Here is a 57,671-nt window from a genome sequence, read left to right on the forward strand (position 1 = left end):
CAGCCGCATCCGCACCCGCGCCCGCCGCAGCAGGCACGCCCGCGGGCTCAGCCGAGCGCGATGGGTTCCGCGTGGCGGGCGGCGTCGGCCGATTCCTGCAGAGCCGACTTCTGGCGCAGCGGCGGCGTCCGGAAGAACAGCGTCAGCACGAACGCGATCAGCGCCACACCCATCGCGACCCAGTACACGCTGATGCTCGACTGGTTGAAGGAGACCAGCAGCGGCTTCGTCAGACGCGGGTCGGCGCCGTTCAGGAACGACGTGTCGTCCATCGTGCTGTTGTCGAACGAGGCATCCGACGAGTTCGACATGCCGTCGATGATCTGCGGAACGGCCTGGTCGACGAACGCGCGGCGGGCCGTGGCATCCGAGAAGTCGAGGGTGACCGTCCCATCGGAGGCGACCTTCGCCACGGGCAGCTGCTGCTGGATCGCGGCGGCCGCCTGCTGGATCGCCTGCTCCTGCGCGGCCGCGGTCACCTGGGCTTGAGCTGCCGCGGGGATCGTGCCGGCCGCGACCTGCTGCGCCACGGCGTCGGCCGCGGCGGTCTTGGCCTGCTCGACGCCCTGCTGCGCGCCGCTGAGTGCACCGTCGGTGAGCTTCGCGACGAACGGGTCGTAGACCTTCGACATGATGCCGGCGTTGGCCGGTGCGGTTGCGACGGTCGGGTCGAGGGCGGCGTCCAGCGCGTCGGACAGCGTGGCCTGATCCTTGAAGTTCGTCTGCAGGTTCAGCGGCACGAGCGTGAACAGCAGCGACAGCAGCACGGCGGTTCCGAGCGTTCCACCGATCTGGCGGAAGAACGTCGATCCCGAGGTGGCCACGCCGATGTCGCGCGGGCCGACGGAGTTCTGCGACGCGATCGTGAGCGTCTGCATCAGCTGACCGAGACCGAGGCCGATCAGGAGCATCGCTCCCGCGATCTGCCAGTACGACGTGTCGTAGCGCACGAAGGTCAGCGTGAAGAAGCCGAGGGCCATGAACGCCGTGCCGATGGTCGGGAAGATGCGGTAGTGACCGGTGCGCGCGATGATCTGGCCGCTGACGATCGACGAGATCATCAGGCCCAGGATCATCGGCAGCAGCTGGAAGCCGCTCTCGGTCGGCGAGGAGCCGAGCACGAGCTGCAGGTACAGCGGCAGCGTGAGCATGGCGCCGAACATCGCGAAGCCGACGAACACGCCGATGATCGTCGCCATCGAGAAGGTCGAGGAGCGGAAGAGCTTCAGCGGGATCAGCGCGTCGTCCCCCATGCTGCGCTCGATCAGGATGAAGGCGAGGATGCCGAGGCCGCCGATGATGTAGCACGCGATGGCGATGGGCGAGGTCCAGCCCCATTCGCGGCCCTGCTCGGCGACGAGCAGCAGGGGCACGAGGGCGATGATGACGGCCATCGCGCCGAACCAGTCGATGCGCACGGCGCCGTGGGGGTGGCGCGGGATGTGCAGGAACCGCAGCACGATCGCGAGCGCGACGAGGCCGATCGGCACGTTGATGAGGAACACCCAGCGCCAGCCGGCCAGGAAGAGGATCTCGGGTGCGCCGGCGAACAGACCACCCACGAGCGGGCCGATCACCGAGGAGATACCGAAGACGGCGAGGAAGTAGCCCTGATACTTGGCGCGCTCGCGCGGGGCGAGGATGTCGCCCATGATGGCGAGCGGCATCGACATGAGGCCACCGGCGCCGAGGCCCTGGATCGCGCGGAACGCGGAGAGCTCGATCATCGACGTCGAGAAGCTCGCGGCGATCGATCCGACGATGAAGATCACGATCGCGATGATGAAGAGCGGACGGCGACCGAAGATGTCGGAGAGCTTGCCGTAGATGGGCGTCGCGATGGTGGACACGATCAGATAGGCGGTGGTCACCCACGCCTGCTGGCTGAGGCCGTTGAGGTCGTCGCCGATCGTGCGGATCGCGGTGCCGACGACGGTCTGGTCGAGCGCGGACAGGAACATACCCGCCATGAGCCCGAAGATGACGAACAGGATCTGGCGGTGAGTCATCACCGGGGTGCTTCGGGTGGTCGGGGTCGACACGGCAGCAGTGGTCACGTTTCCTCGATACAGAGAGGGGCCGAACAGAAAGTGCCGCGTGAAGGGTCATACGCGGCGGGGAAGGCGGGGCGAACGGGCGTCGCCGGCACCGGAAAGAAGTTGTGTTTTGTCAACTATAAGGGTGCCGAACGGCTACGCATTCCCGTTTGCCGCAGGTTCAGATATCCGATTCCCGTGCGTCGCTCTCGGCCTGGGGCGACGCCGCGCCCTCGGCGGGGTCGGGGGTCGCCGGCCGTGCCTCGAGTTCGCCCGCTTCCCGCTCCTCGCGGCGGCCCTCGGCGAGGAACGCGAGCCGGTTGAGGCACTCGTGGTTGCGGAGGACCAGCAGTGGTCGCCACAGGATGCCGGGGAGCACCGCCGGCAGCCCCGTGACGGGCTCCTCGGCGATCGTCACGGCGATGCCGTCCCCGTGCGGGCGTACGTCGAACCGGATGACGCCGCGACCGAGCAGCCCGGCTTTCGGGCGCAGGCGAACGCGCCTCGGCGGGTCCCACTCGATCATCTCGGTGGTGTCGTGGATCATCAGCGGCCAGACGCCGAGCGAGTGGTGGATGCGCGCACCCTCCTGCGGCCATTCGGGGTCGACGTCGCGCATGCGCGCCGCGCCGACCACCCACACCGGGTACAGCCAGCCGTCCGCGAGCACCGCGAACAGGTCGTCGGGCGTGCAGCGCATCAGGCGGGTGTTACGGGCGGCCATGGCATCCCTCCGTGATCGTCGTGCCCCGACCCTACGTCGCGACCCGTCTCGGCGCACGGCCACCGCTCCGCAACATCGATAAACGGCATCCGCGGCGAGAAACGACGGGACGTCCCGTTTCTCGCCGCCGATGCCGTTTATCGCGAGGGAGGTCGCGCGAGCGACCGAGCGCGCCCGCGCGCCGCCCCGCGCGGCCACGCCGCGGCACAGTGGGGGAGCCGCACGCCGCGCGCCCGGCGCCGCTGACTCAGCCGATCAGGCTCGGCTGGAGATCGCGGAGCGTCCGGTGGTGCGTCATCCGCGTCACGCCGATCGCCGCGAGCAGCACGCCGCCGACCATCCACGCACCGAGAACCAGCAGGTCCGTCCCCACGCGGCTGATGTCGCCTCCGTACATCACCTGGCGCATGGCATCCACGACGTACCCCATGGGCAGCACGTGGTGGAGCGCCGCGAGCGGCCCGGGGAGGGTCTGCCACGGGAACGTGCCGCCGGCCGTCACCAACTGCAGAACCATCAGCACGAGCCCCAGGAACTGCCCGACCGACCCGAGCCACACGTTCAACGCGAGCACGATCGCCGCATACGTCGCCGAGGCGAACAGCAGGATGCCGAGGGCGGCCCACGGGTTCGCGAACGAGAACTGCAGAGCGACGGCGAGCACCGTGAACAGGCCCACCATCTGCACCGCGCCGAGACCGGCGGGGGTCAGCCAGCCCGCGAGCGTCACGCGGAACGGCGAACGCAGTGCCGTCACCGCGCGCTTGGAGACCGGCTTCACGATGAGGAACAGCGCGTAGATGCCGATCCAGCCGGCGAGGGCCGCGAAGAACGGGGCGAGGCCGGCGCCGTAGTTCTGCGCTTTGGTGACCGACGTCGAGCCGACGCTCACCGGATCGGAGATCGTGTCGGCCTGCGCCTGCCGCGTCTGGTCGTCGGAGTCGGGGATCTGCTGCACGCCCGACGCGAGGCCGTCGCGCAGCTGCGTCGCACCGTCCGACAGCTGCCCGAGCCCGCTGTCGAGCTGCGCCGCGCCGTCGCGCAGCTGGGCGGCGCCCGTGGCGGCGGATGCGGCGCCGTCGGCGAGGGCGGACGCACCGTCGGCCGCGGTGGACGCTCCGGATGCCACCTGGGCACTGCCGGCGGCGACCTGACGCGCCCCGTCGTCGAGGGTGTTGATCTGCTGGACGGTCTCCTGGACACGGGTGTTCGCTGCCTGGAGGCGATCGCCGACCGGGTCGAGGCGGGAGAGGATCTCGTCGATCCGTTGCTGATCGAGTCCGGCGTCGGCGAGGGCCTTCGCGATGTCGGCGCGGGCCTGCGGCAACTGGGCGGCGGCATCGCCCGCGATCGTGCCCACCTGGCGCGCGGCGGAGTCGATGCGGTCGACCCCACCCGCCACCTGCTGCGCACCGTCGGCGACCTGCGCCGAGCCGTCACGCAGCTGCGCGGTGCCGTCGCGCAACTGCGCGGCACCGTCGGAGAGCTTCGCCGTCCCGTCGGCGAGCTGCGCCGAGCCGGAAGCCAGCTGCGTCGATCCCGACTTCGCGGTGCCGAGGCCGTCGACGAGCTGTGTCGCCCCGGTCGTGGCATCCACCAGGTTCACCCGGATGGTGTGCAGCGCGTCGAGGAGCGTGAGACCGGCCTCGTCGGTGACCTTCTTCGCCACCGAGGCCTGGATGCGCGCGACGGCCTGCGAGCCGATCGTGGACGCGAGGTAGTTGTTCGCGTCGTTCGTGCGCAGCTCGATCGACGCCTGCCGCGGGGAGTCGCTCGAGAGTGAGGCGACGGCGTCGCTGAAGTCGGCGGGGAGCGTCACGATGAAGTCGAAGTCGCCGCGTTCGAGGCCGGTCGAGGCCTGGTCGGCGTCGACCCGGTGCCACTCGAACGTGTCGCTGTCGAGGAGCTGATCGGCGGCCTCGTCACCGAGGTTGCGCTGCTCGCCGTTGATCTCGGCGCCCGTGTCGTCGACCACGAGGGCCACGGGGACGTGCGAGAGATTGCCGTAGGGGTCCTGGTTGGCCCAGAGGTACAGGCCGCCGTAGAGGATCGGCACGGCCAGGAGCGCCACGAGCGCGATGACCGACATGCGCGTGGAGGTGAGGCGGCGCAGCTCCGCCGTGATCATCTGGGGGATCTTCACCGGACCTCCTCCTTCTGGGTGTCGAGGGCGTCGAGTGCCGTGCGCGAGGCGTGGCCCGCGATGACGAGCACGGCGTACCCGCGCTCGGCGAACTCCTCCGCGATGCGCCACCAGGCGGCCGGCTCGCCGCCGTGCCGGTCGGGTGCGACGAGCACGAGCCCTTCGACGTCTTTCCGCAGCGCCGCCAGTTCCAGCAGCAGCCGGATCCGCGCGGCGGCGTCGACGTTGCCGATCGGCAGGGATGCCAGTGACTCGAGCCCCAGCCCTTCGAGCCAGCGCTGCGCGGCGAACGGCGTGGGCGCGTGACCGGCGAACATGAGCTCTTCGGCGACGACACCGGTGACGGTGACGTTCGGCTCCGGCTCCGAGACGACGGGGGCGTCGACGAGGGCGACGCGGCGGCGGATGGCACCGGCGTCGGCGCGTCCGTCGATCGTGACCGATCCGCTGTCGATCTTCATCCGAGCGGAGGCGACCAGCCCGAGAACCGTGGGTCGCTGCTCGGTCTCGGCGACGGCGAGGGTCGCCCGGCCGGTCTCGTACGAGGTGGAGGTCTCGGGGAGGGCGCGCTGCGCCCGTCCTTTCGCGACCGCGTCGAGCACGATCTTCATGGCGTCTCCAGGTCGGGGTGCTGGGTCATGAGCTGCCGGGCCTCGGTCCAGGAGAGGCCGGCGATGGCGAGGACCGCCGTGACGACGATCGCGCGGGCTGCGGTCGACTCCGCGTCGACGCGCGTGACGACCATGCGCCCGGTCTCTTCGAGCAGCCGCGCGAGCGTGGGGGCGGGGAGATCGATGCGCAGCTCGCCGGCCTCCTGCCCCCGGCGGACGATGGCGTCGATCCGGCGGCGGAGCGGCGCGAGGGAGTCCGCCGTCTCCGACACGTGCGCGTCGTCGAGAGCGAGAGAGGCCGCTGCTTGGACGTGCTCGGCTTCGCGCCACAGCTCGGACGCGAGCCGGGCGAGGGCGACGCGGGAGTCCGGGTCGTCGACGCGGTCCGCGATGGCGTTGAAGCGCGCCGCTCCCGCGGCGATCACCTCGCGGACGATCGCGTTGCGGTCGTCGAAGTGTCCGTACAGGGCGCGGCGTGACAGCCCGGCGCGGGCGGCGATCGCGGCGATGGATGCGTGCGGGTCGTGGCCGATGGCCGCCGTGGCGGCATCGACGATGCCGGCGCGGTTCTCGATCGCGTCGCGGCGGCGGGCGGGTGTACTCACGTTCCCCGAGTGTACGCCTATCTTGCACTCACGTGTGCATTTTCTGGCATCCGGGGTGTGCCACTTCACGTGATCTGGCCGAGATCACCCGTTCTGGCGCGAGATGTCGCGTGCACTCGGCCACTTCACGTGATCTGGGGCCCCGTGCGGCGCTCCCGCCCTCAGCCGCGGCTCCGCGCGCAGCACGACGCCGCCCGACCGAAACGGCGGGGCGGCGTCGAGGGAGCGCGGGAGCGCGGGTCAGTCGGTGCCGGCGTCGAACGCGGCGGACTCGCCGGCCGCGTCCGTCGCGTCGGCGAGGCGCTCGCCCTCGGCCGACAGGGGAGCGGCGGGCTCGATGATCTCGCGGGCACCGCCGGCGGCGACGTCGCCGACGAGCTCACCGGTCGGCCCGCCGATCAGGCCGAGGCTCGCGTACTGCTCGAGGCGCGCGCGCGAGTCGGCGATGTCGAGGTTGCGCATCGTGAGCTGGCCGATGCGGTCGACCGGACCGAACGCGGCGTCGCCGACGCGCTCCATCGACAGCTTCTCGGGCGAGTACGACATTCCGGATGCCACGGTGTCGAGGATCGTGTAGTCCTCGCCCCGGCGCAGACGCACGGTGACCGAGCCGGTGATGGTGGACCCGACCCACTTCTGGATCGACTCGCGCAGCATGAGGGATTGCGGCTCGAGCCAGCGGCCCTCGTACATGAGGCGGCCGAGGCGGCGCCCCTGCTCGTGGTAGGTCGCGAGGGTGTCCTCGTTGAGGATGCTGTTGACGAGGCGCTCGTAGGTGAGGAACAGCAGCGCCATGCCCGGGGCCTCGTAGATGCCGCGCGACTTCGCCTCGATGATGCGGTTCTCGATCTGATCGCTCATGCCGAGGCCGTGGCGGCCGCCGATCGTGTTCGCCTCGCGGACCAGCGCGACCGGATCGTCGAAGCGCGTGCCGTTGATGGCGACGGGGCGACCGGCCTCGAACTCGACCGTGACGTCCTCCGTCTCGATCTCGACCGCGGGGTCCCAGAAGCGGACGCCCATGATCGGCTCGACGATCTCGAGCGACACGTCGAGGTGCTCGAGGGTCTTGGCCTCGTGCGTGGCGCCCCAGATGTTGGCATCCGTCGAGTACGCCTTCTCGGCGGAGTCGCGGTAGGGGAAGTCGTGGGCGACGAGCCATTCGCTCATCTCTTTGCGGCCGCCGAGCTCGGTGACGAAGTCGGCGTCGAGCCACGGCTTGTAGATGCGCAGCGCGGGGTTGGCGAGCAGGCCGTAGCGGTAGAACCGCTCGATGTCGTTGCCCTTGTAGGTGGAGCCGTCGCCCCAGATGTCGACGCCGTCCTCCTTCATCGCGCGGACGAGGAGCGTGCCGGTGACGGCGCGACCGAGTGGCGTGGTGTTGAAGTACGTGCGTCCGCCCGAGCGGATGTGGAACGCACCGCACGCGAGGGCGACGAAGCCCTCTTCGACGAGCGCCGTCTTGCAGTCGACCAGGCGCGAGATCTCGGCGCCGTACTGCGTGGCGCGGCCCGGGATCGACGCGATGTCGTCTTCGTCGTACTGGCCGAGGTCGCCGGTGTACGTGCAGGGCACGGCACCCTTGTCGCGCATCCACGCGACGGCCACCGAGGTGTCGAGACCACCCGAGAAGGCGATGCCGACGCGCTCGCCGACGGGAAGGGACTGCAGGACCTTGGACATGCGCTCGATTCTATTCGTGACGGGCGCCGGGCCTCGAAACGCGGGGCTCGGTCGGGGCGTCCGAGCCCCGCGCGCGTCCGAGCGCGACGGCACCGATGGCGACGACGATGATCGTCACGGCGATGCCGATGATGTAGCCGATGACGCTGCCCCAGCTGCTCTCGTACGGGTTGAGGAAGGGGTAGGGGTACCAGTACGGCTGCCCGGTCGTCGGGTTGGTGATGAAGTTCGCGCGCAGCAGCGTGTAGACGATCCACGCGATCGGGAAGATCGCCGCCCCGAGCGCTGCTCTCCACGGCAGGCGTCGGCGGCACGGTCCGAGGAAGAGGTCGAGCAGGAGGAACAGCGGACCCCAGACGTGCATGACCTCGTTCGACCACGCCACCGTCTCGGGCTGCAGCGGAAGCCCGCGTAGGAGCAGGTTGTACACGACGCCGGTGATCACCATGTACGTCGAGACCCACGCCAGCGCCGCGGCCAGCGGGAGCGGGTCGGGCTCGGTGCGGCGTCCGCGCCCGAGGAACCGGATGCCGGCCCACGCCAGCACTCCCACGCTCGCGGTGTTGGAGAGGATCGTGAAGAAGCTGAAGAAGTTCGTCACGGTGGTGAGCACGTCGCGACCGGTGTCGACGGCGCCGGTGACGGTCGAGACGAACTGGGCGATGATCGCCGCGGCGATGAGCGCGGCCATCGCGAGGCGGAGGGCGGTCCAACCGGTCGCCCAGGAACGGGAGCGGAGCATGCGCTCAGAGTAGTGACGCCGCAACGCCGCCGGGTGGGCTTGTGGACAACCCCGCCGGGGTGCTGTCGGACCGCTCGATAGGATGGGGTGTACCGCCGGATAACACGCGAGGAGCGCACATGCCCGGAATCGTGATCGTCGGCGTCCAGTGGGGCGACGAAGGCAAGGGCAAGGCCACCGACTTGCTCGGTGAGCGCACCGACTGGGTGGTGAAGTTCAACGGCGGCAACAACGCCGGCCACACCGTCGTCATCGGCGACGAGAAGTACGCCCTGCACCTGCTGCCCAGCGGCATCCTCTCGCCGGGCGTCACCCCCGTCATCGGCAACGGCGTCGTGGTCGACCTCGAGGTGCTGTTCAACGAGCTCGAGGCGCTCAACGCGCGCGGGCTCGACACCAGTCGCCTCAAGATCAGCGCGAACGCGCACATCATCACGCAGTACCACCGCACGCTCGACAAGGTCACCGAGCGCTTCCTCGGCAAGCGCATGATCGGCACGACCGGCCGGGGCATCGGTCCCGCGTACGCCGACAAGATCAACCGCGTCGGCATCCGCGTGCAGGACCTCTTCGATGAGAACATCCTTCGGCAGAAGGTCGAGGGCGCCCTCGACCAGAAGAACCACCTGCTGGTGAAGATCTTCAACCGCCGGGCGATCACCGCCGACGAGGTCGTCGAAGACCTCCTCTCCTACGCGGACCGCGTGGCGCCCATGGTCAGCGACACCTCGCTGCTCCTGAACGACGCGCTGGATGCCGGTGACGTCGTCGTCTTCGAGGGCGGCCAGGCCACGATGCTCGACGTCGATCACGGCACCTACCCGTTCGTCACGTCGTCGTCGGCGACGGCCGGGGGCGCGGCCACCGGTTCGGGCGTCGGACCCAACCGCCTCGACCGCATCGTCGGCATCGTGAAGGCGTACACGACCCGTGTCGGTTCCGGCCCCTTCCCGACCGAACTGTTCGACGAGAGCGGCGAATGGCTGCGCTCGCGCGGCTTCGAGTTCGGCACCACCACGGGCCGTCCCCGCCGCGTGGGCTGGTACGACGCTCCGATCACGCGCTACGCCACGCGCATCAACGGCATCACCGACCTGGTGCTCACGAAGCTCGACATCCTCGGCGGTCTCGAGCAGATCCCGGTCTGCGTCGCCTACGACGTCGACGGCGAGCGGTACGACGACCTGCCGGTGAACCAGACCGACTTCCACCACGCCAAGCCGATCCTCGAGTACCTGCCCGGGTGGAGCGAAGACATCTCCACCGCGCGCACGTTCGACGAGCTGCCGCAGACCGCGCAGGACTACGTCCTCGCGCTCGAGCAGATGAGCGGCACGCGGATCTCGGTCATCGGCGTCGGGCCCGCACGCGACCAGGTCATCGTCCGTCACGACCTGATCGACTGACGTGCGGTTCTGGGTCGGCGCCTACGCCCCCGACGCGGGGTCGGCCGAGGGAATCGGCATCCTGCAGGCCGGTGACGCCGACTCGGTGTGGGCGTCCGGGCCCCTCGGCATGGTGGGGACGGCCGTCGCCGCCCCGGGTTCGCCGTCGTGGGTCGCGGTGCACCCCCAGCTCGACGTGCTGTACGCCGCCCTCGAGGCGGAGGGCACGGTGCAGGCGTACCGCCGCACCGGAGAGACGAGCCTCGCCCCGCTCGGCGCGCCGGTGCCCGCCGGCGAGGCCGTGTGCCACGTCGCGGTCGCGCCCGACGGGTCGTTCCTCGTCGCCAGCTGCTGGGGCGACGGTCGCGTGGTGCGCATCTCGTTGGATGCCGCGGGCCGACCGTCTTCGCCGGTGATCGCCGCCGCGGCGGGCGATCCGTACGGGTCCACCGACGACCCCTTCGCCCTCGACACCGGCGCCGCCGTCTCGGGCGCGGTGGTCCCCGACCTCGCCGCCGCGGCCCGCGCCCTGCGCGAGGCGGCCGGCGAGGAGTTCGGGCACCTCGTCCCCGAGTACGACGCCGTTCCCGAGACCGACGCCGAGTCCGAAGAGGCGGCCGCGGGGGCACGCGTCTCCCGCGCGCACGAGACGATCGTCCTCCCGCGCGGGCTCCTCGCCACGACCGACATGGGTCTGGACCTCGTGCGGTTCTGGCGTTCGAGCGGCGCCGGTCTGCGCCTCGTGCAGGAAGTGGCGCTGCCGAAGGGCAGCGGTCCGCGGCACGGGGTCTGGCATCCGTCCGGCCACCTCTACGTCGTCACCGAGCTCAGTCGCGAGGTGTTCGTCCTGACCCCGGATGCCGAGGGGCGGTGGCGTGTCCTGTCCGGCGAGCCCCTGCTCGGCACCCTCGATGGAGACACCGCCGCCGAACTGTGCACGAGTCGTGACGGTGCGACGCTCTACGTCGGAGTGCGCGGCAGCGACACGATCGGCGTCCTGTCGGTCCGTGGCGCGGGCGAGGCGCTGCAGCTGACCGCGCTCGCCGAGGCCGGTACGCACTGGCCGCGACACCACGTCGTGGTGAACGACACGCTGCTGGTGGCCGGTCAGCTCGCCGACGAGATCGTGTCGCTCCCGCTCGACGCCCGCACGGGTGTGCCGGGCCGCGTGCGCCACCGCACGGCGTCCCCTTCGCCGACGCGCCTGCTGCCGATGCGCTGAAACCGACGACGGCGCCCCACCCGAAGATGAGGCGCCGTCATGCGGGTCACGACGTGGGGATCCACACCCGCATCGTGGAGGGGCCGCGGTTGCCCCAGTCGTGATAGGCCACGAGCGGGACGGCATCGGCGTCCGCGACCTCGGGTGCGGTCGACTCCCGGTAGGGCCAGGTCTCCGTCGGGACGACGCGATGGCCGACACGGATCCACACCCGCCCGTCGCGCTCGAACGGGGCGGGCTCCCCGACGAGGCACACGTCGCCGACGTCGTCGACCCCCGAGACGTCCGCGGACTCCAGCGCCAGCACCTCGGGCCCGCGTTCGACGGCGATGCACCCGCGCACCGCGTCGATCCGCGGATCCGGGGCGACGACGCGCGGCGCCATGGGCAGTTCCAGTTCGACGACGTCCCCCGTCCGGAACGCTCGTCGCACGCGGGCGATCCCCGGGGCGACGGCATGCGTGTCGACCAGCTCTCCGCCCGAACGGATCGCGACGTGCGCGCCCTCCGCCCACTGCGGCACGCGGAGCGACAGCGTCCACTCGCCCGCAGAATCGTCGTTCACCGTGACGCGGATCGTGCCGTCCGCGGGGTACACGGTCTCGACGTCGAGCGAGACCGGCCTGCCGTCGTCGAGCACCGTCCGGATCTCCGCGGGCGCGTACTGGTGGAGCTGGATGCCGTCGGCATCCGCCGTCGCGACGTACGCGTCGAGGCTGGCGAGGGTGCGCGCGACGTTCGGCGGGCAGCACGACACCTCGAACCACGGCGCCCGCAGCGACGACGACGCGCGCGGGGAGGTGCCCTCGGGGTCGGCGACCACGCCGGGCACCCGCTGATGCAGGGTGTTGGCGTAGAAGAAGCTGCGCCCGTCCGCGGCGGGCGAGGTCGCCACCACGTTGTAGAGCGTGCGCTCGATGAGGTCGGCGTACGACGCGTCGCCGTCATTGAGAAGCAGCCGCCACGAGAACATCACCGAGGCGATCCCCGCACAGGTCTCGGAGTAGGCGCGGTCCGGCGGCAGCTCCCAGTCGACGCCGAACGCCTCGTCCTGGTGGTGCGAGCCCTGACCGCCCGTGATGTACGTCCGGCGGCCGCGCGTCCGCCCCCACTGACGGCGGAGGGAGTCGAGCAGCGCGTCGTCGCCGCTGTCGACGGCGACATCCACGGCACCCGCGGCGAGGTAGTTGGCCCGCACCGCGTGGCCGCTGAGCGCCTCGGCGTCGCGCACCGGCACGTCGTCCTGGAAGTAGGTGCGACCCCACTCGATGTCGCGGAGCGTCTCGTGACCGCGGCGCGAGACGAACAGCGCCGCCTGCCGGCCGTAGCGCGGTTCGCCGGTGAGGCGGGAGAGCTCGGCCAGAGCGGTCTCGATCTCGGGGTGGCCGCAGAAGGCCGGGATGCCGTCGGGCCCGAAGACGTCGCACACGAGGTCGGCGGCGCGGCGGGCGATCGTCAGCAGCCCGTCGTCGGCGCCCGGTCGTGTCCGCTCGCGGGCCACGGCGGCCTGGAACAGATGCCCGAGGCAGTACAGCTCGTGCCCCCATTCCAGGTCGGACCAGCGGGGTTGCTGGCCGGGGCGGCCGAACTCGGTGTTCAGGTACCCGTCGTCCTCCTGCGCGGCGGCCACGCGGGCGACGACGGCGCGGAACGTGCGCTCCAGGTCGGCATCGTCGGAGCGGCCGATCTCCCACGCGGCGGCCTCGAGGAACTTGTAGATCTCGGAGTCCGAGAACTCGCGCCCGCGGCGCCCCTCCGGCAGGCCGCCCGCGGCGGCCAGGTCGAAGTTCGGCAGCCATCCCTCGGATTCGAGCCGGTCGAGGATGTGGGCGAGGGTGTGGGCGGCGTTCACGCGCTGGCGCTCACCCCAGAACCCGCCGGTGATGCGGACCTCGCCCAGTCCGAGGGGACGCAGGGTGGAGCGGGGAGGGACGACGGGGGCGATCACGGTGGACGGCGGGGCGACGTCGAGGGGACGGGAGGGGAGGGTGGTGGACATGGTCATCCCTTGAAGGCGCCGGACATGAAGCCGCGCACGTAGTGACGTTGGAGGATCAGGAACAGGACGATGCACGGCAGCGCGAGGACGACGACGCCGGCTTCGGTGACTCCGTAGTCGATGACGCCCATCGTTTGGCCGCGGAGGTTCGCGACCGCCAACGGCAGCGTGATCTTCGACTGGTCGTTGATGAGGATCAGGGGGGCGATGAAGTCGTTCCACGCGGTGAGGAAGGCGAACAGACCCACCGTGATCAGGCCGGGCTTGACCGCGGGGAGCAGCACGCGGCGCAGGGCGGAGAAGCTCGTGCAGCCGTCGACGAGGGCCGCCTCGTCGAGTTCGCGCGGGACGGACTCGAACGAGATGCGCATCATGAACATCGAGAACGGGAGCTGGAACATCGTCAGCACCAGCGCGACGCCCACGAGCGAGTTCTGCAGTCCCACCGCGTTCAGGATCACGTAGAGCGGGATGAGCAGTGTCGCGTACGGCACCATCAGGATCGCCAGCACGAGCAGGAACAGCAGGTTCTTGCCCGGGAACGAGAAGCGCGCGAACGCGTAGCCGCCGAAGAACGACACCAGCAGGGTGAGCGCGACCGTCAGCAGGGACACGAAGAGCGAGTTGCCGAGGTACACCCAGATGCCGGACTGGAAGTTGGCGAGGGTGGCGTAGTTGCCGAAGCCCCAGCCGTCGTTCTGGCTCGTGCCCGCCTGGGGGCTGACGGATGCCACACCCGTCCACACGAGCGGGTACAGGAAGATGATGGCCAGCGCGCCGGTGAAGATCTTCGACGGCAGCCCCCAGAGCAGGGGTCCCCGCGAGCGGCGACGCCCGGTGGATCCCGGCGCGACGATCGCGCGGGTGCTCAGGGTCGCGGGACGGGCCGGGGTGTCTGTCAGAGCCACGTCAGGCCTCCTCGGGGCGACGGAACGCGCGCAGCTGCACGACGTTGATGACCACCAGGGCGATCAGGATGATCACCGACAGCGCGGCGGCGATGCCGAGGCTGTTCTGGCCCTGGAAGGCGATGTTGTAGATGAGCTGGACGACCGTCATCGTGCTGTTGTCGGGTCCGCCCTTGGTCAGGATGTAGAACTGGTCGAACGCCAGCAGCGAGCCGGTCACGCACATGACGGTCGTGAGGGCGAAAGTGGGGCGCAGCAGCGGCACGGTGATGTCACGGAAGATCTGTCCGCGCGAGGCTCCGTCGATCCGCGCCGCCTCATAGAGCTCCTCCGGGATGCCCTGGAGGCCGACGAGCAGCAGGAGCATGTAGAAGCCGGCGAAGCGCCACACGATGAGGAACACCGTCGACCACAGGGCGCCCTCGGGCGAGCCGAGGAAGGTGATCCCCCACGACTGCATGAGACCCGCGAAGGGGCCGGCGATGGGGGAGTAGAGCACGTAGAAGAGCAGGGATGCCGAGGCGAGGCCGAGGGCGCTCGGGAGGAGGAAGGCGGTGCGGAGGAACCCCTTCCAGCGGCTGGATTCCTGGACGAGCAGCGCGAGCCCCAGGCCGAGCCCGATCAACAGGACCGTCGTGATCACCGTGTACAGCAGCGTGAAGCGGATCGACTCCCAGAAGAGGCGGTGGTTCACGGCATCCACGAAGTTCTCGGGGAAGTTCGGGCCCATGTTCCCGCGCAGCAGCGGCCACTCCGAGCCCGACATCTGCAGTACCAGCAGCAGGGGGATGATGAACAGCGCGACGACGAACAGCGCCGTCGGGGCGGCGTAGAGCCAGCCCTGGAGCGGGCCGCCGAGGGCGGAGCGTGAGTAACGCTTCCGCCGGAGGGGTGTGGAGAGGGCCACGTCATTCCTTCCGAAGGGGGATGTGGGGCGTCGCCGCGTGGACGACGCCCCACCGGGACTCACTGGGCCAGGACCGCAGTGATCTCGTCGTTGTCGGCGTCGACGGTGTTCGTGCCGTTGAGCACGGCGTTGCGCACCAACGTCAGCCACGGGCTGCCGGGCGCGTTGAACGCCTGCTGGAAGTTGAGCGCGACGGGCGTCTTGCCCTTGCCCGCGACCTCGTTGATCGCGACCTGACGCGGGTCCTTCGCGGAGTACTCGTTGTTCGCGAGGTCGGAGCGCGCGACCGTGCTGCCGCCCTTGGCGAGGACGCCGACCTGAGCGTCCTCGGACGTCAGCCACGACAGGAAGTTCCAGGCCTGCGGGGACTGCTTCGAGTCCTTGGAGATGCCGATGCCGTCACCGCCGACGAACGTCGACTCGCCGCCCTCGACGCCCGGGATGCCCGAGACGCCGGCGTCGAACTTCAGGCCCGAGAGGAGCGTGGCGGGGAAGGGCATGATGCCGACCTTGCCCTCCTGGAAGCCCGCGACCCAGGTGGCGCCGGTCTCGTCGGCCGAACCGGGAGCGACGGCGCCCGCGGCGTCGAGGTCCTTCCAGGTGGAGTAGACCTCCTTGGCGGCGTCGTTGTTCAGCAGCGAGGCCGTGCCGTCGGCGTTGAGGACCTCTTCGCCCGAGGCCCAGATCGACGGGAACCAGGTGAAGAGGAGGCAACCGCCGCAGTTCAGGCCCGTCGACGTGCCGGACACGCCGGGCTTGTTCAGCGCCTGCACGGCCTTGGCGGTCTTGGCGAAGTCGGCGATGGTCGCGGGCGCCTTCTCGGGATCGAGACCGGCCTCCTTCACGAGGTCCTTGTTCCACATCATCACGGACAGGTCGAGCACGAACGGCAGGACGTACTCCTTGCCGTCGAGGGTGCCGGCATCCAGGTGGCCCTTGTTGATCGTGTCCTTGTAGGAGAGGCCGTCGATCTGGGTGGAGATGTCCTGGAACAGCCCCTGCTGCACCCAGTTGGGCACGTAGACGATGTCGGCGGCGAAGAGGTCGGGGAGCCCGCCCGAGCCGGCGGCGGCGCCGACCTTGGCGACGTAGTCGTCGTTGGGGACGACGGTGAGCTCGACCTGGTTCTTGTGGGTGCTGTTGTAGGCCGCCACGAGGTCCTTGGCCTGCTTCTCCAGGGGCGCGCGCGTCCACAGGGTCAGCGTCGCGCCGTCATCCGTGCCGGTGGCCGGAATGTCCTGCGGGGCTGCGGTCGAGCCGCCCCCGGAACAGGCGGCGAGCGAACCCACCAGGACGCCGGCCGCGAGCGCGGCCGTCAGCGTCCGCACCGCGGTGCGGCTTCGGGAAAGCTTCATCGGTTCTCCTCTTGCTCTTCATCGAGTAAGCGCTGCGGCGGGCGCCGCTGTCGCACATGTGATCGGGTCGGGTTCGAAAAGCCGAAACCCATTTCGGGACACTATCCGGCGAAGGCGCTATGGTCAACACATCTCGATAAGGTTTTCGGAAGGGGCGAGCGTGAATGGCAACGGGGCGAACCGCGCGGTGACGCTCGGCGATGTGGCCAAGCGTGCCCAGGTCTCGATCGCGACGGCGTCCAAGGCGCTCAACGGGCGAGAGGATGTGGCCGACGCGACGCGGCGGCGCGTGCTCCTCGCCGCGGACGAGCTGTCCTTCACCCCGAACGCGATGGCGCGGGGGTTGGTCGCCGGGCGGACGGGGACGGTGGGCCTGCTCACGAGCGACCTCGAAGGTCGTTTCGTCCTGCCGATCCTGATGGGCGCCGAGGACGCGTTCGGTGCGGGCCAGGTCAACGTCTTCCTGTGCGACGCCCGCGGGGACGCCATCCGCGAGCAGCATCACCTGCGCGCGCTGCTGAGTCGGCGCGTGGACGGGATCATCGTGGTCGGCCGCGCGACGGATCCGCGGCCGTCGCTCGGACCCGACATCCCCGTACCCGTGGTGTACGCGTACTCGCCGTCCGACGATCCGCGCGACATGTCCCTCGTGCCGGACAACCGCGCGGGCGGCCGGTTGGCCGTGGAGCACCTCGTCTCGTGCGGGCGCACCCGCATCGCCCACGTGTCCGGAGACCCCACGTACGCCGCCGCGAAGGACCGCCTCGCCGGCGCCCGGGAGGGGCTCGCCGCGGCCGGCCTCGAGCTGGTCGGCGAACCGATGTTCTCGGAGTGGACCGAGAACTGGGGGCGCGACGCGGCGGCGATGCTGTTGTCGCAGCACCCCGACATCGACGGGATCTTCGCGGGTTCCGACCAGATCGCCCGCGGCGTGCTCGACACGGCGCGCGAGCTCGGGCGGACGGTCCCCGACGACCTCGCCGTGGTCGGATACGACAACTGGGAGATCCTCGCGACGAACTCCCGTCCGGCGCTCACGACGGTGGATGCCAACCTGCAGCGTCTCGGTCGGCTCGCCGCGCAGCGCGTGTTCGAGGCGATCGACGGCGCGCGGCTGGAGTCGGGGACGAGTCAGTTGCCGGTGCGGTTGATCATCCGCGGATCGACCATCGCGCGGCGCTGAGTTTTCGCGTCCTTCGAAATCTTCGAAAAGGATTGAGAAAACGTAAGCGTTTCCTTAGCGTTTCATCCCGCATGTCTCTCTCGGTGAGGAGAGAGACCGAGAGGATGAGACATCGTGGACTCCCCACACCGCACGAGCCGTCGCACCTGCCGCGCGGCCATCGGGACGATCGCTTCCGCAGCCGTCGTCGCGACCCTGGTCGTCGCGGCCCCCGCACAGGCGGCCAACACCGACATCGGCTACCCGACGTTCTCGGGCAGCCCCACCCCGGTCCCCGCGACGGGGGTGACCTACACCCCCGGTAACCAGCTCCAGAAGATCTTCGACGCCGACGTGGCGGCCGGCGCGGGCACCAGCGTCGACAAGGACTTCTGGATGGACCGGATGCTCGCCCGCACGGGCGACGCCGGCAGCTTCGGCGACAACAACCAGTGGCTGTTCACGCGCGGGCGTGCGGCCTTCATGAAGGAGCACGACCCGTCCGCCCTCGGCTTCGGCGGGCAGCTCGCCTACTGGGAATCGATCGACGGCCGCTCCGGCTACACCATCGCGGCGCGGGTGAACGGCGCCGACGTGCCGCTGACCGAAGACGTCGCCCAGCGCAAGCAGACCCCGAGCTACTGGCGCAGCGTCCACCGCGGCGGCGGGCTCGAGATCGTGCAGACGAAGTTCATCACCGACGCCAACGTGCTGGTGACGAACCTCGACGTGCGCTCCACCGGCGGTGCGGTCGACGTCGAGCTCGTGGCATCCTCCCCGTACGCGGTGTCCGCGGAGGGCGACGAGCTGGTCGGTCACGTCGAGGCGCTCAACAACCTCACCAAGATCTCGCCCCGTTTCTCGGGAGACGGCTTCGCGCCCGCGGGCCAGACCCTCACGCGCACGCTGTCGGTGCCCGCCGGCGGCAGCGCGACCGCCAAGGTGCAGCTCGGCCTCGTCACCGACGAGATCGCCGAGTCCCGCAGCGAGTACGACGCCACGCGGGCGCAGTCGCCCGCCGAGGCGTACACCGGCCACGTCACCTCCTACAACCGGTGGTGGGCCGAGAACGTGCCGTACCTGGACACCCCCGAGGACAACATCGACAAGTCGTTGTTCTACCGGTGGTGGCTCATGCGGTTCAACTTCCTCGACGCCGACATGCCCGGCAACACCTACCAGTTCCCGGTCGCCATGGAAGGCGTGCTCGGGTACAACAACTCGATCGTGCTCACCACGGGCATGTTCATCGACGATCTGAAGTACTTCCGCGACCCGATCTACTCCTACGGCCCCTGGGTGTCGACGGGGGAGACGAGCAAGAGCTACAAATTCGTCGACAACCCGGGCGACCCGGCCAACTGGTCGAACAGCTACACCCAGTACATCTCCGAGGCCGCGTGGCGCTCCTACGAGCTGCACGGCGGACCCAGCGCCATCGCCGGGAACCTCGCCAAGTACGCCGAGGACGACGTCAAGGGCCTGCAGGACGCCTACGACTTCAACAAGAACGGCCTCATCGAATACAACTGGGGCGCGATGACGGGCAACGACGCGGATGCCGTGTCGTTCCACTGGAAGGCCGGCTACCAGGACCGCGCCGAGAACGCTTACCTGTACTCCAACGCGCTCGCCTCGGCCGAGGCCTACCGCACCGCCGGTGACACCGCGAAGGCCGCCGAGATGGAGGCGTTCGCGCAGAACATCAAGGCGCAGGTCATGAAGGTGCTGTGGAACCCCGACCGCAAGCTCCTCGAGCACGCCATGGCGAACAACGGCGAGCACGTGCCGTGGAAGGAGATCAACAACTACTACCCGTTCACCGTGGGCCTCGTGCCCAAGCCCGGCGACGCCGACTACAAGGACGACTACGTCCAGGCGCTGCGGCTCTTCGCGGACGACAAGCAGTACCCGATCTTCCCCTTCTACACCGCGAACCAGGCCGACCAGGCGGCGTACAACGCCACCGGCGGCCAGGGCAGCAACAACTTCTCGGTCATCAACTCCACGGTGATGTTCCGGATGATGTCGAAGGTCCTGCGCGACTACCCGACGGATGCCATCACCGCGGAGTCGTACAAGAAGCTCCTGTACTGGAACGCGTGGGCGCACTATCAGAACGGCGGCGACAACCGTCTGCCCGACCAGAACGAGTTCTGGGCCAACGGCTCGGCGAACCCGCAGAAGATCGACTACCGCTCCTGGATCCACCACACGATCCTCGGCGCGACGAACTTCACGATGATCGAGGACGCGATGGGCGTGCGCACCCGCGACGACGCCAAGATCGAACTCGACCCGATCGACATCGGGTGGGACCACTTCACCGCGAACAACATCCGGTACCGCGACCGTGACCTGACCGTCACGTGGGACGCTCCGGGCGGGACGCGGTACTACGGCGACGACGTGCCCGAGGGCTACTCGGTGTTCCTCGACGGCAAGCTCGCCTTCACCGTCGACAAGCTGTCGCACGTCATCTACGACCCGGCCACCGGAACGGTGCAGGTCGTCAAGGGCGACGCGAAGGTCACCACCGCGACGACCTCGTCGGTCCAGGCGCCGCAGGACGTGCGCTTCGCCGACGACGCCCGCGTGGTCGACCTGTTCGCCAAGGCCGGTGCCGACGTCCGCACCGCCAGCACGGGCAGTGCGAACCTCGCCGCCTCGGCGACGGCCACCTTCTCGGCCGCGGGCCGCGACCCGAAGGGCGCGGTCGACGGCACGACCATCAACGAGCCCTTCTGGGGGACCGCCGGATCGCCGAACGCGAAGGACTCCCTCACCGTCGAGCTCGGCGGCGAGAAGACCTTCGACGACATCCGTCCCTACTTCTACGACAGCTCGTCGTCGGCGACCGCGCCGGGGTACGCCGAGCCGTCGGTCTACACGCTCGAGGTGCGCCGGGGCGGGCAGTGGTCGGTGATCCCGCAGCAGGCCCGCACACCCGCGTACCCCCGCGCGAACTACAACCACGTCCAGTTCCCCGAGGTGACCGGTGACGCCGTGCGCCTGACGGTGACCCACGCCAGCGGCATGAAGACCGGTGTCAAGGAACTGCAGGTGTTCCACACGGGCGTCGCCGCCCCGGCATCCACGAACCAGGCTCCCCTGGTCACGGCGTGGCAGAACCTCCAGGCGTCGGTCGGCGGCGCGGCCGCGCTCGTCGGCACGGTCAAGGACGACGGGCTGCCCGCGGGCACCGTGTCGTCGACCTGGTCGGTGGTGAGCGCGCCCGAGGGGGCGACGGTGCTGTTCGACGACGCCGCGTCCGCCTCGACCACGGCCCGCTTCTCGGACAAGGGGCAGTACGTGCTGCGCCTGACCGCCGACGACGGGGAGAAGACGTCGCAGACCGACGTCACCGTGCAGGGCGAGCCGGTCACCGCCGGCACGAACGTCGCCCCCGAGGCGACCCCGACCGCGGAGTACACCGCGGGCTGGAACAACGTCAAGGCGGTCAACGACGGGAAGGTGTTCTTCACCGGCGGCAGCCAGAGCGACATCTGGGGCACGTGGTCGGGCAACCACCCGGCGACCCGCTGGCTCCAGTACGAGTGGAAGACGCCGCAGCGAATCGCGGGGGCCGAGATCGGCTTCTGGAGCGACCAGACCGACCCGAACTCCAGCAACGGCGTCAACGTCCCGAAGGGGTGGAAGGCGCAGTACTGGACCGGTTCCGACTGGGCCGACGTGGGAAACCCGTCGGAGTACACGGTGAAGCGCGACGCGACCAACTCCGTCACCTTCGACGCCGTGACCACCACGCGGCTCCGCGTCGTGCTGCAGGCCGCGGGCAACGGACCGTACGCGGCCGTCGCCGTCAGCGAGCTCAAGGTGTTCGCCGACGCGCCGACCTCGATCGAGCCGATCGACGTGCGCACGGCCGTGGGCACGAAGCCGACGCTCCCCGCGACGGTGGATGCCACGTACTCGGACGGCAGCCACGCCGACCTCCCCGTGACGTGGGCCCAGGTCACCGACGCGCAGGTCGCCGGTGAGGGCAGCTTCCCGGTGTCGGGCATCGTCCCCGGCTCGCCCGTCTCGGCCAAGGCGACCGTGTGGGTCCGCGCGACCGCTCCCGGTCAGATCAACCAGGTGGATGCCGTGACCAGCCGCACCCAGCCGGGTGTCGCGCCGGTGCTGCCGAAGACCGTGGGCGTGCTGTTCAACGACGGCTCGCGTCAGGACCTCCCGGTCACGTGGGACGCGGTCGCCGCGGACTCCTACGCCGCGCCGGGACAGTTCACGGTCGCGGGCACGGTGCAGAGCGACCTGCCCGGCACCAAGGCCGCGTCGGCCGCGGTGACGGTCGGGTCCGGCGGTGACGACACGAAGGCGCCCACGGTGGCCTTCCAGGTGTCGCCGGCGGCTCCGGGCTCGGGCTGGTACACGCAGGCAGTCGCCGTCGACGTGACGGCGCGCGACGATCAGGACGCGGCCCCGCGCATCGAGGTGCGCGTGGATGCGGGCGCCTGGGCGGCCTACACCGGCACCGTCTCGGTGACCGGCGACGGAGCCCACGTCGTGCAGGCCCGGGCGACCGACGCGGCGGGCAACACGTCGCCGGTGGCCGAGCAGACCGTGCGCATCGACACCACGGATCCGGCCGTCGAGGTGACCACCGACGCGGTCTCGCGCACGGTCAAGGCCACCGCGACGGACTCCGGCTCGGGCGTGGCCTCGATCGAGTACCGCCTGGGCGACTCCGGCGAGTGGAAGGCGCTGACGGGCTCCGTGCTCGTCGGACTCGACGAGACGAAGGTGCAGGTGCGCTCCACCGACACGGCGGGCAACGTCTCGCCGGTGGTCGAGCGCACGGTGCCGAAGGCCGACGGGTCGCAGAAGCGCAACGTCGCCCTGCTCGCCACGCCCACGGCATCCGGAACCGCCGCCTGGAACAAGGTCACGGGTCTGAACGACAACGTCCAGCCCACGTCCTCCGGCGACGTCGCCCCCAACGACAACGCGAACGTGTGGGGCGTCTGGCCCGCGGTGACCGACCAGTGGGTGCAGTACGACTGGACCGAGCCGGTGACGGTCGGCGAACTGGGCGTGTACTTCGTGTCGAACATCGATGCGCAGGGACTCGGCATCGACGTCCCCGCGAAGTGGGAGGCCGAGTACTGGGATGCCACGACCAGCGCGTGGGTGCCGGTGAAGAACGCCGGCGCGTACGGCACGGCGAAGGACACCTACAACACGGTGACGTTCGACCCGGTGACCACGACGAAGCTCCGCCTGGCGCTCGACCCCGTCGGGACCGAGCAGGGCAAGGGCAGCGTCGGCATCAAGGAATGGCAGGTGTGGGAGCAGCCGGAGACGCCGGTCCCCGACACGCAGGCGCCTGTCGTCACCACCTCGGTCGACCCGGTCGCTCCCGCGAGCGGCTGGTACACCGGCACGGTGAAGGTCTCGGCGACCGCCATCGACGACCGTGACGACACTCCCGTCGTCGAGGTCCGCGTGGGCGGCGGCGAGTGGTCGCGGTACACCGCGCCGGTCGAGGTCACGAGCGACGGTGCGACCACGGTCTCCTTCCGGGCGAAGGATGTCGCCGGCAACACCTCCGAGCCCGCGGGCGTCGAGGTGAAGCGGGATGCCACCAAGCCGGTCGCCGACGCGGGCTGGAACGCCCCGTCGCGCACCGTGACCCCCACCGGTACGGATGCCGGTTCGGGCGTGGCCGTCGTGGAGTACCAGCTCGGTGGTGGGGCGTGGACCGCTGCGACCGGCGTCACCGCCGTCGGCGACGCCGCCACGACGGTGCGCGTGCGGGTGACCGACGTCGCGGGCAACGTGTCGGATGTCGTGGAGGTCGCCGTGCCGGCGAAGACCACGGATCCGGGCACCGACCCGGGCACGAACCCCGGCGGGGGCGGCACCGATCCCGGCGCCGAGCCCAGCGGCTCGCTCACCGGCAACGAGGTCATCCGGATCGGCGTCGCGCAGGTGGCGCCGGGCGGGCAGCTGCCCGTCTCGGTCAGCGGGGCTGCGCCGGGCACGGTGTTCGCGGTGGAGTTCCGCTCCACCCCGGCCCGCCTGGGCACCCTGACGGTCGGGGCCGACGGCACCGCGAACGGAGTGTTCACCGTCCCGGCATACGCCGAGTCGGGGGTGCACACCGTGGCGCTCGTGGTGCCCGGCGGTGAGCTCACGGCGCAGGTGACCGTGGTCGCTCCCGGCGCGACGTCGTCGCAGACGCCGCCGCTGGCGGTCACCGGACAGGATGCCGCGTCGACGCAGGTCGCGATCGGCATCGGCGTGAGCGTGCTGCTGCTCGGGCTGATCGTCCTGGCGATCGCGTACCACCGTCGGCGCCGCTCGGCCTGACGAACCGGGGCCGGGGGCGTTTCGCCCCCGGCCCCTTCCGCACTTCCCCCCGGTCGAAGGAGACCACCGTGATCCGTCCTGCCCCGCGGCGACTGTGGGCCGCCGCGACCGTCCTGGGCCTCGTGGGAGGAGTGCTGGCGCTCACGCCCGCGAGCCCCGCCGCGGCCCTCCCCAACCCCCTGATCGGCGACGGGTCGGTGTACTCCGCCGATCCGGCCACCCTCGTCGCCGACGACACGCTGTACGTCTACGCCGGCCGTGACGAGGCCGACGCGACGACGAACGACTTCGTCATGAACGAATGGCAGGCGTTCTCGACCACCGACGTCGAGGGCGGCTCCTGGGAGCACCACCCGTCGCTCATGCGCCCCGAGCAGGTCTTCTCCTGGGCGACGCCGGGCCGCGCCTACGCCGGTCAGGTCGTGCAGGGCGGCGACGGCCGCTACTACTGGTACGTGCCCGTGCACGAGGCCGGCAGCAGTTCGCCCGATCCGTTCGGCATCGGCGTCGCGGTCTCCGACACCCCGCTGGGCCCGTGGAAGGACTACGCCGGCGGCCCGATCGTGTCGCAGAAGATCCTGGGCAACGACGCCCACAACATCGATCCCACCGTCTACGTCACCGACGACGGCCGCGTGTGGATGTACTGGGGCAGCTTCAGCCGGCTGTTCGGTGTCGAGCTGGCATCCGACATGAAGACGATGATCGGCACCCCCACCGAATTCCGCAGCGGGGTCGACGGCTTCTTCGAGGCCGCCTGGCTGTTCGAGCGGAAGGGCACGTACTACCTCGCCTATGCGGCCAACACGGCCGGGCCCGACAGCTGGTGCACCCCCGCGGTCTACCACGCGTGCATCGCCTACTCGACCGCGCCGACCCCGATGGGACCGTGGACCTCGCAGGGCCGGGTGCTCGCGCCCGTCTCGTCGACCACCAGCCACCCCGCCATCACCGAGTACCACGGCGCCTGGTACATGGCCTATCACACGGCGGATGCCGCAGGCGGGAACCACTTCCGGCGGTCGGTGGCCGTCGACGAGGTGCAGTGGGACGACTCCGTGACCCCGGCGCGCATGAAGCCCGTGGTCACCACTCCGGCGCACGACATCAGAACGACCCCCTCGGCGAACGTCGCCCCGTGGGCCACGGTCTCGGCGTCGAACGAACCGGTGCCCGTGCAGTATTGGAAGGCGGCGCTGAACGACGGCATCGTGCGCCCGAACCCGCTCCCGCCGGACATGTGGGGCTCGTACGCGGCCGACCGACCGGCCTCCCAGTGGATCCAGTACGACTGGCCCGAACCCGTGCGCATCGACCGCTCGTCGATCCAGTTCTGGAGCGACCGCGAGCCGGGCAGTGGCGACGGCGTCTCGGCCCCGTCGTCGTGGAAGCTGCAGTACTGGGCCGACGGGCGCTGGAACGACATCGCGAACCCGAGCGGGTACCCGACCTCGACGCGCGAGCTGCACGAGGTGACGTTCACGCCCGTGACCACGACCCGGTTGCGGGCGACGCTGAACGCCGCGCCGGGCTCGGGGGCGTCGTCGAGCTACTCGGCCCTCGCGGTGGAGGAGTGGACCGCGGGTGCCGTCGCCCCGACCGGTGTGGAGCCGGCCGCCACCAGCACGCTCGTCGGAGAGGCTCCCGAGCTGCCCGACACCGTGGCGCTCGCGTACGGCGACGACCGCGTGGCCGCACCCGTGACCTGGGATGCCGTCGATCCGGCCTCCTACGCGGCGCCCGGCACCTTCACGGTCAGCGGAACGGCACAGGGATATGCCGCCGGTCGCGTGCAGGCCACCGTCACGGTGATCGGCGCGGACGCCTGGCGCACCGACCTGGCGAAGACCGGCACGCCGGTCGCCGACTTCACTGCGGCCTGGAACTCGCTCGCCTCGATCAACGACGGGACCGTCGTCTACCAGGGCGGGTCGGCGTCGCAGACGTGGGCCACCTGGGACGGCGTGCGTCCGGAGACCCGCAACGTGGGCTACACGTGGGAGAAGCCCGTCACCGTCGACGCGGTCACTGCGCACTTCTGGAGCGACGTGGCAGGAGCCTCGGGCGCGGGCGACGGTGTCGCCGTGCCGGCCTCGTGGCACATCGAGGCGCTCGTCGACGGCGTCTGGACCGAGGTCTCGGGAGCCGGTGGCTACCCGGTCGAGGCGTCGGCACCCAGCCGCGTGTCGTTCACACCCGTGACGACCACCGGCATCCGTGCCGTGCTCGACGCGCAGTCCGACGGCACCACGAACGCCGCGGTCGGCGTCTCCGAACTCGAGGTGCTCGGGGAGACGGTGGATGCCACGGCCCCCGAGGTGTCGCTCGAGACGCGCGGCCCCCAGGGCGCCGACGGATGGTTCGTCGGACCGGTGACCGCGCGTGCCGATGCGACCGACGACCGCGACGTGCGCGTCGCCCTCTCGGTGGCGGTGGACGGCGCGGCGGCCACGACGACTCCCGACGTGCGCCGCGTCGACACCGTGGTGCGTGAGGACGGCTCGCACACGGTCACCGCCCGCGCCACGGACGCCGCCGGCAACGTCTCGACCGAGGCGACGGCATCCTTCCGCATCGACGCCACCGCTCCTTCGGTCACGGCGACGCTGGACGCGGGCGCCCGATCGGTCTCGGCGACGGCCACGGATGCCGGCTCGGGCCTGGTCGGCATGGAGTACGCGCTGGACGACCCGCTCACGTGGCAGCCGTACACGGCGGCCGTCGCGGCGCCCGATCTGGAGCGGCACGTGGTGTACGTGCGTGCGACGGACGCCGCGGGGAACGTCTCGACCGCGACCGCGGTGACCGTTCCACGGTCGCCCGATGCGCCGCTGACGGGCAACATCGCGCCGTACGCGACCCCGACGGCATCGTCGGCCTCCGGCTGGGCGCCCGTCGGCGGCGTGAACGACGGCAGCGTCACGGGCACCCCGTGGGGCACCTGGCCGCGCGTCGGCGAGCAGTGGGTCCAGCTGACCTGGGATCGCCCGGTGACGGTGGACCGCGCGAGCGTGCAGTTCGCGCGCGACGCGGCCGACGAGGCCGATGCCGGTCTGATCCCTCCACGGTCGTGGGTGCTGCAGTACCGCGACGACTCGGGCGCGTGGGAGGACGTCGCGACATCCGACACGTACGGACGATCGTCGGATACCGCGAACGAGGTGCACTTCACCGCGGTCGAGACCACGGCCGTCCGCGCGGTGATGCAGTCGTGGGGCGCCGCGGAGGGTCAGGGGTCGGCCGCCATCTCGGAGTTCGAGGTGTGGGCCGCCGCAGACCAGCCGCCGGTCGACACCACGGCGCCGACGCTGGAGTTCCAGGCGGCACCCCCCGTACCCGCCTCGGGCTGGTACCGCGACGCGGTGCCGGTCGCCGCGACCGTCACCGACGACACCGATCCCTCTCCGGCGGTGCGCGTGCGCGTGGACGGTGGCGCGTGGGCTGCGCTGACCGACGACTTCCGGGTCACCGCTGACGGCACGCACCTCGTCGAGGCCGAGGCGGTCGACGCCGCGGGCAACGTGTCGTCACGCATCGCGTTGACGGTGAAGATCGACGGCGTCGCGCCGACGCTGACGACGGTCGTGACGCACGAGGCCTCGGAGCACGTGGTCGAGGTCACCGCCTCGGATGCCCTGTCGGGCGTCGGCACGGTCGAGCGTCGGGTCGACGGCACCTGGATCGCCGTGGTCGATGGTCAGGTGACGCTCGCCTCGGGCGGAGGAACGGTCCCCGTCGTGCTGCGGGCGACCGATCTCGCCGGGAACACCTCCGAAACGCAGACCGTCACGGTCGACACGGGCACGACCGGACCGGTCGACCCGACTCCGACTCCGACTCCCTCGCCGTCCCCCTCCGGGGCGAACGCGTCGATCGACGGATCCACGACGGCCGGAGTCACGGGGTCTGCGACGCTCGCACGCACCGGCACGGTGTGGCCGCTCTCCGCGCTCGCGCTCGCCGTCGTCCTGCTCTTCGTCGGCACCATCGTGGCTCGTCGCCCTCGTCGGGATCGCCGGTAGAGGGGCGGATGCGGGGGCGCTTGGCCGCGCCCCCGCATCCGCTACTTCTTCGCGTCCTGGCGCGGGATGATGATCTGCTTGACGATCAGCAGCAGCGAGGCGGTGACCGGGATCGCGACCAGGGCGCCGAGCAGTCCGAGCAGCGTGCCGCCGACGAGTGCGCCGATGACGACGAGCGATCCCGGGACCGAGATGGTCCGGCTCATCACGCGCGGCGTCAGCACATATGCCTCGACCTGCATGTACACGAGGTAGACCACGGCGAAGATCAGTCCGGCCGTCGGATTCACGATGAGCGTGAACACCGTGGCGGTGCCCCAGAACAGCACCGACCCGACGAGCGGGATGAGCGTGATCCCGAACGCGAAGGCCGCCAGCAGCGCCGCGAAGGGCTGCCCGACGAGCGTCAGCACGATGAAGGCGAACACCGCGTTGATCAGCGCCAGCACGACCATGCCCGACAGGTAGCCACCGACCGAGTCGGTGATCTGGCCCGTCATCTCGGACACCGTCTCGCGGTTGCGCGCCGGGCTGAGGCGCACGAGCGAGTTCTTCATCGACGGGAGGGATGCCAGGAAGTACAGGCTCAGCACGAGCACGATGATCGCGCCGGAGATGCCGGTGGCGATGGTCACGCCGGCCTGCAGCAGACCGCCGCCGATGGCGGTGAGGTTCGCCGGGTTCGTGAAGAACTTCTGCACCTCGTTGAAGATGTCGCCCACGCTGTCGCCGAAGTTCGACTCGATCCACAGCACGAAATCGCTGGCGCGGAGGTCCGAGACGAAGGTCGGGACGTCCTCGATGAACTGCGAGATCTGGCGCACCACCGGCGGGATCAGAAGCCACAGGGCGGCGGCGAGGATGACCGCGAGTCCGCCGAACACGATGACGATGGCCCACGCCCGCGAGATGCCGCGGCGCACCAGGCTCCGCACGAGCGGATCGAGCGCGAGCGCGATGAACAGGGCGATCGCGATGTAGATGAGGACCGTGGAGAGGTTCGACAGCGACAGTCCGAGGAGGAGCGCCGTGAGCCCGCCCAGCGTGAGGAAGAAGCCCGCGGCGTAGGGCCGCGCGATCGCCGACCACACGGGCCGGTCGCGCGAGGTGACCTCCCCGGCGTTGGCGCCTTCGGCGGAAGGATCGGGGTGCGACGATCGGCTCATGGTCACACTGTAGGGCTCGCCGCGGCGGACCGCGGGTGCGCGATAGGGTCGGGTCCGGAGGACCCATGACCGACGCCGACCCCACGACGATCCTGCAGGGCCTGCGCGGCAGCATCGACAACATCGACGCCGCGCTCATCTTCCTGCTCGCCGAGCGATTCCGCTGTACCAAGCAGGTCGGTGTGCTCAAGGCGCAGCACGGGATGCCGGCATCCGACCCCTCTCGCGAAGAGCAGCAGATCGCCCGGTTGAAGCGTCTGGCCGCCGAGGCCGATCTCGATCCGGAGTTCGCGGAGAAGTGGTTCAACTTCGTCGTCGCCGAGGTCATCCGTCACCACCGGTCCGCCGCCGGCGCCCCCGCGGAGGACTGACCGACACGCCCGGGCGTGCCCGGGGCGACGGGACCGTGCACCTTCCCGCTACGCGCCCGCGTGTGCCACGGTCGTCCCGGAAACGCAAGCCGGCGGTCGGTTTGCCAGCCGATCCATCAGCGTGAAACGGTAGAGGAGGCCCCCAGCGGGCCGCCCACCCGACCAGTCCGCGGTCGCCGGTGCCGGCTCGGGGGAGTCGCGCCGCGAGCGTACGGTCGGCGGCCAGGACCCGGATCCGACATCCGGCGTCGGAGCGTTCGCACCCCCGGTGAACGCCGAGCGGCTGCCACCCGGGCGTGACCGATGCGGCCACCCGAGGCCGCGCAGGTGCACACAGTGACCACTCCGCATGCCATCGCGGCCAGGAACCTCTTCAAGGTCTTCGGCCGCTCCCCGCAGTCCGCCGTCGAGAAGCTCCGCGCCGGTGCCCGGCGCGACCAGCTCGGCGACGCCGGAACCGCCGCCGTCATCGACGCGAGCTTCGACGTCGAACCCGGCGAGATCTTCGTCATCATGGGCCTCTCCGGCTCCGGCAAGTCCACCATCATCCGCATGCTCAACGGCCTGCACGACGCCACGGCCGGCACCGTCGAGGTGCAGGGCGACCCGCTCACCGGTGTGAGCACCGCGCGGCTGCGGAACCTGCGCCGCGAGCGCATCGCGATGGTGTTCCAGCACTTCGCCCTCCTGCCGCACCGCACGGTCGCCGCGAACGTGGCGTACCCGCTCGAGATCCGGGGCGTCGGCAAGACCGAACGCCTCGCGAAGGCGGACGAGATCCTCGCCCTGGTGGGCCTTGAGGGGTGGGGCGACAAGCTCCCCTCGGCCCTCTCCGGCGGGATGCAGCAGCGCGTCGGCATTGCCCGCGCCCTCGCCGCCGACACCGACATCCTGCTCATGGACGAGGCGTTCAGTGCGCTCGATCCGCTCATCCGCCGCGAGATGCAGGAGCAGCTGCTCGAGCTGCAGCGGACGCTGAAGAAGACGATCGTGTTCATCACGCACGACCTCAACGAGGCGATGTTCCTCGGTGACCGCATCGCGGTCATGCGCGACGGCCGTATCGTCCAGATCGGAACGCCGGAGGACATCCTCACGGACCCCGCGAACGACTACGTCGAGCAGTTCGTCCAGGACGTCGACCGCGCCCGGGTGCTCACGGCGGCGAACGTCATGGAACGTCCCCGTCCCCGCGTGGATGCCGGCGCGGGTCCGCGCACGGCCCTCCGCCAGATGCGCGACGCCTACATGTCGGCCGTGTACGTCACCGATCGCGACCGCAAGCTCCTCGGGATCGTCACCGACCGGGATGCCGTGAAGCTCGTCCGCGCGGGGGAGAGCTCGCTGCTCGGGCGTCTGAAGCCCGTGCCGCACAGCGTCCGCGAGGACGAGGTGCTCATGAACCTGTTCGTGCCCGCCGTCGAGTCGCCGCTGCCGCTGGCGGTCCTGGATGCGGAGGGACGCCTCACCGGCGTCATCCCGCGCGTCACGCTGCTCGCGGCGCTCGGCCCCGGGCCCACCGCCACCGAGGAGATCACCGTGCTCCCGCAGCCCGTGCCCTCGGCCGAGATCGACGCCGTGCTGGCGGACGCGGGTGACGCGCCGGAAGCCGTGGCATCCGGAATCGAGGGGGTGCGCTGATGGACGGGTTCCGTATTCCGGTCGGGACGTGGGTCGACGCGGGCGTGGACTGGCTCCGCGACAACCTGTCGGGCCTGTTCGACGTGATCGCCGTGGTCGTCCGCTTCCTCGTCGGGGGACTCAGCGACGTCCTGCTGGCCGCGCCGATCATCGTCGTGATCGTCGTCGCCGCCCTGCTGGCCTGGCTCGTGCGTTCGTGGAAGCTCGCGATCGGCACCGTCGTCGGGTTCGCGCTGATCCTCGCCATGGGGCAGTGGGTGACCGCGATGCAGACGCTCGCGCTCGTCGTCGTCGCGGCGGCCGTCGCCGTGGCGATCTCGGTGCCGCTGGGCATCTGGTCGGCGCGCAATCCCGCGGTCCGCGCCGTGATGAAGCCGGTCCTCGACTTCATGCAGACGATGCCGGCGTTCGTGTACCTCATCCCCGCGATCACCTTCTTCAGCATCGGCGTCGTCCCCGGCGTCGTCGCGACGGTGATCTTCGCCCTGCCCCCGGGGGTGCGCCTGACCGAACTCGGCATCCGGGGAGTGGATGCCGAGACCGTCGAGGCCGGACACGCGTTCGGTGCGACGCCCGGGCAGATCCTCCGTGGCATCCAGCTCCCGCTCGCGATGCCGACGATCATGGCCGGCGTCAACCAGGTCATCATGCTCGCGCTGTCGATGGCGGTCGTGGCGGGCATGGTCGGTGCCGACGGTCTCGGAAAGGAGGTCGTGCAGTCGATCTCGACGGTCAACCTCCCCAAGGGCGTCGAGGCGGGGCTCAGCGTGGTCATCCTCGCGGTGTACCTCGACCGCCTCACCGCAGCCCTCGGTACCCGCGCCGCGAACACGTCGTCGCTGCTGGCGGTGCTGGGCCGCCGCCGCGGTCCCGGCGCCCCCGCCTCCGGCGGCCCGGCCGCCGATGCCGCAGGCGAGGCCGAGCGCCAGGTCGCCTCCCCGCGCCGCGCCCCCATCACGACGGGCGCCTGAATCCACTGCCTCCCCCCTGCACCACGGAAATCACATACGGAACGGAAGATCACATGAAGAACACGCGACACCTCACCGCAGCACTCGCCCTCGGCGCCGTGGCGGCCCTCGGGCTCGCCGGATGCGCGAGCGGCAACCAGGCCGAGGGCGGCGCCGGCGACGGCGGCGACAAGGGCACGATCACGCTGGGCTTCCTGCCCTCGTGGACGGACGGCCTCAGCACCGCCTACCTCCTCGAGGACCAGCTCGGCAAGCTCGGCTACACCGTCAAGATGCAGACGCTGACCGAGGCGGGGCCGCTGTACGCCGGGCTCGCGCAGGGCGACGTCGACATCTACCCGTCGGCCTGGCCCGAGCTGACCCACAAGTCGTACATGGACACCTACGGCGACGCGATCGAAGACCTCGGCTCGTACTACGACAACGCCAAGCTCACGATCGCCGTGCCCAGCTACGTCGACATCGACTCGATCGACCAGCTGCAGGCGAACGCCGCCCGGTTCGACGGCAAGATCTACGGCATCGAGCCCGGGGCGGGCCTGACGAAGCAGACGCAGGAGGTCGCGATGCCCGGCTACGGCCTCGACGGCGGCTTCGAGCTGGTGACCTCGTCGACCGCGGCGATGCTCACCGAGCTCGACAACGCCATCGCGGCGCAGAAGGACATCGCGGTGACGCTCTGGCGTCCGTTCTGGGCCAACGACGCCTACGACGTGAAGGACCTCGCCGACCCGCAGGGCCTGATGGGCGACCCCGAGAAGCTCCACTTCCTCGGCACGGCCGGCTTCGCAGAGAAGTACCCGGATGCCGCTGAGCTCATCGCCGGCATCCAGCTCGACGACGCGCAGTACGGCTCGCTCGAAGACCTCGTCGTCAACGAGTACGGCGAGGGCCGTGAGGCCGAGGCCGTCGACGCGTGGCTCGAGCAGAACCCCGCCGCGTTCCCGACGCAGCGCGACTGACGCCCCATCCGCGAGCCCCCTCCGTGTCAGGCGGAGGGGGCTTTCGCGATGCCGCGTGCGGGGGTGAAGCGGGTGCGGAACCCGGGATGTCCCGCGGGCATCGCGAGCACCGAGTCGGGCGTGCGTCCGCGCAGCTGCGGGAAGCCGGCATCCGCGACGAGGTCGTCGTCGAGGGCCTCGAGCTCGGCGGTCACCAGCGGCCACGGCTCGTGGCTGTTCGCGGCCCAGATCGTGCGACCGAGGTGCCGTTCGTGGAACCCCCAGCGCGCGGTGAGGAACCGCGACAGCGGGGTGTCGACGGGGGCGGTGCCGAGGTGCGCCCGGAGGCGGGTGCCCGGATGCCGCCCGCCGTGCCGCCGCGACCGGTACTCGATGAGCGGCCCGTCGGTGCGCACCCCCGCCCGCGCCCAGCGGTACGGCAGCCCGAACAGCGCGCGCGCCGCGAGCACCGGCGCGAGGTGCTCGGCCTCGAGCGTCCGGAAGACGACCCCGCGGCGACCGGCGTCGTCCACGGCGTACGTGCGGACGTTGATCTCGGTGAAGGTGCCGACGAACGGCACCGGCGGCAGCGGGAGGAAGCGGAACTCGCTCAGCACGAACGGCACGAGCCCGACCCACGCCGCGCCGTCGTGCACGTCGGGACGCGTCCCGGCGGGGAGCAGCGGCGCGACCTCATCGGGATCGACACGCCAGTGCACGAACACGGCGCGGTTCCACCGCTGCTCGATGACGGCGCGGCCGGGGAGGGTGGGGGCGTGACGTTCCAGGGGCACGGCCCGATTCTCGCCCCGACGCCGTCGTGCGGGGGGACACTGGACACATGCCCCCGTCATCTGCTGCGGATCCCCGGCTCGTGGCATCCATTCGCGAACTCCTCGCGCAGCGGGCCGCCGGGGCGACGATCTGCCCCTCCGAGGCCGCCCGCGCCGTCGGCGGCGACGAGTGGCGCGACCTCATGCAACCGGCGCGGGACGCCGCGCGACACCTCGTCGACGCGGGGGAGGTCGAGGTCACGCAGCGCGGCGAGGTCGTCGACGTGACGACCGCGCGAGGGCCCGTGCGGATCCGCCGCGTGCGCTGATGCGGTGCGTCAGGCGGCCGGCTCCGGCGGCGTGGAAGACGGCAACTCGAGCGCGACCTTCTTCTCGAGGTTCTCGACCGCCTCGTCGCTCAACCAGATGAGGCCGTCGAGCTCCTGCCGCACGCGGCGGTAGGCGACCTGCCGCTCGTTCGGTGTCGCGGCCTGGTCGACGGCGACGCCGAGGAGCTGCTGCGCCGTCTCGAGGCGTTTGCGCTCCTCGGGCGTGAACGCCGCGGCCTTGACCCGCCGCGCGTCGCGTTCGGCGAGCTCGAACGCGACCTCGTAGTCGGTCACGGCGTCGCGGTACTCCCTCAGTCGCTCGGGAGCCGGAGTCTCGCCCACGGCCGGGCGCAGCGTGTCGGCGACCTTCTTCGCGCGCAGGAAAGCGGCGGTCAGCGGCTGCCGCCCGTCGCTCATCGCCGGGTACGAGATGAGCTTCGCCACATCGAGCTCGTAGTCGAGCCAGCGGTGCGTGACGTCGTCGTGCCGGGCTTCCACGCGCCCGAGGTCGTCGCCCGCGGCCGGCGTCGCGGCGACCGGGGCGGGGGTGGATGCCACGGCCCCGCCGCCCTGCACGCGGAGCAGTTCGAGCTGCTCGCGGTGGCGCCGGCGGGCCGTGAGCTCCCGCTGCTTCGAGATGCGGCCGACCGCGGCCATCGTCATGCCGAAGAGCGGGAAGACGAGCCACCAGTAGTTTCCGGCGAACTCCATCATGTTGTTCACGGGGACACGCTACGCGCCCGGGTCGCTCTTCCGCCCGCGCTTGGCCTGGCGCTCGGTCCACGACTTGGATGCCGCCCGCCCCATGTTCTCCATCGACCACGTCACCGCCCGCTGCGCCTGCTCGGCCCACTCCGACGCCATACGACCCCAGACGTCGGAGGTGTCATCCGCCGGGCGCTCGTCGCGGCCGTGGCGCGCCGCGCGTTCGGCCCGCTCGAACGCGTGGCGCAGGGCGCGCACGGCGTCGCGGTAGGCGAGGAAGTCGGCCGGTTCGAGGCGGGTCGACGTCGAGGACGGGCGGAGCCATTGCGCGCGCTCCTGCGCGCGGAGGAACTCGGCCGTGAGGGGGGAGCGCGAATCGCTCATCGCCGGGAAGTCGATCGCGAGGGCCGGGTCGGTCTCGTACGCCATCCAACGCTGCAGGATCGCGTCGTGCTCGGCGAACAACCGGGCCACGGGGAGCGGGGCGCTCCCGGCGCGGATGGCGGGCAGCATGCTCTTCGCCGCCCGCACCGCGGCGCGTCGGGCGCGGATCTCCGCCGAGGCGGCGCGCAACTCGCGCTGAGCCGCGGTGAGGCGGGCGCGCGCGGCGACGACCGCGTCGGACGAGGCACGGGATGCCGCCCGCTCGGCCTGCGCGCGCATCACTTCGGCATCCGCGATCTTCACCTCGGCGCGACCGCGCGTGACCGCGTGTCGCGCGTTCTGCTGGTCGAGCAGCGCGGCATCCAGCTCCAGGCGGCGAGCGGCCGCCTTGCTCATCGGTCGGTTCGCCCACGTGCGAGCGGCGCGCTCGGTGGTCGATCCTCCCGCGGGCAGCGCGCGACGCCGGGTGTTGCGCACGCCGATCCAGCCGACGGTGCCGGCTCCGGCCGCGGCGGGAGCGATCCACCACCATTCGGCCATCAGCGCGAGGAGCGGTTCCACGTCCTCATGCTACGTCGGTCGTCTGGCATCCCGCGGGGAGTTTCCCGGCCCCGCGCCGCCTCGCCCGCTCGCTTCTCCGCGATAAACGCGATTCACGCCGAGAAACGCGACGAGAGGCCGTGTCTCGCCGCGAGAAGCGTTTGTCGCGGGGAGGGGCGGGCGGCCTCAGCCGAAGATCAGCGACAGCACCGTCGCGCCGCCGCCGGTGAGGACGAGGGCGCCGATCACGACCCACGCGGTGATCTTGACGCGGCGCTGCCGGCGCGCGTCGAAGCCCGCCATGTCGTCGTCGTGATCGGTCATCGGCGACTCCTTTCGTGGGCGGGTGACCCGGAACGGCTCAGGCGACGGGCTCGGTGACCGTCGGGCCGAAGACGCCGGGAAGCGTCTCGGTCGACAGGCGGCGCAGCTCCGACACGGGGACGGTGAACACGTCCTGGATCTCCAGCGTCGCCTCGGTGCCCGGCTCGACGTCGGTCACGCCGATGCGCAGCACCGGGTAGCCGCGACCGTCGCAGAGGCCGCGGAACTTCACGTCCTCTTCGCGCGGCACGCTCACGAGCACGCGACCGGTCGACTCGCTGAACAGGGCGGCGGTGGCATCCACTCCGTCACGTTCCATGAGCTCGGTCAGCCACACGCGCGCACCGACGCCGAAGCGCATCACGCCCTCGGCGAGGGCCTGGGCGAGACCGCCCGACGAGAGGTCGTGCGCGCTGGAGACGAGCGACTGAGATCCCGCGGCCTGCAGCAGTTCGGCGAGCTTGCGCTCCTGCGCGAGGTCGACCTTCGGCGGACGACCGCCGAGGTGGTCGTGGATGGTGCCGGCCCACTGCGAGCCGTCGAGCTCGTCGGCGGTGACGCCCAGCAGGTACAGGTTCTCGCCGGCATCCTGCCATCCGCTCGGGATGCGCGCGGCGACGTCGTCGATGATGCCCAGGACACCCACCACGGGGGTCGGGTGGATCGGCTGGTCACCGGTCTGGTTGTAGAACGACACGTTGCCGCCCGTGACCGGGATGCCGAGCTCGAGGCATCCATCGGAGAGACCCTCGACGGCCTGGCTGAACTGCCACATGACCTCGGGGTTCTCGGGGCTGCCGAAGTTGAGGCAGTCGGTGACGGCGGTGGGCACCGCTCCGGTGACCGCGACGTTGCGGTACGCCTCGGCCAGGGCGAGCTTGGCGCCGTTGTACGGGTCGAGCTGGTTGTAGCGGCCGTTGCAGTCGGTCGCGATCGCGAAGCCGAGCCCGGTCTCCTCGTCGACGCGGATCATGCCGGCGTCGTCGGGGAAGCTCAGCGCCGTGTTGCCGAGCACGTAGTAGTCGTACTGGTTCGTGATCCACGAGGTGTCGGCGAGGTTGGGGCTCGCGACGAGGGTCGTGAACTGCGCGCGCAACGCGTCGTTGTCGGCGGCGCGCGGGAGCTTCGCCGCGGAGTCCTCGTTCAGCGCGTCGATCCACGTCGGGTAGGCGACGGGCCGCTCGTAGACGGGGCCGTCGACCGCGACGGTCGAGGGGTCGACGTCGACGATGCGCTCGCCGTACCAGTCGATGACGAGGCGGCCGTCGCCGGTGACCTCGCCGAGCACGCTCGTCTCGACGTCCCACTTGCCGACGACGGCGAGGAACGCGTCGAGCTTCTCGGGCGCGACGATCGCCATCATGCGCTCCTGCGACTCCGACATCAGGATCTCTTCCGGAGTCAGCGACGGGTCGCGCAGCAGCACCTTCGACAGCTCGACCTTCATGCCGCTGTCGCCGTTGGCGGCCAGCTCGCTCGTGGCGCACGAGATGCCCGCGGCCCCGAGGTCCTGAATCGCCTCGACGAGGTCGTCGCGGTACAGCTCGAGGCAGCACTCGATGAGCACCTTCTCGGCGAACGGGTCGCCCACCTGCACCGCGGGACGCTTGGTGGGTCCGCCGTCGGCGAAGGTGTCGGATGCCAGGATGCTCGCGCCGCCGATGCCGTCGCCGCCCGTGCGGGCACCGAACAGCACGACCTTGTTGCCGACGCCCGTGGCGTTGGCGAGCTTGATGTCTTCGTGGCGCATGACGCCGACCGCGAGGGCGTTGACGAGCGGGTTGCCCTGGTAGACGGCGTCGAACACCGTCTCGCCGCCGATGTTGGGCAGGCCGAGGCAGTTGCCGTAGAACGAGATGCCGCTCGTGACGCCGTGCACGACGCGCGGGGTGTCCGGGTGGTCGATGGCACCGAAGCGCAGCTGGTCCATCACCGCGACGGGGCGGGCGCCCATCGAGATGATGTCGCGGACGATGCCGCCGACGCCGGTGGCCGCACCCTGGAACGGCTCGATGTAGCTCGGGTGGTTGTGCGACTCGACCTTGAAGGTGACGGCCCAGCCGTCGCCCACGTCGACGACGCCGGCGTTCTGGCCCATGCCCACCATGAGGCGGGTCTTCATCTCGTCGCTGACCTTCTGGCCGAACTGGCGCAGGTAGATCTTGCTGGACTTGTAGGAGCAGTGCTCGCTCCACATGACCGAGTACATCGCCAGCTCGCCGCTGGTGGGGCGGCGGCCGAGGATCTCGCGGATCTTCGCGTACTCGTCGTCCTTGAGGCCGAGCGCGCCGTACGGCTGGTCCTTCTCGGGGGTCGCGATCGCGTTCTCGACGGTGTCGGCGAGAGCGGTACGGGCGGCGGGGTTCGGGGTGGTCACGCGGCTGAGCTCCAAGAATCGCAGGGGCCGGACGGGGACAGTCTAGTTGGGCGTGTCGCCGGGCGCGGCGGGGAGCGGCGGCCCCGGCTGCGGCGGGGCGCTCTCGTGCGGAGTGACCGCCGGGTGGCGTGCCGTCGTGCGGAGTCGGTGGACGACACGCCGGTGTGCGGCGGTGTGGGGGCGGCGTGTCTCGCGAGATCTCCGCTGCACGGCCCGGTCACGTTAGCGGCGCGGAGGGCGGAGTGCTCGCTGTGTCCCGTCCCTCACTCCGCGAGGTGGACGACCTCGCGGTTGCGCCAGTGGCCGATCACGCTCAGCACGACACCGACGAGCGCCCACGCGGCCAGGACGAGCCAGGGCTGTGTCGTGTCCGCCGCGGGGAAGTAGCCGAGGTCGCGGATGAGCGTCGCGGAGGCCCCCGGGACGAAGAACTGTCCGACTCCGCCCCACGGCGCCGCGAGGAACTGGACGGGCATGCTGGTCGCCGACAGCGGGTTGCCGATCAGCATCGTCGTCACGGCGCCGACCGCGATGCCGGGAGGGCCGATGAGCGCGTTGAGACCCACGATGAACGACGCGGTGCCGAGCATGGCGAGGGCGTTGCCCGCGATGAGGGGGAGCGCATCGCCGGGCAGGATGCCGAACCACGTGTGCGCGATGAGGGTGACGGCGGTTCCCGCGGCGGCCGCGTAGACGACGAGTGCCGTGATCCGTCGGGCGACCCCGGTCACGAGCAGGGAGATCAGGATGCCACCCGCGAGGCCCCCCAGGACGAGGGGGAACCCGATCGCGACGATGCCCGCGCCGTTGGGGTCGGCGTCGACGAGGGGCACGACGTCGGTGACGGTGACGGCGACGGCGGTGGGGTTCTGTCCCATCGCCGCCAGCTGAGCGGACACCTGTGCCTGCAGACCCTGTGCCACCCCGCGGAGCGCGGTCGCCACCGCGGGGCTCGCCGCCGTCGCGAGGAGGACCTCGGGCTGCTGCCCGGTGACGACGGCGCCGTAGACCTCCCGCCGCTCGATCGCGTCGATCGCGGCGTCCCGGCTGTCGGAGGTCGTGGGCGCGAACACGCCGTCGGCGTTCTTCGCGAGGCCGTCCTCGACCTGTGCGACCGCGGCCGGATCGCCGACGACGGCGAGCGGGATGTCCTTCGCGGATGCCGTGGCCACGGGCCACAGGAACGCGAGGACGATCAGCGTGACGGCGACCGCCGCGCCGACGGCGATGGCGAGGGAGCGGGCCCAGTGGGTGGGCGGATCGGTGGGCGTGGCCACGAAGACCTCCAAAAAGAATGAACGTTCTGTGTGTGACTATACAGAACGGGTACTCTGTTTGCATGCCGAGACTCACGGAAGCGTCCTCGCAGGCCCGCCGCGACGAGATCGTCGCCGCCGCGATCCGGGTGATGGAGCGCAAGGGACTCACGCGCACGGCGATCGCCGACATCTCCGCCGAGTCCGGGCTCTCGACGGGCTCGATCTACTCGCACTTCGAGAGCAAGGCGCAGATCGCGCTCTACGCCGCGAACACCGTGATCGGGGCGCGGGAGGCGAACATCGCCGCCTCCGATGCGGCGCCGCGCTCGCCGCTGGACCTCGTGGCCGGCTTCCTCCGCGGATTCGACGACGACGGAACCCCCGCCTCCGTCGTCCTGCAGATGTGGGCGGAAGCCGCGATCGACCCCGAGATGAAGCAGCTGATCACCCACATCGTGGGGCGCATCCGTCGCGCTTACGAAGAGGCCCTCGGCCCGTGGGTGGCCGAGCATCCCGGCACGGATGCCGCCGACCTGAGCCTCCACATGGTCGCGCTCGCGCAGGGGTACATCGTCCAGCGGGCGTTCGGGGTGAGAGTGACGTTCGAGGAGTACTCCGCCGGTCTGCGCGCGGTGCTCGGGGCCGAACCCACGGCGTGAGCCGGCGACGGCGGTCGCGCCGCGCGGCGGCTTCCGGTCAGGCGGTCTTCGCCACCCGCACGCGCAGGCTCTTCATCAGCGGCTGGTCGCTCTGACGGCTGTAGTCGTCGGGGCCGAGCAGCACGTTCATCTCGGGGAAGTACCCGGCGGCGCTCCCGCGCGGGGTGTCGTACTCGAGCGCGCGGAACGCCGTGATGCTCCGCACCGACCCGTCGCGCGAGGTGGCCACGATGTCGACGAGGTCGCCCTCGGCGATCCCCCGGTCGCGCATGTCCTTGCGGTTCATGAAGATGAGCTCGCGGATGTTGCGGACCCCGCGGTAGCGGTCGTCGGCCGAGTAGATCGTGGTGTTCCACTGGTCGTGCGAGCGCATGGTCTGCAGCACCAGCACGTCGGAGTCGGCGGGGATCACGTCGGGCAGCTCGGCGGTGGAGAACTCCGCCTTGCCCGAGGGCGTGCGGAAGTCGCGCTCGCGCGCGGGCTGCGGGATGCGGAAGCCCCAGTGCTGGCGGACGAGTTCGTTGAAGCCCTCGAACCCGGGCAGCACCTTCGCCATGGTGTCGCGGATGCGGTCGTAGTCGCCGACGTACCACTCCCATGGCGTCGCCGACTCGGGCATCGCGGCGCGCGCCATGCGGGCGATGATCGCCGGCTCGCTGAGCAGGTGCGGCGACGCGGGCTTGCGCGACCCGAGCGAGAGCATGACGGAGCTCATGGCATCCTCGGTCGAGATCGACTGCGGACCGGATTCCTGCTCGTCGCGTTCGGTGCGACCGAGGCACGGGAGGATCAGCGCCGCCTTGCCGTGCGTGAGGTGGCTGCGGTTGAGCTTCGTGCTCACGTGCACCGTCAGTTCGCAGCGGCTCATGCCCTCGGCCGTGAGCTTCGTGTCGGGAGCGGCCCGCACGAAGTTGCCGCCCATCCCGACGAAGACCTTGAGGTCGCCGCGGTGGAGTGCGGCGACCGTGTGCACGGTGTCGAGTCCGGGATCGCGGGGCGAGCGGATGCCGCACACCTCGTCGAGCTTCGCGAGCCACTCCTCCGTCGGCTTGTGGTTGATGCCGCACGTGCGGTTGCCCTGCACGTTGCTGTGGCCGCGCACCGGCGACGGCCCCGTGCCGAGCCGGCCGACGTTGCCGCGCAGGAGCAGCAGGTTGACGATCTCGCGCACGGTGTCGACGCCGTGCTCGTGCTGGCTGACGCCGAGGCACCAGCTGATCACGGTGCGCTCCGACGCGAGGTAGATGTCGGCCGCGGCGCGGATCTCGGTCTCGGTCAGCCCCGCCTGCGTGACGAGGGCGTCCCACGGGGTCGCCTCGACGAGCGCGCGGTACGCCTCGTAATCGTGGGTGTAGCCGTCGATGAAGGCCTGATCGAGCACCGACGGGTCGCGCTCGGCGGCCTCGAACACGACCTTCGCCATGCCGCGGATCAGCGCCAGGTCGCCGCCCGGGCGCACCTGCAGGTTGAGCGTGCTCGTCGGGTGGTCGTGGAACGTCGCCATGTCGACGATCTCGTGCGGCACGATCGTGCGCGTGGCCGCGACCTCGCGCAGCGGGTTCACGTGCACGACCTGCGCACCGCGCTCGACGGCCTCGGCGAGGCTCGTGAGCATGCGCGGGGCGTTCGACGCGGCGTTGACGCCGAGCACGAACAGGGCGTCGCAGTTCTGCCAGTCCTCGAGGTCGGCGGTGCCCTTGCCCGTGGCGAGGGATGCCGTGAGCCCCCGGCCCGAGCCCTCGTGGCACATGTTCGAGCAGTCGGGGAGGTTGTTCGTGCCGAGTTCGCGCGCGAACAGCTGGTACAGGAACGACGCCTCGTTGCTGAGGCGCCCCGAGGTGTAGAACGCCGCCTGGTCGGGGCTGTCGAGCCCGTGCAGGTGCTCGGCGATCAGCCGGAACGCATCGTTCCACGAGATGGGGACGTAGTGGTCGGTCGCGGCGTCGTACGCCATCGGTCCGACGAGGCGACCGGCATCCTCGAGGGCGAAATCGGACCACTCGGCGAGCTCGGAGACGGAGTGCTCGGCGAAGAACTCCTTGCCGACGCGCTTGTGGGTCATCTCCCACGTGACGTGCTTGATGCCGTTCTCGCAGATGTCGAGGGCGACACCCTTGTCATCGGGCCACGCGCACCCGGGGCAGTCGAAGCCGCTCTTCGGGTGGTTCATCGTGAACATCGCCTTGGTGCCGGCGATCGGCTGGCGCTGCTCGAGCAGCACCTTGCCGACCGTGAGTGCGGCACCCCATCCGGCGGCGGGGTGCTCGTACTCGCCGGTACTCGCCCAGTCGCCCGTGACGGCCGGTCCGAGCCCGCCTTGACGCGGTGCGTCTTTCATCAGCCCGAACGCGTCACCCATGTGCACCCTCCGATGGTTTCGGCGCCGAGACGGTGGCATCCCTCCGCGCGCCTTCGGTCAGCGTACGCCGGAGGTCTCGGCGATGGCGGGGGTTGTGGATGGAGCGAGGATGCGATCCGGACGTGTGTAGAGGTTCATGCTGCCGCCGCGGACGAATCCTGCGACGGTGAGTCCCGCCCGCTCGGCCAGTTCGATCGCGAGCGACGACGGTGCGGAGACGGCGGACAGGATCGGGATGCCGGCCATCACGGCCTTCTGCACGAGCTCGAAGCTCACCCGGCCCGAGACCTGCAGCGCGATTCCGCGCAGCGGCAGCCGGTCGTTGAGCAGCGCCCAGCCGACCACCTTGTCGACGGCGTTGTGCCGCCCGACGTCTTCCCGCACCACGAGCAGTTCGCCCGTCGCGACGTCGAAGAGCGCCGCGGCGTGCAGCCCACCGGTCTTCTCGAACACCTTCTGCCCCTCGCGCAGCCGGTCGGGGAAGCCGGCGAGATCGACGGCCTCGACCCGGATGCCATCCCCCGACACGTCGTAGGACGACACCTTCTCGACGGCCTCTATGGAGGCCGTGCCGCACACGCCGCACGAACTCGTGGTGTAGAAGTTGCGGGCGATGTCGGCGGAGGGGAGCGTCACGCCGGGAGCGAGCGTGAGATCGAGGACGTTGTAGGTGTTGCCGTCGGCGCCGCCGGTGCCCGGTCCTCCGCAGTGGATCGCCCGCGCGAACTGGTCTCCGCGGTGGATCACTCCCTCGGACACGAGGAACCCGGCGGCGAGCTCGACGTCGTGGCCGGGCGTGCGCATCGTCACCGACAGCGGTGACCCGGCGACCCGGATCTCGAGCGGCTCCTCGACGGCCACGGCATCCGGCCGCTGTCTGTTCACGCCGTCGAGCGTGATGCGGGTGACGCGACGCGAGGCGGTCAGGCGTCCCATCTCAGGACCGGCCGTGCAACGAGGGGGACATGGGTCGAGCGTACGCCCGGGGCGCGACATCGGGGCGGGTGGGTGCTGCGTCGTCGGGGCCGCGTCCCCGGGCGCCGCGGTGTCCGACCCGTGTGGTGGAATGGCAGGGAACGGAGACGGAGGACCGGCATGTCGGCGAGAGCGGGGCGCGCACGCCGCGCGGCACGCGGGGTCTCCGCCGCCGTGCTCGCGACCTTCGTCGCGACCCTGTCGCACACCGTCGCCGCCGGTGAGCTGCCCGCCGTCCTGAACGTCGTCCTGGCCCTCAGCCTCGCGTCGCCCCTGTGCATCGCCCTCGTCGGACGCACCGTGTCGTGGTGGCGGCTGACGGCCGCGATCGCCGCCAGCCAGCTGCTGTTCCATTCGTTGCTGGCGCTCGACCTCAGCGGGGGCATTGCCGCGGCCGGGCATCACACCGGTGCGACCGCGCTCGCCGAGGTGGCGGCATCCGGTCACTCGCACGGCCTCACGGGCACCGAATCGCCGTGGATGTGGGTCGCGCACGCGCTCGCCGCCGCCGTCACGGTGGTCGCGCTCGGCTCCGGTGAGCGGGCGCTGCGCGCGGTCGCCGGACTTCTGTCCGACACGTTCCGCGCCCTCGCGCCCGTCACGGCGCCGCGCCCCCGCGTCGCGCCGCGGATGCGTCCGGAGGCGCCGCTGCTCACGGTCCGCATGACCGTGCTGTCGGTGATGAGGCACCGGGGTCCGCCGCTCGCGGCGTAGTCCCCCTCCCTCTTCACCTCTTCGCGCTTCGGCGTGCGATCACGCCTGCGCACATCCAGAAAGCAGCCTTCATGTCCCGTTCCCTTTCGCGCGCCCTCGTGGGCGCGGCCGCCGGCCTCGCCCTCGCTCTGGGCGTGCCCCTCGCGGCATCCGCACACGTCACCGTCAACCCGAACACCGCCACGCCGGGCAGCTACGCCACGGTCAACTTCCGCGTTCCGACCGAGTCGGAGACGGCCTCGACCGTCAAGGTCGAGGTCGCCCTGCCGACCGACACACCGCTCACGGCGGTCCTCGTGCAGCCCGTTCCCGGCTGGACCGCGACCGTCGAGAAGGGCGCCCTGCCGGCGCCCGTCGAGGTCGACGGCAACACCGTCACCGACGCCCCGCTGAAGATCGTGTGGCAGGCCGACCCCGGCGTGGGCATCGGTCAGGACCAGTTCCAGATGTTCTCGGCCGTCCTCGGACCCGTGCCCGACACTGGTCACGTCGTCCTGCCCGCCGTGCAGACGTACTCCGACGGCGAGGTCGTGAACTGGTCGGCCACGCCCGACGAGGTCGCCGCCGACGACACGCTCGAGCCCGCTCCGGTGCTCTACATCAACGACACCCCGCCGACCACGGGTCACGGGGCGAGCCACGGTACCGCGACCGCCGCGCCCGCTGCCGACGACCACGACATGACCGCGGCGTCGTCCACGGACGGCTCCGCGGGCGCTGCGCTCGGGCTCAGCATCGCCGCGCTCGTGATCGCCGTCGGTGGCGCGGTGCTCGGCGCGCTGGCGTTCGCCCGTCGTTCGAAGAAGGCCTGATCGTGCGCGCGCTCACGGCGCCTCGGCGTCGAGCCGGCGTCCTCGGCCTCATCGTCGCCGCGGCCGCCGTGGGCGCCGCGTTCGGTGCAGCCCCGGCCGCGTCGGCGCACGACAGCCTCGTCTCGACCACGCCGGCGGCGGACACGACGGTCTCGACCGCCGCGGACGTCACGCTCACCTTCAGCGCCAACCTCCTCGGCGCCGACGGCGGGAACGAGGTCATCGTGGTGGGGCCCGACGCCCGGCACTACGAGACCGACTGCACCGCGCTCGCCGGCCCGACGCTCACCACCCCGGTCGAGCTCGGGAGTGCCGGCGAGTATCAGGTGACGTGGCGGGCGGTGTCGTCCGACGGCCACCCCGTCTCGGGCACGTACACGTTCTCGTACGCGCCCGCGGCGGGGGAGCCGGTCGGCACCGGCTCCGACGCGTCCCCCTGTGCGAACGTGGCGTCGCAGCAGGAGGAGGCGGCCCCGGATGCCTCGGCCCCCGCGGCCGCGCCGTCGGGCCTGGTCATCGGCCTGTCGGTCGGCGGCGTCGCGGTCATCGTCGTGGGCGTCGTCGTGGTGCTGCTCGTCCGGCCTCGCCGGAAAGGCGAGTCGGACTCCGAGTGACACGGGCGGGGAGGGGCTGCGGCTCCTCCCCGTTTCCGTCGGGACGTGGCATCCGGTGTGCACGACTCCGGCGCGGGGTGGTCGGTGTCGGTGTGTCGAGTTGTGCGCGGCTCCGCCCGTCCCGGGCGCGGAGGGTCAGCGCGTCGGCGAATCCAGGGTGCAGAGGTAGCGCTGGGTCATGCGGCGCTGGATCGCGCGGTTCACCGGCCACGCGAGGCGCGTGAACCAACGGCCCGGGCGCGAGAACGCCGTGATCCTGAAGGTCACCTCGCCCGAGGGCGCCAGCGTCAGCTCGAAGCGTTCCTCGCCGCTCTCGGGGTGCCCGGGCAGCGATCCGTAGGCGAATCCGGCGTGCTCCTCGTCGCGCTCCGCCCACACGACCAGGCACGGGATGCCGAACGGCCCGAGCCGCATGTCGATGCGGGTCCCCACGCGCAGGGGCGTCTCGGACAGGCGCACGGTCGCGCCCGCCCGCCGTTGCACGTTCCCGCACAGCAGCGCGTCGGCGGCCTGCTCGAACGCGACCCGCCCGCGCCCGATCACGCGTTCCGCGCGGACGTGGTGATACCCCGGCGGCAGCCGCCCCGCCGTCGCCCCGATCTCGGGGTAGGTCAGGTCGCTCATGCCGCACACGGTACTCGCGCTGCGGTCGGGTCGGGGAGGACCGACGCCGCCGTGGCATCCTTGGCCCGTCCCGGACCCCTCGCTCGCGACGGCGACACGACCGGACCGGATGCCGAGACCCGACGCCTACGCTGAGGGGATGCCCCCGTCCGTGATCGCGGTGTCCGCGCACTTGGCCGCGATCCTGTCGGTCGTGGAGCCCTTCGCGCCGGAGGTCCGTCCGCTCGATCGGGCTCGTGGCCGGGTGTTGCGGCATCCCGTGCACGCCGCGGTCGACGTGCCCGGCTTCGACAACTCCGCCATGGACGGCTTCGCCGTGCGGGTCGACGACGTCGCGACCGTCCCCGCGACGCTGCGGGTCGTCGCCGATCTCCCGGCCGGAACATCGCGGGATCCCGCGCTGCGGCCCGGGGAGGCCGCCCGGATCATGACCGGAGCGCCGGTCCCCACGGATGCCACGGCGGTCGTTCCGTTCGAGGACACCCGCGACGGACTCGACGGGTCGCTGTCCGGGACCGACGTGGTCGTCGTCCCCCGCGGGCCCGGGGCGCACATCCGCCGCCGGGGGTCGGACACGCCGGCGGGTGAGCTCGTCGTCCCCGCCGGAGTGCGGCTGAGCGCGGCGCGCATCGCCGCGATCGCGGCATCCGGGGTCGCCTCCGTCGTGGTCGCCCGGGCGCCGAAGGTGGCGGTGATCTCGACGGGGTCCGAACTCGTCGCGCCCGGGGTGCCGCTGCGGCACGGGCAGATCCCCGAGTCGAACAGCTTCCTGCTCGCCGGGCTCGCCGAGGAGGCGGGCGCCGAGGTCGTGCTCCGCGCGAGCGTCGGCGACGAAGGCGACGGGCCGCGCGCGTCGATCGCCGAGGCGGAGCGGCTCGGTGCCGACGTCGTCGTCTTCTCCGGCGGTGTGAGCGCGGGCGCGTACGAGGTCGTGAAGAACAGCCTCGGCGACCTGCTGTCGTTCGTGCAGGTGGCGATGCAGCCCGCCCGGCCACAGGGCTTCGGGCGTACGCCCTCCGGCACGCTGGTGTTCGGCCTGCCCGGTAATCCGGTCAGCGCGGCGGTCTCGTTCGAGGTGTTCGTGCGCCCGGCGCTGCGGGCGCTGGAGGGCGCCCCGGATGACGATCGCACGGTCGTCCGCGTGCCGCTGGCCGAGGGATGGCGCGTGCGAGCCGACCGCCTGCAGTACGTCCCCGTGCGGCTCGACCGGACGGATCCCGCCGCCTGGCGCGCCGTCCCGCCCGCGCCCGGAACCCGCGGCTCCACCCGCGGCCTCGGCGACGCGGACGGCTACGCCGTGATCCCGCCGGGCGAGCGCGACCTCGACCCCGGCGACCTCGTCGAGGTGAGGCTCGCGTGAGTCTCGACGCGATCCTGCTCGCGGGAGGCCGCGCCGCCCGCGTCGGCGGGGCGTCCAAGCCGCTGTTCCGCCTCGCCGGGGAGACGCTCCTCGGGCGTGCGTTCGAGGCCGCGCGCGGCGCGGGGGTGGCGCGGATCGTCGTGGCCGCCCCGATCCTCGACCCCGGGCTCGACGTGACCTGGGTGCGCGAGGAGCCGCCGTTCGGCGGACCCGTCGCCGCGACCGTCGCCGCGCTCGCCGCGGTCGACGCCGACGAGGTGCTGCTTCTCGCGTGCGATCTCGTCGACCCGGCGGCCGCCGTCGACGCGCTGCCGCCGATCCCCGCCGACGCAGACGGGGTGTGCCTCGCCGAAAGCGGCCGGCCCCAGTGGCTCACCGGCCGCTACCGGACTGCGGCGCTGCGGGAGGTGGCATCCACGATTCCGGACGGAGGGCGGGATGCCGCGATGCGGACGCTGCTCGGGGCCTTGAGGGTCGCGTTCGTCGACGCGCCCGCGGCACTGTCGCGTGACATCGACACGTGGGACGATCTGACGGCGGCCGGAGGCTCGGCCGCGAGCAGCCCCGAGGAGGAGCCGTGACCGAGACCCGCACCCTGCCGCCCGAAGCGTTGAACGCGTGGAGTGCGGCGCTGGCCGAACGGTTCGGCCTCGCCGAGGGCGATGTGCCCATCGCGCTCATCCTGGACCTCGCGCGCGACGTCGCGAACGGTGTGGCCCGGCCCGCCGCTCCGCTCAGCGCCTTCGTCGCCGGGCTCGTCGCGGGGCGTGCCGGAGGGACGCCCGCCGACACCGAGGCCGCGGTCGCCGCGGTCGTGGAGCTCGCGAAGGGGTGGAACGCGGGCTGAACGTCCGGCGCTGTCATCCGGCGCCGATCACGTCGACCGCCATTCCGCCCGAAGCAGCCGTCAGGCGCGCATCGTTCGTCCAGAACGCCGTGCATCCTGCGCGCCGGGCGACGGCGAGGTGCAGCGCGTCCGCCGTCCGCAGCCCGCGGTGCCGCGCCCGGAGCCTCGCGGCGTCGAGATAGTCGTCATCGTGGATGCGGAGGAGCTCGAAGCGATCGAGGGCGCTCCACATGTCCGACTGCGACAGCGCATCCCTCTCTCGCATCGGGCCGACGAGGGCCTCGAGCATCACCAGCGGACTCGTCGCGAGCGGCTGGTCCGTGCCCGCGAGGGCGTCGCGGGCACGGTTGCCGACGCTGTCGTCGCGTTCGACGGCGTAGATCACGAGACAGCTGTCGACGTAGATCACGCCCTGTTCTCGGCGATGAGCGCCTCGATCTCGTCGACCGGCCGCGCTCGCTGGGGTGTCAGCGGGTTCTCCTCCAGCCACCGCGCGAACGCGTTCGTCGCCCGCGAAGGCGCGTCGTCGATGCGCACGATCCGGGCGACGGGGGTTCCGCGCCGCGCGATCGTGACTTCGATCCCGGACTCGGCATCGGCGATGAGCTGTGAGAGGCGGTTTCGTGCCTCCAGGACGTTGTACATCATGCGGGCAACCTAGCCAGATTCCTGGCTAGGACGGAGGTTCAGGTGGATGCTTTCACCCGCACCCGCCGGAACTTCACGGCCCGACGTACTCGCCGCGGGGGCGCAATCGCATCGCGGGCTCGGCGTACTCGGCGGCGATGTGCGCGATCCACCCGGCCGTCCGGCCCACGACGAACACGGTGGCGGGGGCGTCCTCGGGCAGCCGCGCCGCCGAGGCGAGGGCGGCCAGCGCGAGGTCGACGTTCGGCGCGAGGCGTGCGCGGTCAGCGACGGCCGTGCGGAGTCGGCGCACGGCATCCATGGTCCCCTCCCCGTCCGGCAGGTCGGTGAGGAGTGGGAACAGGGCGTCCGCGCGATCGTCGACGCCACGGTAGAGCGGGTGACCGAAGCCCGGAATGCCGCTGCCGTCCTGCAGCGCCTCGGCCAGTGCCCGCTCGGGTTCCATGCCCCGGCGCACCCGGGTGAGCAGGCGCGCCGTGCGGGTGGCCGCGGAGATGTGCAGCGGGGAGTCGGCCGCCCCGAGCGCGGCGCTGACGGCGGCGTACGCGTCGGCGCGGGCGGATGCCGCGGCTCGGGCCGCGAACGTCGACACCGCCAGATCGTGGTCGATGAGCAGCACGAGCGCGGCGTTGACGGCCGTGACCACGGCGTCCGTCGGAGCGGGTGTCCAGGCGCCGACGAGCGCGCGGGCGAGATCGGTGCGGGGGTGGCCGCCCAGGGCGACGGGGAGTCCGGTGAGCAGCGTCCAGCCGATGCGGTGGGCGGTCTCCGCGGTCGCATCTCGGCGGAGCGGATCGTCGGCGGCGAACCCCGTCAGCGCCGCGCGCAGACGGTCCATCGCCCCGGCGTGGAGCGGGAGCGCCTGCACCATCGCCCGGGCGCTGCCGATCGCGGTGTCGGGGGCGTCGACGCGCGCGTCGTCCCACAGCCACGCGACGACCTCGGCGAACGGCCGGTCGATCAGGTCGCGCGCACGCCGCCCCCGGTAGAGCAGCTCGTCGTCCTCGATGTCGGCGATGTCGGTGCGGATGACGCCCAGCGGCATCCCGGTCGTCGGATGTGCCGGCGGGGCGGCCGTGCGGCGACGCGCGGCGGCGAACGCCTCGACCTCGAGCGCGTCGAACGTCGACCCGCTCGCGTCGCGGGTGCGCGCGAGCAGTCCCCGCGAGACGTAGGCGTACAGGGTCGCGGGCTTCACGCCGAGGCGCGCGGCGGCTTGGACGGCGGTGAGGCGGGGGAGGGAGGCAGGCACATTGATCCGATCAACGTTGACGGTGTGATCGTCATGTTCGCACACTGAGCCCATGAGCGAGCTGATCGATGTCCCCCGTGGCCTGACCGGGGTCGTCGCGGCCGAAACCGCCATCGGCGACGTCGACGGCGAGGCCGGGATGTACCACTACCGCGGAATCCCCGCGGTCGACCTCGCGCGCGACCGCACGTTCGAAGACGTCTGGCAGCTGCTGGTCGTCGGGGAGCTTCCGGATGCCACCACCCCGGCCTCCTTCCTCGACCGCGTCGCGGCGGCCACCGCGCACCCCGCGGTCGACGGGGTCGTCGAGGCCGTCGTGGCCCGCACCGACGATCCGCTCACCGCGCTGCGCGCGGCGTGGCCGCTGCTGGCATCCGCTCGGGGCACCCGTCCGCTGTACGACCTCGACGAGGACGCGCGCCTCGACGACGCGATCGCCTTCGCGGCGGCCGCACCGCGCGTGATCGCCGCCGTCGCCCGCGGCGAGGATCCCGGGCCGACGGGGCCGGTCGTGTCCGGCTACCTCGCCGCGCTCACCGGCATCCGTCCCGATCCCGCGCACGAACGGGCGCTCACGGCGTACCTCGTCGCCGCGATGGACCACGGCTTCAACGCCTCGACGTTCACCGCGCGGGTCATCGCCTCGACCGGTGCCGACATGGCCGCGTGCCTCACCGGCGCGCTCGGCGCCCTGTCCGGACCGCTGCACGGCGGAGCGCCCGCGCGGGCGCTGGAGAGCCTCGATCGCGCGGGCGACGATCCCGAGGCGTGGATCCGCGGGGAGCTCGCCGCCGGCCGTCGGCTGATGGGTTTCGGTCACGCGGTGTACCGCACGACCGACCCGCGGTCCGCGCTGCTGCGTGAGGTCGCGGAGGGCTTCGGCGGCGCGCGGGTCGCGCAAGCACTGGCGTTCCAGGGCATGGCCGAACGGCTCCTCGCCCAGCACAAGCCGGACCGGCCGCTGCACGCCAACGTGGAGTTCTACGCCGCCGTCGTGATGGAGGAGTGCGGCATCCCGCCCGAGATGTTCACGCCCACCTTCGCCCTGGCCCGCACCGTGGGCTGGACCGCGCACGTGCTCGAGCAGGCCCGCGACCCCAAGATCATCCGGCCGTCCGCGCGGTACGTCGGGCGCCGGCTCGCGTGACACCCCCACGCCCCTGCCGAGCGCCGCGCGGAGCCCGAGTGTCCAAGACACGCCGCATTGACGAGGCGCGATACGGCGTGTCTTGGACACTCGATCGGCGAGGCGCGAGGCGGGAGGCGCGGGCGCGGCCGGCCGCGACGTCAGTTCAGGAAGAGCGCTCCGCCGAGCAGACCGATCGAGATCGACAGCAGGAACGCCGCGACGCCCGAGATGAAGCCGGCGGCGGCCAGTTCACGCGCCATGCGCGCGTTCAGACTCAGGATGCCGAGCACGAACGACACCAGCGCCAGGACCCAGATGCCCAGCTGGATCCAGAGGAACTGGTCGAGTTCGGCCACGGCGCTGACCGACACCAGGAAGATGTGCCAGCCGACCACGATCACGCCCGTGACGATCGCGATGATCGACACGGCGCGCAGGTCGCCGCGGGGTGTGGGAGGGGCGGGAGGCTGTTCGCGCGGCGGCACGTGCACCCCCGGCTCGAGGGAGTCGGGGAGTTCGTCGTCGGCCGGCATGGGTCGATCCTCGCAGGTTCGCGGGGCAGGGGCCACGATGTCGGGCGCCCCGCGTAGCCTGCGGGGATGAGAACGATCGGCGTCGACCTGGCCGCCGGGGTGCCCGGCACCGCCCTCGCCGAGATCGTCTGGTCGGGCGGCGGCGCGCGCCTCGCGCGGCTCGAGGTGGGCGTCGACGACGCCACGATCGTGGCATCCCTCGGCGACGACGGCTGGCTGGGGCTGGACTGTCCGCTCGGCTGGCCCGACGCGTTCGTCGACTTCGTGCGCGCGCACCACGCCGCCGCCGAGCCCGAGCTCGGTCCCGTCGACGGGGGCGCCGACTGGCGCCGCGGCCTGGTCTACCGGCGCACCGACGTCGTGGTGCGCGAACGGATCGGACGCTGGCCGCTGAGCGTCTCGACCGACCGCCTCGGCGTGACGGCGCTGCGCGGCGCGGGACTGCTGCGCCGACTCGCGGTCGGCGGCTTCCCCGTCGACCGTGCGGGGGAGGGGCGCCTGTTCGAGGTGTACCCCGGCGGCGCGCTCCGGATCTGGGGTTTCGACACGGCGAAGTATCGGGTGGATGCCACCCGCCGGGCGGTTCTGCTCGCCGCGCTCCAGCGGCGCGCGCCGTGGTTCGACGTCGGTGCGTTCGCGGCGGTCGCCGTGGCATCCGCCGATGCGTTCGACGCGATGATCGCCGCACTGGCGACCCGGGCGGCGGCCCTCGGTCGCGTTTCCCGGCCGGCGGCGGAGGATCTCGAGATCGCACGCCGCGAGGGCTGGGTGGCGCTTCCCGAGGGTGAGTTCGAGGAGCTCGCGCGGCCCTGACCCCGCGCGAGGGCCGGGCCGCGCGGCATCCCGTGTCAGAGGGCGGTGTAGCCGCCGTCGACGAGGTGGTAGCTGCCGGTGACGAAGCTCGCGGCGTCGCTGGCGAGGAAGGCGATGAGGTGCGCGACCTCGTCGGGCTTGCCGAGGCGGCCGATCGGGTGCTTGCCGACCAGGAACTCCTTGACGTCGTCGCCGACGGCGTCGAGAAGCGGGGTGTCGATGAAGCCGGGGCCGACGGAGTTCACGCGGACGCCCTGCGCCGAGTACTCCAGCGCGGCGGTCTTCGTCATGCCGACGACGGCGTGCTTCGCGGCGACGTACGCCGGCGACGTGGCGAAGCCGACGCTGCCGAGGATCGAGGCGATGTTGACGACCGAACCGCCGCCGTTCGCGAGGATCGAGGGGATCTGCGCCTTCATGTTGCGGAACACCGCGTTCAGGTTGATCGCGATGACCTTGTCCCAGGCCTCGTCGGTGTACTCCGCGGTGGGGGCGGCCGCGCCGCCGATTCCGGCGTTGTTGACGCCGATGCGCAGGGGCGCGAGGGTGTTCGCGAGCTCGACCGACGACGCGATCCAGGCGCTGTCGGTGGCGTCGCCGACCGAGGCCTCGGCCGTGCCGCCGGCCGCGCGGATCTCTTCGACGACCGTGTGCGCGTTGTCGGCGTTGAGGTCGTTCACGACCACGGCGGCGCCGTTGTGAGCCAGGAGGAGCGCGGTCGAACGGCCGATTCCGCTGCCCGCTCCCGTCACGATCGCCGAACGGTTCGCTACGTCGTACTGGGCCATGGGTGGCCTTCTTCCCGGGCGGGCGCGGTGCCGGGAGATCTTCTCGGACGGTCCGTCCTTGTGCTTCGAGCCTACGCCCGTGCGCGGGTGATGGATGCGCGTGAATGGATATTGGGCGGGGTTCAACAATGCCCCTCGCCGCCGCGCGTGTGGCGCAATCTCGGCGATTCGCCCCGGCTCCGTGACATGCGGACGTCGGCGGCTGAGGTTGCGCGAATCGCCGAGGTTGCGCGGGTGGGGCGGTCGTGTCGCGGTGGACCACGCGACCCTTGCCTCCACCCAAAGCCCCTGCTAACGTGCAACCAAATGGTTGAACGAATTATCCCCACCGATGCCGACGTCGACCGCGTGTTCCACGCGCTGGCCGATGCGACGCGACGCGATATCGTCCGGCGCACGCTCGTCGCCGAGCAGTCGGTGTCGGCGCTCGCCGAGGGATACGCGATGTCGTTCGCGGCGGTCTCGAAGCACATCGGCGTGCTCGTCGAGGCCGGGCTCGTCCGCAAGCGCGCCGAGGGGAGGGAGCGTCTCGTGAGCGCCGAACCCGAGGCCATCGCCCGCGTGCAGCGGCTCCTCCGCTCGTACGAAGACCTCTGGCGGGGACGCATCGACCGCCTCGACGCCCTCCTCGCCGAAGACCCGGATGCCACGGCATCCCGCCCGCTGCACTGAGAAACGAAGGAGTCCCTCATGCCCGTCACCTCCGTCGACACCGACGCCGAAGCGCTCACCCTGACCCTGGTCGCCGAGTTCCCGGTCGGACCTGAGCGGCTGTGGGCGGTGTTCAGCGATCCGCGCCAGCTCGAGCGGGTGTGGGGCCCTCCCGGCTGGCCGTCGACCTTCGACGCGTTCGACTTCACGCCCGGCGGGCGGGCGACGTACCGCATGACCTCACCGACCGGCGAGACCGCGAACGGCACGTGGGAGTTCGTCTCGATCGACCCGCCGCGCGGGTACGAGGTCGTCGACTCCTTCGCCGACGAGAACGGCGAGCCGCTCGAGACGATGCCCGCGATGCGCATGGCGTTGACGTTCGAGGCGACGCCAGAGGGCTCCCGACTCACGAGCGTGTCGCGCTTCGCGTCGGCCGAGGCGCTCGAGCAGGTCGTGGCGATGGGTGTCGTCGAGGGCTCGACCCTCGCGATGAACCAGCTCGACGTCGTGCTGCAGGACCTCCGCGCCTACGCGCAGGGCAAGGGCACGCAACTCGAGGTGTTGAGCGATCAGCACGTGCGCATCACTCGGCTCATCGACGGCCCGCGCGACCTGGTGTGGCGCGCCCACACCGACCCCGAACTGATGAAGCGCTGGCTGCTCGGCCCCGACGGGTGGCGCATGACGGTGTGCGAGATCGGCGACACCGTCGGCGCGGCCTACCGCACCGCGTGGGCGCCCGACCCCGGCACCGAGGGCGAGGCGTTCGGCTTCGACGGAGAGGTGCTGTACATCGAGGCACCGCACCGCGTCGTGCAGACGGAGCACATGACCGGCACCGACTTCCCCTCCACGACGAACGACCTCTCGCTCTACGAGGAGGACGGCGTGACGCTCCTGACGCTGCTCATCGAGTACCCGGATGCCGCCACCCGCGACATGGTCCTCGCCGCGGGCATGGTCGACGGCATGGAGACGAGCTACGCCCGGCTCGAGCGCGAGCTCGTGGGCTGAGCGCGCCGTCGAGAAGGAGAACGGGATGCCGCGACCGTTCCGCCGCGGCATCCCGTTCCGCGATCAGGCCGCGATGTACCCGTTCGGGTTCAGCACGTACTTGCGCGGGGCGCCCTTGTCGAAGTCGGCGTAGCCCTGCGGGGCGTCGTCGAGGCTGATGGGCGTGGCGTTCACCGCCTTCGCGATCTGCACCTTGTCGTGGAGGATCGCCATCATCAGCTGCCGGTTGTACTTCATCACGGGGCACTGCCCCGTGGTGAACGACAGCGACTTGGCCCAGCCGAGACCGAGGCGCAGCGACAGCGAACCGACCTTCGCCGCCTCGTCGACGCCGCCTGGGTCGCCGGTCACGTACAGACCCGGGATGCCGAGGGCGCCACCCGCCGCGGTGATGTCGAACAGCGAGTTGAGCACGGTCGCCGGCGCTTCGTGCGACGAGTCGGAGCCGTGCCCGCGTGCCTCGAAGCCGACCGCGTCCACTGCGGCATCCACTTCGGGCGTGCCCAGGATCTGCTCGATCTGGTCGCGGGGGTCGCCCTTCGACACGTCGACGCTCTCGAAGCCCAGCGACCGCACCTGCGCGAGCCGCTCGGCGTTGAGGTCGCCGACGAGCACCGCCGCGGCTCCGAGCAGTTGCGCCCCGACCGCCGCGGCGATGCCGACCGGGCCCGCGCCGGCGATGTAGACGGTCGATCCCGGACGCACGCCCGCGGTGTACGCGCCATGGAACCCGGTGGGGAAGATGTCGGACAGCATCGTCAGGTCCAGGATCTTCTCCAGCGCCTGGTCACGATCGGGGAAGACCAGCAGGTTCCAATCGGCGTACGGCACGAGCACGTACTCGGCCTGCCCGCCGACCCAGCCGCCCATGTCGACGTAGCCGTAGGCGCTTCCGGGGCGGTCGGGGTTCACGTTCAGGCAGATGCCGGTCTTGCCCTCCTTGCAGTTCCGGCAGCGGCCGCAGGCGATGTTGAACGGGACCGATACGATGTCGCCGACCTTGACGAACTCGACGTCGGGTCCGACCTCGATCACCTCGCCGGTGATCTCGTGTCCGAGCACGAGCCCCGCGGGTGCGGTCGTACGACCGCGGACCATGTGCTGGTCCGACCCGCAGATGTTGGTGGAGACGGTGCGCAGGATCGCACCGTGGGGGACCTTTCGGCCGACGTTCGCGGGGTTCACTCCCGGGCCGTCCTTGAGCTCGAACTCCGGGTAAGGGGTGTCGATGACCTCCACCACGCCGGGTTCTTTATAGGCGACTGCCTTGTTGCCGGACATCCTCGTCCTCTCCGGCTGAGCGCTCGCCCAGCCTGGTCGTGTCCTGCGGGCGGGGGCCCGCAGACTCGTCCGGTCGCGGCGTGCAATTTCGCATCACGACACCGTGAGCGGATGCTTCAGCCAAACCCGCGGCCCACGGCGGCGTCAATGCGTGTCACCTGTGAGTGTTCAGTTGAGAAGTGTTCTCGTCAGGCCGACGCCGGAGCCGCCCGCCGCACCAGCTCGCGGATCTTCTGCTCCACCTCGGAGGTGACCTCGACCACGGCGTACGACACCGACCACATCGGGCCGTCGTCGAGCTGCGCGGAGTCGTCGAAGCTCACCGTGCCGTACCGCGTCTTGAACTTCGAGGCCGGCTGGTAGAACACCACGACCTTGCCGTCCTTCGCGTAGGCCGGGAAGCCGTAGTAGGTCTTCGGGGTGAGGTGGGATGCCTCTTCCAGAACGATCACGTGGAGGCGCTCCGCGACCGCGCGGTCGACGCCCTCGAGCTTGTCGATCGCCTCGAGGCAGGCCTCGTTCTCCTTCTCGAGTTTCGCCGCGCCCTTCAGGCCTTTCATGGCCTTGAGCTCCTCGGCACGCTGCTTCATCGCCGCGCGTTCTTCGTCGCTGAATCCTGCCGCCATGGCATCCGTCCTTCCGTCGGTCTGCCCGCAGACTAGCGCCGCGCGCCGCGTGCGCTCAGCGATTCGCGCAACCTCAGCCCGCGGGGTCGGGATGCGGCTGAGTGTGCGCGGATCGCTGAGGTCATGCCGGTGCGGCCGGGCGGCTCAGGCCTGCCGCAGCCCCTCTTCGAGCGCGACCCACGCGAGCATCGCGCACTTCACGCGCGCGGTGTACTTCGAGACGCCGGAGAGCGCGGCGGCATCGCCGAACGTCTCCTCGTCGAGGGGGATCTGCCCGCGCGAGCGCAGGGCCTCGCGGAACTTCGCGATCAGCGCTTCGGCGTCGGAGGTCGGCATCCCGTCGTCTCCGCC

50 protein-coding genes (1 of these 50 only partly in view) are annotated in these 57,671 nt (G+C 71.3%); 21 read left to right on the forward strand and 29 right to left on the reverse strand.

The window, feature by feature from the left end:
- Positions 1-47: 47 nt before the first annotated feature.
- The 7 genes from BGO45_RS13310 to BGO45_RS13340 form a co-directional block, all read right to left on the reverse strand.
- The gene (locus BGO45_RS13310; RefSeq protein WP_292695180.1) at positions 48-2,009 is read right to left on the reverse strand and encodes an MDR family MFS transporter; all 1,962 of its coding nucleotides are present in this window, start codon (positions 2,007-2,009) and stop codon (positions 48-50) included.
- Positions 2,010-2,217: 208 nt separating this feature from the next.
- The gene (locus BGO45_RS13315) at positions 2,218-2,760 is read right to left on the reverse strand and encodes an SRPBCC family protein (RefSeq protein ID WP_292694992.1); all 543 of its coding nucleotides are present in this window, start codon (positions 2,758-2,760) and stop codon (positions 2,218-2,220) included.
- A 247-nt stretch (positions 2,761-3,007) separates the two neighbouring features.
- On the reverse strand, positions 3,008-4,903 hold the full coding sequence (locus BGO45_RS13320; protein WP_292694994.1) for a YhgE/Pip domain-containing protein: 1,896 nt from the start codon (positions 4,901-4,903) through the stop codon (positions 3,008-3,010).
- On the reverse strand, positions 4,900-5,514 hold the full coding sequence (locus BGO45_RS13325) for a hypothetical protein (RefSeq protein WP_292694996.1): 615 nt from the start codon (positions 5,512-5,514) through the stop codon (positions 4,900-4,902). Before BGO45_RS13325 ends, BGO45_RS13320 begins: the two co-directional genes overlap by 4 nt.
- Positions 5,511-6,119 carry a TetR/AcrR family transcriptional regulator gene (locus BGO45_RS13330; RefSeq protein WP_292694998.1) on the reverse strand — a complete coding sequence of 203 codons (609 nt, stop codon included), beginning with the start codon at positions 6,117-6,119 and terminating at the stop codon, positions 5,511-5,513. The genes BGO45_RS13325 and BGO45_RS13330 overlap by 4 nt, the downstream gene beginning before the upstream one ends.
- A 240-nt stretch (positions 6,120-6,359) precedes the next feature.
- Complete coding sequence (argG, locus tag BGO45_RS13335) at positions 6,360-7,802, reverse strand: argininosuccinate synthase (RefSeq protein WP_292695000.1); 1,443 nt, start codon at positions 7,800-7,802, stop codon at positions 6,360-6,362.
- Between the two features lie 10 nt (positions 7,803-7,812).
- Entirely contained in the window at positions 7,813-8,544 is a 732-nt protein-coding gene (locus tag BGO45_RS13340; protein ID WP_292695002.1) for a Pr6Pr family membrane protein, read from the reverse strand.
- Between the two features lie 119 nt (positions 8,545-8,663).
- On the opposite strand from BGO45_RS13340, the gene BGO45_RS13345 reads away from it, so the two are divergent.
- Together BGO45_RS13345 and BGO45_RS13350 are read left to right on the forward strand one after the other, a co-directional pair.
- Positions 8,664-9,950, forward strand: coding sequence for an adenylosuccinate synthase (locus BGO45_RS13345; protein ID WP_292695003.1), 1,287 nt, complete (start codon positions 8,664-8,666; stop codon positions 9,948-9,950).
- A 1-nt stretch (position 9,951) separates the two neighbouring features.
- The gene (locus BGO45_RS13350) at positions 9,952-11,151 is read left to right on the forward strand and encodes a beta-propeller fold lactonase family protein (protein ID WP_292695005.1); all 1,200 of its coding nucleotides are present in this window, start codon (positions 9,952-9,954) and stop codon (positions 11,149-11,151) included.
- Between the two features lie 46 nt (positions 11,152-11,197).
- Here BGO45_RS13350 and BGO45_RS13355 read toward each other — a convergent pair whose 3' ends face one another.
- Genes BGO45_RS13355 through BGO45_RS13370 form a run of 4 tightly spaced genes read right to left on the reverse strand, consistent with a single transcriptional unit; the run spans position 11,198 to position 16,320 of the window.
- A complete protein-coding gene (locus BGO45_RS13355) occupies positions 11,198-13,150 on the reverse strand; it encodes a beta-L-arabinofuranosidase domain-containing protein (protein ID WP_292695007.1) in 1,953 nt (650 codons plus the stop codon).
- A 2-nt stretch (positions 13,151-13,152) separates the two neighbouring features.
- Positions 13,153-14,058: a carbohydrate ABC transporter permease gene (locus BGO45_RS13360; RefSeq protein WP_217693676.1), complete on the reverse strand. Its 906-nt coding sequence runs from the start codon at positions 14,056-14,058 to the stop codon at positions 13,153-13,155.
- 1 nt (position 14,059) lies between these two features.
- A complete protein-coding gene (locus tag BGO45_RS13365; RefSeq protein ID WP_292695009.1) occupies positions 14,060-14,965 on the reverse strand; it encodes a carbohydrate ABC transporter permease in 906 nt (301 codons plus the stop codon).
- Positions 14,966-15,024: 59 nt separating this feature from the next.
- Positions 15,025-16,320, reverse strand: coding sequence for a sugar ABC transporter substrate-binding protein (locus tag BGO45_RS13370; RefSeq protein WP_292695010.1), 1,296 nt, complete (start codon positions 16,318-16,320; stop codon positions 15,025-15,027).
- 160 nt (positions 16,321-16,480) lie between these two features.
- Here BGO45_RS13370 and BGO45_RS13375 point away from each other — a divergent pair, with 160 nt between their 5' ends.
- The 3 genes from BGO45_RS13375 (at position 16,481) to BGO45_RS13385 (ending at position 27,837) form a co-directional block, all read left to right on the forward strand.
- Positions 16,481-17,503 carry a LacI family DNA-binding transcriptional regulator gene (locus tag BGO45_RS13375; RefSeq protein ID WP_076492535.1) on the forward strand — a complete coding sequence of 341 codons (1,023 nt, stop codon included), beginning with the start codon at positions 16,481-16,483 and terminating at the stop codon, positions 17,501-17,503.
- Between the two features lie 114 nt (positions 17,504-17,617).
- The gene (locus BGO45_RS13380; RefSeq protein WP_292695011.1) at positions 17,618-23,815 is read left to right on the forward strand and encodes an Ig-like domain-containing protein; all 6,198 of its coding nucleotides are present in this window, start codon (positions 17,618-17,620) and stop codon (positions 23,813-23,815) included.
- Positions 23,816-23,883: 68 nt separating this feature from the next.
- Entirely contained in the window at positions 23,884-27,837 is a 3,954-nt protein-coding gene (locus BGO45_RS13385) for a family 43 glycosylhydrolase (protein ID WP_292695013.1), read from the forward strand.
- Positions 27,838-27,878: 41 nt separating this feature from the next.
- On the opposite strand, the gene BGO45_RS13390 is transcribed toward BGO45_RS13385, so the two are convergent.
- The gene (locus BGO45_RS13390) at positions 27,879-29,003 is read right to left on the reverse strand and encodes an AI-2E family transporter (protein ID WP_292695014.1); all 1,125 of its coding nucleotides are present in this window, start codon (positions 29,001-29,003) and stop codon (positions 27,879-27,881) included.
- Between the two features lie 65 nt (positions 29,004-29,068).
- Here BGO45_RS13390 and BGO45_RS13395 point away from each other — a divergent pair, with 65 nt between their 5' ends.
- From BGO45_RS13395 to BGO45_RS13410, 4 genes are all read left to right on the forward strand, one after another.
- On the forward strand, positions 29,069-29,374 hold the full coding sequence (locus BGO45_RS13395; RefSeq protein WP_292695016.1) for a chorismate mutase: 306 nt from the start codon (positions 29,069-29,071) through the stop codon (positions 29,372-29,374).
- Positions 29,375-29,710: 336 nt separating this feature from the next.
- On the forward strand, positions 29,711-31,015 hold the full coding sequence (locus tag BGO45_RS13400; RefSeq protein WP_292695018.1) for a glycine betaine/L-proline ABC transporter ATP-binding protein: 1,305 nt from the start codon (positions 29,711-29,713) through the stop codon (positions 31,013-31,015).
- Entirely contained in the window at positions 31,015-31,986 is a 972-nt protein-coding gene (locus BGO45_RS13405; RefSeq protein WP_076492519.1) for a proline/glycine betaine ABC transporter permease, read from the forward strand. Before BGO45_RS13400 ends, BGO45_RS13405 begins: the two co-directional genes overlap by 1 nt.
- Before the next feature lie 53 nt (positions 31,987-32,039).
- Positions 32,040-32,948, forward strand: coding sequence for a glycine betaine ABC transporter substrate-binding protein (locus tag BGO45_RS13410; RefSeq protein ID WP_292695020.1), 909 nt, complete (start codon positions 32,040-32,042; stop codon positions 32,946-32,948).
- A gap of 26 nt (positions 32,949-32,974) precedes the next feature.
- Here BGO45_RS13410 and BGO45_RS13415 read toward each other — a convergent pair whose 3' ends face one another.
- Entirely contained in the window at positions 32,975-33,721 is a 747-nt protein-coding gene (locus tag BGO45_RS13415; protein ID WP_292695022.1) for a DUF2071 domain-containing protein, read from the reverse strand.
- Between the two features lie 47 nt (positions 33,722-33,768).
- On the opposite strand from BGO45_RS13415, the gene BGO45_RS13420 reads away from it, so the two are divergent.
- Positions 33,769-34,029, forward strand: coding sequence for a DUF3253 domain-containing protein (locus BGO45_RS13420; RefSeq protein WP_292695023.1), 261 nt, complete (start codon positions 33,769-33,771; stop codon positions 34,027-34,029).
- Between the two features lie 9 nt (positions 34,030-34,038).
- Here BGO45_RS13420 and BGO45_RS13425 read toward each other — a convergent pair whose 3' ends face one another.
- From BGO45_RS13425 to BGO45_RS13445, 5 genes are all read right to left on the reverse strand, one after another.
- Positions 34,039-34,752, reverse strand: a complete 714-nt coding sequence (locus BGO45_RS13425; protein WP_292695025.1) for a hypothetical protein — start codon at positions 34,750-34,752, stop codon at positions 34,039-34,041.
- 9 nt (positions 34,753-34,761) lie between these two features.
- A complete protein-coding gene (locus BGO45_RS13430) occupies positions 34,762-35,679 on the reverse strand; it encodes a hypothetical protein (RefSeq protein ID WP_292695026.1) in 918 nt (305 codons plus the stop codon).
- 165 nt (positions 35,680-35,844) lie between these two features.
- Positions 35,845-35,982 carry a hypothetical protein gene (locus tag BGO45_RS13435; RefSeq protein ID WP_175611072.1) on the reverse strand — a complete coding sequence of 46 codons (138 nt, stop codon included), beginning with the start codon at positions 35,980-35,982 and terminating at the stop codon, positions 35,845-35,847.
- Between the two features lie 37 nt (positions 35,983-36,019).
- Positions 36,020-38,359 carry a phosphoribosylformylglycinamidine synthase subunit PurL gene (purL, locus tag BGO45_RS13440; RefSeq protein WP_292695027.1) on the reverse strand — a complete coding sequence of 780 codons (2,340 nt, stop codon included), beginning with the start codon at positions 38,357-38,359 and terminating at the stop codon, positions 36,020-36,022.
- Positions 38,360-38,622: 263 nt separating this feature from the next.
- Positions 38,623-39,636 carry a hypothetical protein gene (locus tag BGO45_RS13445; RefSeq protein ID WP_292695029.1) on the reverse strand — a complete coding sequence of 338 codons (1,014 nt, stop codon included), beginning with the start codon at positions 39,634-39,636 and terminating at the stop codon, positions 38,623-38,625.
- Between the two features lie 62 nt (positions 39,637-39,698).
- Here BGO45_RS13445 and BGO45_RS13450 point away from each other — a divergent pair, with 62 nt between their 5' ends.
- On the forward strand, positions 39,699-40,277 hold the full coding sequence (locus tag BGO45_RS13450; protein WP_292695031.1) for a TetR/AcrR family transcriptional regulator: 579 nt from the start codon (positions 39,699-39,701) through the stop codon (positions 40,275-40,277).
- Between the two features lie 37 nt (positions 40,278-40,314).
- Here the strand turns inward: BGO45_RS13450 and BGO45_RS13455 are convergent, their stop codons facing one another.
- Together BGO45_RS13455 and fdhD are read right to left on the reverse strand one after the other, a co-directional pair.
- Positions 40,315-42,636 (reverse strand): FdhF/YdeP family oxidoreductase, encoded by a 2,322-nt coding sequence (locus tag BGO45_RS13455; protein WP_292695033.1) that lies wholly within the window; start codon positions 42,634-42,636, stop codon positions 40,315-40,317.
- 57 nt (positions 42,637-42,693) lie between these two features.
- Entirely contained in the window at positions 42,694-43,572 is an 879-nt protein-coding gene (gene fdhD / locus BGO45_RS13460) for a formate dehydrogenase accessory sulfurtransferase FdhD (protein ID WP_292695035.1), read from the reverse strand.
- Positions 43,573-43,731: 159 nt separating this feature from the next.
- Between fdhD and BGO45_RS13465 the strand changes: the two genes are divergently transcribed.
- The 3 genes from BGO45_RS13465 (at position 43,732) to BGO45_RS13475 (ending at position 45,751) form a co-directional block, all read left to right on the forward strand.
- Positions 43,732-44,325, forward strand: coding sequence for a hypothetical protein (locus BGO45_RS13465; RefSeq protein WP_292695037.1), 594 nt, complete (start codon positions 43,732-43,734; stop codon positions 44,323-44,325).
- 71 nt (positions 44,326-44,396) lie between these two features.
- Positions 44,397-45,137, forward strand: a complete 741-nt coding sequence (locus BGO45_RS13470; protein WP_292695039.1) for a YcnI family protein — start codon at positions 44,397-44,399, stop codon at positions 45,135-45,137.
- Positions 45,138-45,139: 2 nt separating this feature from the next.
- A complete protein-coding gene (locus BGO45_RS13475; RefSeq protein ID WP_292695041.1) occupies positions 45,140-45,751 on the forward strand; it encodes a copper resistance CopC family protein in 612 nt (203 codons plus the stop codon).
- A 135-nt stretch (positions 45,752-45,886) separates the two neighbouring features.
- On the opposite strand, the gene BGO45_RS13480 is transcribed toward BGO45_RS13475, so the two are convergent.
- Complete coding sequence (locus BGO45_RS13480) at positions 45,887-46,375, reverse strand: DUF1990 domain-containing protein (RefSeq protein ID WP_076492491.1); 489 nt, start codon at positions 46,373-46,375, stop codon at positions 45,887-45,889.
- Positions 46,376-46,514: 139 nt separating this feature from the next.
- Here BGO45_RS13480 and glp point away from each other — a divergent pair, with 139 nt between their 5' ends.
- Genes glp through BGO45_RS13495 form a run of 3 tightly spaced genes read left to right on the forward strand, consistent with a single transcriptional unit; the run spans position 46,515 to position 48,582 of the window.
- Positions 46,515-47,735 carry a gephyrin-like molybdotransferase Glp gene (gene glp / locus BGO45_RS13485; RefSeq protein WP_292695042.1) on the forward strand — a complete coding sequence of 407 codons (1,221 nt, stop codon included), beginning with the start codon at positions 46,515-46,517 and terminating at the stop codon, positions 47,733-47,735.
- Positions 47,732-48,316 carry an NTP transferase domain-containing protein gene (locus tag BGO45_RS13490; RefSeq protein ID WP_292695044.1) on the forward strand — a complete coding sequence of 195 codons (585 nt, stop codon included), beginning with the start codon at positions 47,732-47,734 and terminating at the stop codon, positions 48,314-48,316. The genes glp and BGO45_RS13490 overlap by 4 nt, the downstream gene beginning before the upstream one ends.
- Positions 48,313-48,582: a DUF6457 domain-containing protein gene (locus BGO45_RS13495; protein ID WP_292695047.1), complete on the forward strand. Its 270-nt coding sequence runs from the start codon at positions 48,313-48,315 to the stop codon at positions 48,580-48,582. The genes BGO45_RS13490 and BGO45_RS13495 overlap by 4 nt, the downstream gene beginning before the upstream one ends.
- A 13-nt stretch (positions 48,583-48,595) precedes the next feature.
- Here the strand turns inward: BGO45_RS13495 and BGO45_RS13500 are convergent, their stop codons facing one another.
- From BGO45_RS13500 to BGO45_RS13510, 3 genes are all read right to left on the reverse strand, one after another.
- Positions 48,596-48,991, reverse strand: coding sequence for a type II toxin-antitoxin system VapC family toxin (locus BGO45_RS13500; protein ID WP_292695049.1), 396 nt, complete (start codon positions 48,989-48,991; stop codon positions 48,596-48,598).
- Positions 48,988-49,230 (reverse strand): type II toxin-antitoxin system Phd/YefM family antitoxin, encoded by a 243-nt coding sequence (locus BGO45_RS13505; RefSeq protein ID WP_076492479.1) that lies wholly within the window; start codon positions 49,228-49,230, stop codon positions 48,988-48,990. Before BGO45_RS13505 ends, BGO45_RS13500 begins: the two co-directional genes overlap by 4 nt.
- 73 nt (positions 49,231-49,303) lie before the next feature.
- Positions 49,304-50,482 (reverse strand): citrate/2-methylcitrate synthase, encoded by a 1,179-nt coding sequence (locus BGO45_RS13510; RefSeq protein WP_292695051.1) that lies wholly within the window; start codon positions 50,480-50,482, stop codon positions 49,304-49,306.
- 52 nt (positions 50,483-50,534) lie between these two features.
- Between BGO45_RS13510 and BGO45_RS13515 the strand changes: the two genes are divergently transcribed.
- Entirely contained in the window at positions 50,535-51,629 is a 1,095-nt protein-coding gene (locus BGO45_RS13515) for a citrate synthase (protein ID WP_292695053.1), read from the forward strand.
- 140 nt (positions 51,630-51,769) lie between these two features.
- Here the strand turns inward: BGO45_RS13515 and BGO45_RS13520 are convergent, their stop codons facing one another.
- Positions 51,770-52,144: a hypothetical protein gene (locus BGO45_RS13520; protein ID WP_292695054.1), complete on the reverse strand. Its 375-nt coding sequence runs from the start codon at positions 52,142-52,144 to the stop codon at positions 51,770-51,772.
- Between the two features lie 66 nt (positions 52,145-52,210).
- Here BGO45_RS13520 and BGO45_RS13525 point away from each other — a divergent pair, with 66 nt between their 5' ends.
- Positions 52,211-52,957: a DUF429 domain-containing protein gene (locus BGO45_RS13525; protein ID WP_292695056.1), complete on the forward strand. Its 747-nt coding sequence runs from the start codon at positions 52,211-52,213 to the stop codon at positions 52,955-52,957.
- 35 nt (positions 52,958-52,992) lie between these two features.
- On the opposite strand, the gene BGO45_RS13530 is transcribed toward BGO45_RS13525, so the two are convergent.
- Positions 52,993-53,745 carry an SDR family NAD(P)-dependent oxidoreductase gene (locus tag BGO45_RS13530; RefSeq protein ID WP_292695058.1) on the reverse strand — a complete coding sequence of 251 codons (753 nt, stop codon included), beginning with the start codon at positions 53,743-53,745 and terminating at the stop codon, positions 52,993-52,995.
- Between the two features lie 306 nt (positions 53,746-54,051).
- On the opposite strand from BGO45_RS13530, the gene BGO45_RS13535 reads away from it, so the two are divergent.
- Both BGO45_RS13535 and BGO45_RS13540 read left to right on the forward strand, forming a co-directional pair.
- On the forward strand, positions 54,052-54,417 hold the full coding sequence (locus BGO45_RS13535; RefSeq protein WP_292695059.1) for a helix-turn-helix transcriptional regulator: 366 nt from the start codon (positions 54,052-54,054) through the stop codon (positions 54,415-54,417).
- Between the two features lie 18 nt (positions 54,418-54,435).
- Positions 54,436-55,413, forward strand: a complete 978-nt coding sequence (locus tag BGO45_RS13540) for an SRPBCC family protein (protein ID WP_292695061.1) — start codon at positions 54,436-54,438, stop codon at positions 55,411-55,413.
- Positions 55,414-55,476: 63 nt separating this feature from the next.
- On the opposite strand, the gene fdhA is transcribed toward BGO45_RS13540, so the two are convergent.
- The 3 genes from fdhA to sufU all read right to left on the reverse strand — a co-directional run.
- Positions 55,477-56,694, reverse strand: coding sequence for a formaldehyde dehydrogenase, glutathione-independent (gene fdhA / locus BGO45_RS13545; RefSeq protein WP_292695062.1), 1,218 nt, complete (start codon positions 56,692-56,694; stop codon positions 55,477-55,479).
- Between the two features lie 188 nt (positions 56,695-56,882).
- The gene (locus BGO45_RS13550; RefSeq protein WP_292695064.1) at positions 56,883-57,320 is read right to left on the reverse strand and encodes a hypothetical protein; all 438 of its coding nucleotides are present in this window, start codon (positions 57,318-57,320) and stop codon (positions 56,883-56,885) included.
- A 144-nt stretch (positions 57,321-57,464) separates the two neighbouring features.
- A protein-coding gene (gene sufU / locus BGO45_RS13555; protein ID WP_292695066.1) for a Fe-S cluster assembly sulfur transfer protein SufU crosses the window boundary here: on the reverse strand, positions 57,465-57,671 show its final stretch. The gene runs 249 nt beyond the window's last position; 207 of the gene's 456 nt are visible here — the last part of the coding sequence; its start codon lies off the right edge, out of view — the gene reads right to left on this strand; the stop codon is at positions 57,465-57,467.

Source organism: Microbacterium sp. 71-36, assembly GCF_001898305.1.
Taxonomy (GTDB): domain Bacteria; phylum Actinomycetota; class Actinomycetes; order Actinomycetales; family Microbacteriaceae; genus Microbacterium.

What these genes read in the sequence shown, in the direction of transcription:
- fdhA (WP_292695062.1), bottom strand. Translation starts at nt 56,694, where the DNA reads ATGTCCGGCAACAAGGCAGTCGCCTATAAAGAACCCGGCGTGGTGGAG.
- BGO45_RS13310 (WP_292695180.1), bottom strand. Translation starts at nt 2,009, where the DNA reads ATGACTCACCGCCAGATCCTGTTCGTCATCTTCGGGCTCATGGCGGGT.
- glp (WP_292695042.1), top strand. Translation starts at nt 46,515, where the DNA reads ATGCCCCCGTCCGTGATCGCGGTGTCCGCGCACTTGGCCGCGATCCTG.
- BGO45_RS13405 (WP_076492519.1), top strand. Translation starts at nt 31,015, where the DNA reads ATGGACGGGTTCCGTATTCCGGTCGGGACGTGGGTCGACGCGGGCGTG.
- BGO45_RS13340 (WP_292695002.1), bottom strand. Translation starts at nt 8,544, where the DNA reads ATGCTCCGCTCCCGTTCCTGGGCGACCGGTTGGACCGCCCTCCGCCTC.
- BGO45_RS13395 (WP_292695016.1), top strand. Translation starts at nt 29,069, where the DNA reads ATGACCGACGCCGACCCCACGACGATCCTGCAGGGCCTGCGCGGCAGC.
- BGO45_RS13420 (WP_292695023.1), top strand. Translation starts at nt 33,769, where the DNA reads ATGCCCCCGTCATCTGCTGCGGATCCCCGGCTCGTGGCATCCATTCGC.
- BGO45_RS13470 (WP_292695039.1), top strand. Translation starts at nt 44,397, where the DNA reads ATGTCCCGTTCCCTTTCGCGCGCCCTCGTGGGCGCGGCCGCCGGCCTC.
- BGO45_RS13410 (WP_292695020.1), top strand. Translation starts at nt 32,040, where the DNA reads ATGAAGAACACGCGACACCTCACCGCAGCACTCGCCCTCGGCGCCGTG.
- BGO45_RS13550 (WP_292695064.1), bottom strand. Translation starts at nt 57,320, where the DNA reads ATGGCGGCAGGATTCAGCGACGAAGAACGCGCGGCGATGAAGCAGCGT.
- BGO45_RS13435 (WP_175611072.1), bottom strand. Translation starts at nt 35,982, where the DNA reads ATGACCGATCACGACGACGACATGGCGGGCTTCGACGCGCGCCGGCAG.
- BGO45_RS13535 (WP_292695059.1), top strand. Translation starts at nt 54,052, where the DNA reads ATGGTTGAACGAATTATCCCCACCGATGCCGACGTCGACCGCGTGTTC.
- BGO45_RS13465 (WP_292695037.1), top strand. Translation starts at nt 43,732, where the DNA reads ATGTCGGCGAGAGCGGGGCGCGCACGCCGCGCGGCACGCGGGGTCTCC.
- BGO45_RS13390 (WP_292695014.1), bottom strand. Translation starts at nt 29,003, where the DNA reads ATGAGCCGATCGTCGCACCCCGATCCTTCCGCCGAAGGCGCCAACGCC.
- BGO45_RS13355 (WP_292695007.1), bottom strand. Translation starts at nt 13,150, where the DNA reads ATGTCCACCACCCTCCCCTCCCGTCCCCTCGACGTCGCCCCGCCGTCC.
- BGO45_RS13520 (WP_292695054.1), bottom strand. Translation starts at nt 52,144, where the DNA reads ATGCCGGCCGACGACGAACTCCCCGACTCCCTCGAGCCGGGGGTGCAC.
- BGO45_RS13525 (WP_292695056.1), top strand. Translation starts at nt 52,211, where the DNA reads ATGAGAACGATCGGCGTCGACCTGGCCGCCGGGGTGCCCGGCACCGCC.
- BGO45_RS13530 (WP_292695058.1), bottom strand. Translation starts at nt 53,745, where the DNA reads ATGGCCCAGTACGACGTAGCGAACCGTTCGGCGATCGTGACGGGAGCG.
- argG (WP_292695000.1), bottom strand. Translation starts at nt 7,802, where the DNA reads ATGTCCAAGGTCCTGCAGTCCCTTCCCGTCGGCGAGCGCGTCGGCATC.
- BGO45_RS13480 (WP_076492491.1), bottom strand. Translation starts at nt 46,375, where the DNA reads ATGAGCGACCTGACCTACCCCGAGATCGGGGCGACGGCGGGGCGGCTG.
- BGO45_RS13315 (WP_292694992.1), bottom strand. Translation starts at nt 2,760, where the DNA reads ATGGCCGCCCGTAACACCCGCCTGATGCGCTGCACGCCCGACGACCTG.
- BGO45_RS13325 (WP_292694996.1), bottom strand. Translation starts at nt 5,514, where the DNA reads ATGAAGATCGTGCTCGACGCGGTCGCGAAAGGACGGGCGCAGCGCGCC.
- BGO45_RS13370 (WP_292695010.1), bottom strand. Translation starts at nt 16,320, where the DNA reads ATGAAGCTTTCCCGAAGCCGCACCGCGGTGCGGACGCTGACGGCCGCG.
- BGO45_RS13455 (WP_292695033.1), bottom strand. Translation starts at nt 42,636, where the DNA reads ATGGGTGACGCGTTCGGGCTGATGAAAGACGCACCGCGTCAAGGCGGG.
- BGO45_RS13505 (WP_076492479.1), bottom strand. Translation starts at nt 49,230, where the DNA reads ATGATGTACAACGTCCTGGAGGCACGAAACCGCCTCTCACAGCTCATC.
- fdhD (WP_292695035.1), bottom strand. Translation starts at nt 43,572, where the DNA reads ATGGGACGCCTGACCGCCTCGCGTCGCGTCACCCGCATCACGCTCGAC.
- BGO45_RS13450 (WP_292695031.1), top strand. Translation starts at nt 39,699, where the DNA reads ATGCCGAGACTCACGGAAGCGTCCTCGCAGGCCCGCCGCGACGAGATC.
- BGO45_RS13540 (WP_292695061.1), top strand. Translation starts at nt 54,436, where the DNA reads ATGCCCGTCACCTCCGTCGACACCGACGCCGAAGCGCTCACCCTGACC.
- BGO45_RS13515 (WP_292695053.1), top strand. Translation starts at nt 50,535, where the DNA reads ATGAGCGAGCTGATCGATGTCCCCCGTGGCCTGACCGGGGTCGTCGCG.
- BGO45_RS13345 (WP_292695003.1), top strand. Translation starts at nt 8,664, where the DNA reads ATGCCCGGAATCGTGATCGTCGGCGTCCAGTGGGGCGACGAAGGCAAG.